We start from the raw sequence: 42,493 nt of genomic DNA on the forward strand, positions 1-42,493 counted from the left end.
GGGAGGGGCGGAGGCCGGTGGCCTTCGCCCCTCCCGCGTCGGTCCTGTCACAGGCTCGTCCGGATGTTCGGTCGGAGGCCGCGGGGAGCAAGGGCGTCCGGATAGGGTGGACGGATGACGCGAGCAGAGCAGCCAGACCGCCTCGGCGATTCCGACGCCGCACTCGTCGCGGATTCCCAGGAGCGTGCCGTACGGGCCCTCCTGCGCCATCAGCCCCTGCGCAGGCTGTGGGGCGCCCAGGTCGCCGGCGGCGTCGGTGACGCCCTCGCCCTCCTCGTCCTCGTCCTGCTCGGCCTCCAGGCGGCCGTCGCCGCGGGTGCGCTCGGGGGCGGCTACCGGGGCGCCGCGTTCGCCGTGGCCGCCGTCGTCGGGACGCGCCTGCTCGCCTCGCTCCTCTTCGGTGCCGTCCTGCTCGGGCCGCTGACCTCGCTCACCGGGCCCGAAGGGCCGCTCGACCGCCGCTGGACCATGATCGGCGCCGACGGGCTGCGGATCGCGCTCCTCGTCGTCGCGCCCCTGTGGATCGACTGGACCCCCGACAACGCGCTCTGGTACCTGCTCGGCACCGTCTTCGTCACCGGCGCGGCCGAACGGCTCTGGACGATCTGCCGCGAGGGCGCCGCGCCCGCGCTGCTGCCCGCCCCGCCGCTGGAGGGCGACGCCGTACGGCCGCTCCCCGACCACCTCGGCTCGCTGCGCCGGCTGTCCCAGCGCACCGGCTTCCTCGCGGTGCCCGCCGCGGCCGCCGTACTGCTCGTCGCGACGCTCGTCGGCAATCTGCTCGGCGCCGGGCTCGACTGGTTCTCGCTGCACCAGGCCGCCCTCGGCTCGTATGTGGCGGCCGGCCTCTTCGCCGCCTCCGTCACCGGCCTGTACGCGATGGCGCTGCCCGGCGGAGCCACGCCGAGGCCCCGCTCGCCGCTGGAGGGCCTGCGCCGCCCGCCGGTGGCCGGCACCGACTCCACCGGCGAGGGCAAGAGCCGTACCGGCGACAAGGGCCGCACCGGCGCCCTGCCGCTGCTGGTCCTGGCCTGCGCCACCGTCGCCGGGGCGATCGCCGCGGCCGCGTCCCTCGCCGTGCTCCGCGCGTACGACCTGGGCGGCGGCCCCGTCACCTACGCGCTCCTGATCCTCGCGCTCAGCGGCGCCACGGCCGTCGGCATCCGCACCGCGCGCAAGGTCCTGCCCGTCCTGTCCCGGCGCCGGCTGCTCGCCCTCGCGACCGCCGTCACCGGTGTCGCGCTGATCGCCATGGGCCTGGTCCCGGACACCGCAACCGTGCTGTTCCTCGCCGTCCTCGCCGGTTACGCGGCCGGTGTCGCCGCCAACACCGGACACACGCTCGTCGACCAGGAGACCGAGGAGCCGCGCCGGGCCCGGACCACCGAGCACCTCCAGGCCAACGCCCGCGTCGGCATGGCCGTCGGCGCGCTCGCCGCGCCGCTGCTCGCCGCCGCCATCGGGCCGTACCGGCTCGCCTCCGGCAGCTCCGTCATCGCGCAGGGCGGCGCCGCCTTCACGCTCGCCCTCGTCGGCGCCCTGCTGCTGCCGGTCGCCGCGCTCGTCCTCGCGAAGACCGACGACCGTGCCGGCGTCCCGCTCCGCCGCGACCTGCGCGACGCGCTGCGCGGCTCCGACCCGGCCCAGGCACCCGCCGCGACCGGCTTCTTCATCGCCCTGGAGGGCGGCGACGGCGCCGGGAAGTCCACCCAGATCCAGGCGCTCGCCGAGTGGATCCGGGCGAAGGGCCACGAGGTCGTCGTCACCCGCGAGCCCGGTGCCACCCCGATCGGCAAGCGGCTCCGCTCGATCCTCCTCGACGTGTCGTCGGCGGGGCTCTCGAACCGGGCCGAGGCCCTGCTGTACGCGGCCGACCGCGCCGAGCACGTCGACTCCCTGGTCCGGCCCGCCCTGGAACGGGGCGCGATCGTCCTCTCCGACCGGTACATCGACTCGTCCGTGGCCTACCAGGGCGCCGGCCGCGACCTGTCCCCGACGGAGATCGCCCGGATCTCGCGCTGGGCGACGGACGGGCTCGTCCCGAACCTCACGGTGGTCCTCGACGTCTCCCCGGAGACGGCCCGGGAGCGCTTCACCGAGGCGCCCGACCGTCTGGAGTCCGAGCCGCCGGAGTTCCACGCGCGCGTGCGGGCCGGTTTCCTCGCCCTCGCGGCCGCCGACCCGAGCCGCTACCTCGTCGTCGACGCCGGGCAGGAGCCCGAGGCCGTCACCACCGTCGTACGCCACCGGCTCGACCGGGTGCTGCCGCTCTCCGAGGCCGAGGTGAAGGCCGCGGAGGAGGCCCGCCGGAAGGCCGAGGAGGAGGCCCGGCGCCTGGCGGAGGAAGAGGCCGCCCGTAAGGCGGAGGAGGAGCGCCTGGAGCGCGAGCGCCAGGAGCAGCTCGCCAAGCTCCGCGCCGAGGAGGAGGAGCGCAAGCGGCGCGAGGAGGAAGAGGCGCGCCGCCTGGAGGCCGAGCGGCAGGCCGAGGAGGAGCGTCGCCGGGCCGAGGAGGCCCGGGTCGCCGCCGAGCTCGCCGCGGAGGAGGAGCGCAAGCGGCTCGCCGCCGAGGAGAAGGCCCGCCTGGAGGAGCAGGAGCGCATCCGCAAGGAGGCCGAGGAGGAGGCGCGGCTCCGGGCCGAGGCGGAGGAGCGCCGCCTGGAGAAGCAGCGCAAAGCCGAGGAGGCTCTGCTCCGGGCCGAGGAGGCCCGCCGGATGGCCGAGGCCGCCGCTGCCGCGAAGGCGGCGGAAGAGGCCGCGGTGAAGGCCGCCGCGGAGAAGGTCGCCGCCGAGGCTGCCGCGAAGGCCGCCGCTGAGAAGGCCGCGGCCGAGCGTGCCGCGGCGGAGCAGGCTGCGGCGCAGCGTGCGGCCGCCGCCGCTGCAGCTGCCGAGAAGAGGGCGGCTGCCGAGAAGGCCGCGGCGGCCGAGAAGGCGGCCGCCGAGCGCGCCGCCGCCGAGCGCGCCGCCGCCGAGCGCGCGGCTGCGGAGAAGGCGGCTGCGGAGAAGGCCGCGGCCGAGACGAAGGCCGCCGCCGCGCGTGCCGCCGCCGAGAAGGCCGCGGCCGAGCGGGCCGCTCGGGCCACCGAGGTGTCGGCGAACGAGGTCACCGTGGCGACGCCGGTCGTGAAGCCGGACGCCGAGCCCGAGGCACCCACCGTGTCGCCCGAAGAGGTCACCGTCGCCACGCCGATCGTGAAGCCGGAGGCCGAGACGGCCGTCCTGCCGCAGATCAGGGACCCGCGGGCCGTCGACGAGACCGCCGTCCTGCCTCCCGTACGGGACCCCCGGGTGTCCGACCCGGCCGACCGGGTGCCGCAGGGCATCTTCCGCGACGAGCGGAGGCAGCCGGCGCAGCCGCAGGGGGCGAACGACCGGACCCGTGAGCTGCCCCAGCTCGACGAGAACGGGCAGCCGCGCCGTCGTTCGGACTGGGCCGAGGAGACCCCGCTCGACGATCTGCCGACGCTCGCGGACGAGCTGTTCGGCCCGCACGACGACGACAGCGACGGCCGTCGCCGCCGCTGAGGTGCCGAGTACTTCCGGGGCGAGGGTGTAGCTAGCCCCACCATCGACCCGGAAGCCAGCTCCATACCGCTTTGACCTGCGTTTTTCTAGCGTGGTCGTATGACGACGACAGCAGTGACGGAGAACGGTGCCGCCCTCGCCCTGGACGGGGTGAGCCACTCGTACGGAGGCGGGGCGCCCGCGCTCGACGCGGTGAGCCTCGTCGTCCCGCGCGGGCGTTTCGTGGCGGTGATGGGCCGGTCGGGCTCCGGGAAGTCCACGCTGCTGCGCTGCGCGGCGGGCCTCGAACGGCCCACGGCGGGCACGGTACGGATCGGGGGCACCGACCTCGCCACCCTGAAGTCGGCCGGGCTCACCCGGCTGCGGCGCGACCGCGTCGGCTTCGTCTTCCAGTCGCTGAACCTCGTGTCCGCCCTGAACGTGCGCGAGAACGTCACCCTGCCCCTGCTGCTCGCCGGCGCCCGTGAAGGCCGCGAGCTCGACGGCCGCGCCCTGGCCGGTCTCGCCGCCGTGGGACTCGCCGACCGGGCCGAGGACGTGCCGGAGAACCTCTCCGGTGGCCAGCGGCAGCGGGTGGCGATCGCGCGGGCCCTCGTCAACGAACCCGAGGTCGTCTTCGCCGACGAGCCGACCGCCGCGCTCGACCCGGTCACCGCCGCCGGGGTCCTCGCCCTGCTGCGGCGCGCCGTGGACGAGCGCGGCCGGACCGTCGTCCTCGTCACGCACGACCCGGTGGCGGCGGCGTGGACGGACGAGGCGGTGTTCCTGGAGAGCGGCCGCATGGTCGGCCGCCTCGACAGGCCGGACGAGGCCGGGGTCCGGGCGGCCCTCGGCGCGTCGGCCGGGCAGCACCTGGCGGTGGCACGATGAGCGCGCTCCGGAACCCGGCGGTGCGGCTGCTCGCCGCCCGGTCGCTGCGGACGCACCGCAAGGCCTGGGCGGCCGTGTTCGCGGCCGTCGTCGTCACCTCCACGCTGCTCGGTGCCCTCGCCCTCGCGATCGGTTCGGCCGGACTCGGCCACGCGCGCGTGGAGCGGTACGCGGCGGCGCCCGTCGTCGTCGCGGGCGACCAGGAGATCAGCTGGACGACCGATCCGTGGGGCAGCGAGCCGACGACCGTCTCGGCGGGGCTGACCGAGCGCGTACGGATCCCGAGCGGGGCCGTCGACGTCCTGCGCGAGGTCCCGGGCGTCCGGGCCGCGGTCCCGGACGACACCTTCGTCGTACGGGAGTCGGGGAAGGGGAAGGGGAAGGGGAAGGGGACGGGGACGGAGACGGGGACTGCGGCCGGCGGTGGTGGCGCGGCCTACACCGGGCGGTCCTGGGAGGCCGCCGCGCTCGCGCCGTACAAGCTGCTCGACGGGCGGGAGCCCCGTAAGGCCGGAGAGGTCGTCGCCGGGACGGGAAGCGGGACCGGGACCGGCGCCGGGGTGCGGGTCGGGGACACCGTGGCCGGGCGGACGGTCGTCGGCGTGGCCGACGGACCCGCCGCCGCCCTGTACGTCACCGCGCAGGAGGCGCGACGGCTCGCCGGGCACCCGGGCGCCGTGGACGCCGTCGGCATCCTCGGCGAGCCCGGCGTCCCCGTGGACACCCTCCACGCGCGCGTGCGGGCGGCCCTGGACGGTGCCGGGCTCAAGGACACCTCGGTGGGGCAGCCTCTCCGGGCCCTCACCGGCGACGGCCGGGGCGGCGCCGAACACCTCGCCGCGCCGCCCGCCCGCACCGAGCTCCTCCAGCTCCTCGCGGCCGTCTCCGGCACGGTCCTCCTCATCGCCGTCCTCGTCCTCTCCTCGCTCGTCGCGCAGGCGCTCGGCCAGCGCGGCCCCGAGCGGGACCTCCTGCTCGCGGTCGGCGCGACGCCCCGTCAGGTGCGGGCCGCCGCGGGGCGGGAGGTGACCCGCGTGGCGGGTGTGGCCGCGGTGCTGGGCGCGCTGGCCGCCGTACCGACGTTCCTGGCCGCGTGGTCGCTGCTGCGGGCACGTACCGGAGTCGTACCGGAGGGGCTCGTCCTGCCCACGCCGCCCTGGCTGCTCGCCTCCGCGCTCGTCGTCGCGGCCGTCGTGGTGGGCCTCGCGCGGCTCGTCGTCCTCTTCTCGACCCGCCGGGCGGGCCGAGCGGGCAAGGGGGCCGCACGCCGGGTCAGCGGGCTCGTCCTGCTCGTCCTGGGCGCGGCGGCCGCCGTGACGGCCACGACCCAGGGCGGCGAGGCGGCCGGCGCCGCGGCCGGCGCGGCCACGGTGACGCTCGTCTCCGGGTGCGCGCTGCTCGGGCCGTGGATCGCGCGGGGCGCGATGCGGATCCTGGACGGGCCGCTCCGCCGGCTCGGCGGGGCACCCGGACGGCTCACGGCGGCCGGCGCGACCGCGCACTCGCGGCGCCTCGGGGCCGCCCTCGTCCCGGTCGTCCTTGTCACCGCCTTCGCGCTGGTGCAGCTCACGGCGGGCTCGACCATGGGACGGGCGGCCGAGACCCAGGCGAGGTCCGCGACCACCGCCGACCTCGCGGTCTCCGGCACGACGGCGGAGCGGGTGCGGAAGCTCCCCGGCGTGACCGCGGCGACGGACGTGCTGCGCTCGACGGTGGTCCTGGCCCGCACGGAGGCCGGTACGCCGCGCCTCGACCGGCTCCCGGTGCTCGGCGTGGACGCCGACGGCCTGAAGGGCACGCTCGACCCGGGTGTGGTCGCCGGTGACCTGGCCGGACTGGCGGCGCGCGGGACGGTCGCGGTCGGCGCGGACATGGCCGATTCGCTGGAGGCGCGGCCCGGTTCGACGGTGGCCCTGCGGCTCGGCGACGGCACGGAGAAGCGGCTGCGGGTGGTGGCGGTGTACGAACGCTCGCTCGCCCTCGGCGAGTTCCTGCTGCCGAAGGCCGAACTGGCCCCGCACATGACCGACCCGTACCCCACGCGCGTGCTGGCGGCGACGAAGGACGGGGCCACGGCTTCGGGCGACCCCGCCGTCGTACCGGAGCGGGTCACGACGGCCGGGGCCGAGCTGAACGGGATCGTCTCGGCGGCGGTCGTGACCGCGATCGGCGCGCTCACCGTCCTCTCCGTCCTGAGCACCCTCGCCCTGATCGGCGCAGGCAGGCGCGGCGAGCTCGCGCTGCTGCGCCAGGTGGGTGCCTCGGTCGGTCAGGTGCGGCGGATGCTCGGCCTGGAGGCCGGGTTCCTGACGGTCACCGGGCTGCTCCTCGGGCTCGTGGTGGCCGCGCTGCCGCTGACCGCCTTCGCCTGGGCCCTGACGGGCGGTCTGCCCTACCTGCCGCCCGCGCAGGCCGCGCTGATCGCGGGGACGGTGGTGGTCACCGTGGCGGCGGGCGTGTTCCTGCCGGCCTCGGTGCGGCGCCTCAGGCGTTGAGGTACGCGAGCACGGCGAGGACCCGGCGGTGGCCGCCGCTGTCGCTCGGCGGCAGGCCGAGCTTCGCGAAGACGTTGCCGATGTGCTTGTGCACGGCCCGCTCGGTCACCACCATCGAGCGGGCGATCGTGCCGTTGTCGTGCCCCTGGGCCATCAGCTCCAGGACCTCGCGCTCGCGCGGGGTGAGGGAGTCCAGGGGGTCGTCGCGGCGGCGGGCGAGCAGCTCGGCGACGACCTCCGGGTCCAGGGCCGTACCGCCGGCGGCGACCCGCTCCAGGGCGTCGAGGAACTCGTCGACGCGCCCGATCCGGTCCTTCAGGAGGTAGCCGACCCCTCGCGCGCCACCGCCGAGGAGCTCGGCCGCGTACGTCTCCTCGACGTACTGGGAGAGGACGAGCACCGGAAGTCCTGGCAGCTGCTCGCGGGCCGCGAGCGCCGCCCGCAGCCCCTCGTCGCGGAAGCCGGGGGGCAGCCGTACGTCGAGGACGGCGACGTCCGGGCGGTGCTCCAGGAGCAGCGGCAGGATCTCGGGGCCGGTGGCCGCGACCCCGGCGACCTCGTGGCCGGAGGAGGACAGCAGCAGCACGAGGCCCTCCCTGAGGAGGGCGTTGTCCTCGGCGATCACCACACGCACGGAAGCTCCACTTCGATCACGGTCGGGCCCCCGTGGGGGCTGGTCAGTCGTACGGCGCCGTCGAGCGCGGCGACCCGGCGGCGCATGCCCGTCAGGCCGGAGCCGCCGCGCTCGCCGGCCTCGGCCCCGCCGCGGCCCGCGTCCTCGACGAGGACGCGCAGGCCGGCGGGTTCGCGAGTGAGGGCGACGGAGGCGCGGGCGGCGCCACTGTGCTTGGCGGCGTTGGTGAGCGCCTCGGCGACGACGAAGTACGCGGCGGCCTCGACGGCGGCGGGGGCGCGGACACCGTGGCCGTGGTCGTGGTCCTCGCCGTCGAGGCCGGTCACGGACACCTCCACCTCCAGGCCGCTGCTCGCGGCGAGGGCGCGCACGGCCCCGGTCAGGCCGCGGTCGGTGAGGATCGGCGGGTGGATGCCGCGGACGACGTGGCGCAGCTCGGCCAGCGCCTCCTCGGCCTGTTCCTGGGCGTCGTCGAGGAGTTTCCGCGCGGTCGCGGGATCGGAGTCGTACGCCCGTCTGGCCAGGCCGATCCGCATGGAGAGCGCGACCAGCCGGGCCTGCGCGCCGTCGTGCAGGTCCCGCTCGATCCGGCGCAGCTCGGCGCCGTGCGCGGCGACCGCGCCCGCCCGGGTGGCGGTCAGCTGCTCGACACGGGCGGCGAGCGCCGCGTCCCGGGCGGCGGACGGGGCCGGAGTGAGCAGCGCGCGCGCCCAGTCGGTCTCCAGACCGGCGAGCCGGCCGATCAGCGGCAGCACGAGCGGGGGACGCCCCGCGAGCCCGGTCCACACGCCGTCGACGGTCAGCGCGCACACCCACACCACGAGCGAGACGCACCACAGCGCGATGCCGTAGACGGCGTGCGCGGCGGCCCAGATCAGATCCCGGTGCGTGCCGGGGTCGGTGACGGCGGTCCGCACGCGCGCGGGGAGGGGGCCTTCGAGCGGAAGGTACGCCTCGGGGACGGGCACACCGGTTCGGGCGGCGGTACGGCTGCGCTCCCGGCCCGCGAGCCGGCGCAGCAGCAGGACGCTCTCCGGGAGCACCCCGGCGCCGATGACGGTGAGGGTGAGGACGGCGGTGAAGAGGGCGACGGCGGCCATCAGCAGACAGCAGACCGCGAGAGCGGCCCCGGTCGCCAGGTGCCACCAGGCCCGTGCCGCTTCCTTGATCGCCTCGCGCATTCCGCCAGGTTAGGGGGTGTCCCCGACGGGCGCGGTGGTGCGGGCTCCACCATCGGTCCGGGGGCGGGCACCGCTGTGCGGGGCGGGATCCGCGACGAAGATCGAACCAGTGCCCCTCACGGCACACCTCCCCTCCCGAACACCCCTCTTGGAGATTCCCATGCGGTTCCTGCTCTGGCTGCTGTTCACGGCCGGCGTCCTCGTCAACGCCTTCGTCAACACCCTCTCGGGCTGGACAGGCGCCGCGCACGTCGCGGCGAGCGTCGTCTCGGGCGTGCTCGTGCTCGGCTCCGCGGTCGGCCTGTGGCTGACCCGCGCCCCTGCCGCCGACCGGGCCCGCGGCGCGGTCTGACGCCCGGTCGGCCCGGGTTGTCAGAGCGCTGCCCCACAATGGAGGCGTACCTGAGGAGGGGCAGACATGGCCGTATGGGACGACCTGGTCGGACAGACGCGGGTCGAGGAGCAGCTCGCCGCCGCCGCGCGCGACGCCGACGCGCTCGTGACCGCCCATACCGCCGGAGAGCCCGCCCCCGAGGCGTCGAAGATGACCCACGCCTGGCTGTTCACCGGCCCGCCGGGCTCCGGGCGGGCGACGGCCGCGCGGGCGTTCGCCGCCGCGCTGCAGTGCGTGAGCCCCGACCGGGCCATGGGCGGGGTCCCGGGCTGCGGCTTCTGCGACGGCTGCCACACGACCCTCGTCGGCACCCACGCGGATGTGGAGATCGTCCGTACGGACCTGCTGTCCATCGGTGTGAAGGAGACGCGCGAGCTCGTCCGGCGCGCCCAGCTCTCGCCGGCCGGCGGCCGGTGGCAGGTGATCGTCCTGGAGGACGCCGACCGGCTCACCGAGGGCGCGGGGAACGTCCTGCTGAAGGCCATCGAGGAGCCCGCGCCGCGCACGGTCTGGCTGCTCTGCGCGCCGTCCATCGAGGACGTGCTGCCGACGATCCGTTCCCGCTGCCGGCACCTGACGCTGCGGACGCCGCCGGTGGAGGCCGTCGCCGACGTGCTCATCCGGCGCGACGGCATCGACCCGGAGGCGGCGCACGCGGCGGCCCGCGCCACCCAGGGGCACATCGACCGGGCCCGGCGGCTCGCCACCGACGAGCGGGCCCGCGCGCGCAGGGCCGTCGTCCTCAAGCTGCCGCTGCGGGTCGGGGACGTCGGCGGCTGCCTCAAGGCCGCGCAGGAGCTGGTCGACGCGGCGGCCGAGGACGCGAAGCAGGTCGCGGAGGAGGTCGACGTCAAGGAGACCGAGGACATGAAGGCGGCGCTCGGCGCCGCGCAGGGCGGGCGGATGCCCCGCGGCACGGCCGGTGTGATGAAGGAGCTGGAGGAGCGGCAGAAGCGGCGCAGGACGCGGACGCAGCGCGACAGCCTGGACCTCGCGCTCACCGACCTGACCGGCTTCTACCGCGACGTGCTCGCGCTCCAGCTCCGCTCGCGCTCGCCCATCGCCAACGTGGACGTGCGGGACGCGCTGGAGCGGATCGCCATGGACAGCGCGCCGGAGCGGACCCTGCGCCGCATCGAGGCGATCCTGGCCTGCCGTGACGCCCTCGACCGGAACGTGGCACCGCTGCTCGCGGTGGAGGCGATGACGATGGCCCTGCGCGACTGACAGCTGTGCGACGGGTGTCCGGCACGATTGGACACGGTCCGTACCCACCCGGATACGCTCCGGCAATGGACTCCAGGCGTTTGCTCCGTACGTCCGCCACCGCCCTCGCGGCCGCCGGACTGATCCTCTCCGGCTGCACGGGCGGAAGCGACGCCGCCGCGTCCCGTACGACGACGGAGGCGGCCGTCCGCGCCTCCGCGTCCGTCGCGCCCGAGAGCGGGGCGCTGAAGCGGTACTACGGGCAGAAGCCGAAGTGGCGGGAGTGCGGTGTGACGGGCTTCCAGTGCGCGACGCTGCTGGCCCCGCTCGACTACGCGAAGCCGGACGGCGGTGACGTCGAGCTGGCGGTCTCGCGGATCCGGGCCACCGGCCCGGGGAAGCGGCTCGGTTCGCTCCTGGTCAACCCCGGCGGGCCCGGCGGATCGGCCGTCGGCTACCTCGAGGGGTACGCGGGCATCGGCTATCCCGCCCCCGTCCGCGCCCGCTACGACATGGTGGCCGTCGACCCGCGCGGGGTCGCCCGCAGCGAGCCGGTGGAGTGTCTGACGGGCCCGCGGATGGACGCGTACACGCAGGTGGACCAGACCCCCGACGACATGGCGGAGACCAACGCGCTGAGCGCGGCCTTCAAGGAGTTCGCGGCGGGGTGCCAGAAGCGCTCGGGGAAGGTCCTGCCGCACGTCTCCACCGTGGAGACCGCCCGGGACATGGACATCCTGCGGGCGGTGCTCGGCGACGAGAAGCTCAGCTACGTGGGGGCCTCGTACGGCACGTTCCTGGGTGCCACCTACGCCGAGCTCTTCCCCGGCAGGGTCGGCCGGCTGGTCCTCGACGGGGCGATGGACCCGTCCCTGTCCGCCCTCGAACTCAACCGCGACCAGACCGCCGGCTTCGAGACCGCCTTCCGCGCCTTCGCCGCCGACTGCGTCCGCAAGCAGGACTGCCCGCTGGGTACGGAGTCGGCCGCGGCGGCCGGCGAGGCGCTGCGGGCGTTCTTCCGCGACGTGGACGAGAAGCCGGTGCCGACGGGGGAGAGCCGCGAGCTCGGCGAGTCCCTCGCGACGACGGGCGTGATCGCGGCGATGTACGACGAGGGCGCCTGGCCCCAGCTGCGGGAGGCCCTCACCCGGGCGATCGGCGGCGAGGGCTCGGGCCTGCTCGCCCTGGCCGACAGCTACTACGAGCGGGAGGCGGACGGCACCTACGCCAACCTGATGTACGCCAACGCCGCCGTGAACTGCCTCGACCTGCCGGCCGCCTACGCGGGACCCGCGGACGCCGAGAAGGCGGTCCCGTCCTTCGAGAAGGCCTCCCCGGTCTTCGGCGAGGGCCTCGCCTGGGCGGCCCTCAACTGCACCTACTGGCCCATGCGGCCCACCGGCAGCCCCCACCGCATCACCGCCGACGGCGCCGCCCCGATCCTCGTCGTCGGCACCACCCGCGACCCGGCCACCCCGTACAAGTGGGCCAGGTCCCTGGCCGCCCAGCTCTCCTCGGGCACCCTCCTGACCTACGAGGGCGACGGCCACACCGCGTACGGCCGGGGCAGCGACTGCGTCGACACGGCGATCAACGCCTACCTCCTGGAAGGCACTCCTCCGCAGGACGGAAAGCGCTGCTCACAGCCGTGATCCGGGCGTGATCCGGGGGTGGTCGGAGCACCCCCGGAAACTGTGTAGACTTGGCCGCGCTGCTGCACCCACGATGGGTCTGCACGGCAAGCCGCCTTAGCTCAGCTGGCCAGAGCAACGCACTCGTAATGCGTAGGTCTCGGGTTCGAATCCCGAAGGCGGCTCGGAATTACCCCAGGACTCACTCGCCGTGACCTGGGGTTTTTTCATGCCCGGGTGCGGCTGCGGCCCCCGGAGCGGTGTCAGGGCCCCTTGCTTGGCTCATTGGTCTAGTCCAAACTGATCGATTGACGAAGCCTCTGCGGAGTCGGCCACGCACAGCCCGCAATGCCACCGCCGGTCGTGACCGACACGTCGCGGTCATCGGATGAGGGGGATGCCATGTCAGAGAGGACGGCGGCCACGGGGCTTCCCCGGGGAGGTCCGGCAGGCGAGGCCGGTTCGTTCGGCCCACGACTCCAGGCGTTCCGCAGACGGTCCGGGCTGAGCCAGGAGGTGGCGGCGGCCCGGGCCGGGATCAGCACCAGGGCGCTGAGGGACATCGAGCGCGGCCGGGTCCGGCGGCCCCAGTCGCGCACCCTCCAGCGACTGGCCGAAGCGCTGGGGCTGACCAACGGCGAGCTGGCGGACCTGCTGGCCACCGCCAGTACCGGGCCCCCGCGCGAAACCGGCCGGCCGCGCCTGCTGATCCTCGGCCCGCTCTCCCTCCAGAGCGGCCGGACCCCCGTCCCCGTCACCAGCCCCATGCTGCGCCGGCTGCTCGGACTCCTCGCGCTCAAGCACCCCGAGCCGTCCACGCAGCAGGAGATCACCGACACCCTCTGGCCGTCCGGGCCGCCCAGCTCCCACCAGAGCCTGATCCACACCTACGTCAGCCAGGTCCGCCGACTCCTAGAACAGGGCGCCCTGCGGACCGTCCCGCCCCCGACCGTCGTCCGGACGCCCACCGGCTACCTGCTGAAGGCCCCCCGGAACCAGATCGACCTCGGCCACTTCGACGACCTCCTCGCCGAGGCGGAGCGCCTGCATCGCGCGCCGGACCCGCGCGCCGCGTACGAGGCGCTGACCCAGGCCCTCCAGTGGTGGCGGGGCCCCGTGCTCGCGGACGCCGACCCGGTGCTGCGCGAGCATCCGGCCGCCGTGGTGGCCAACGAACGGCGGGTCAAGGCCGTGCTGTTGCACGCCGACACCGCGCTGCTCCTGGGCCGGCCCGGGGAGGCCGTCCCCGTGCTGTGGGACATGGTCAACATCGAACCCCTGCACGAGGGCCTGCACGCCCGGCTGGTCCTCGCCCTCGCCAGCTGCGGAGAACAGGCCGCCGCGCTCAACGTCTACAACCGGCTGCGCGACCGACTCGACGAGGAGCTCGGCATCGCACCCAACGCGGAGGTCCGCGACGCCCATCTGCGGGTGCTGCGCCAGCAGCTGCCCGTCGCGCTGCCTCTCGCGCAGCGCCGTGCCGAGCAGCCCGTGCCTCCCGATCGCGCGACGCCCGGCGGTCGTCCGGCCGGCAAGGCCGGCGGGCCGCTCCCCGCCCAACTGCCCGCCAGAGCCGGCTCGTACGTCGGACGGCGACGGCAGATGCGGGAGCTGGACGCCCTCGTCTCGCCCGACCCCGCACGGCGCTCGCACCTCGTCGCCGTGGTCGGCGCCCCCGGCGTCGGCAAGACCGCCCTCGCCAAGCACTGGGCCCACGCCAGGCGCGAGCACTTCGAGGACGGGCAGCTCTTCGTCGACCTGCGCGGCCACTCCCCGCTCCCGACGCTCCGCCCCGGCGACGTCCTCGCGCAGTTCCTCCGCGCCCTCGGCGCCCCGCCCGACCAGCTGCCCGCCGACGAGGACGAGGCCGCCGCGCTGTACCGCACGCTGCTCGCCGACAAGCAGATGCTGATCGTGCTGGACAACGCCCGCGACGCCGAACAGGTCAGGCCCCTCATCCCCGGCGCCCAGGGCTGCGCCGTGGTGATCACCAGCCGCAGCCGGCTCGCGGGGCTCGTCGCGAGCGACGGCGCCCGTCAGCTCGTCCTGGACGTGCTCGATCCGGACGAGGCCCGCCAGCTCCTCGGCAGCACCATCGGCGAGAGCAGGGTCGCGGCCGAGGAGGAAGCGGCCCGCAGACTCGTGCGGGTCTGCGGAGGCCTGCCGCTCGCCATCCGGATCGCCGGCGCCAACCTGCTCGCCCGCGACGCCCGAATCGCCGACTACTGCGCCGAGTTGGCCGGCGACGACATGCTCAACCGGCTGCGCATCGAAGGAGACCGGCGTTCGACCGTGCGCGCCGCCTTCGACCTCTCGTACCGGGCGCTCCCCGCCGCGGCCCAGCGGATGTTCCGGCTCCTCAGCCTGATCCCCGGCCCCGACGTCACCGCGGCCGGCGCCGCGGCGCTGGCGGACTCCGCCCCGGCCGAATCGGCCGGCCTCCTCGTGAGCCTGACGAACGCCCATCTCGTACGCGAACGGGCCGCCGGCCGCTTCGGGATGCACGACCTGCTGCGCTCGTACGGCCGTGAGCTGGTCAGCCGGGAGGAGGCGCACGCCGCCCGGCAACGGCTCTTCGACTGGTACCTCCACCACACCGACGCGGCCGCCCGGCTGCTCTACCCGATGGTGGCGGGCGCGGACCCGTCCGGCGCGGAGACTCGTTCCTCCGTGCCGGTCTTCGCGGATCGGCGTGAGGCCTCCGAGTGGCTGGACAGCGAGCGGGAGAACCTGGCCGGCGCCGTCCTGCAGGCGTCCGGCGCCGGGTTCACCGCCCTCGCCTGGCGGCTGGCGGAGAGCCTGCACGACTACCTCTCGGTGGGGATGTACACCGGCGACTGCCTCAAGGTCGCGACCGCCAGCCTGTTCGCCGCCGTCGCCGACGGCGAGCTGAGGGCCCAGGCCGCCGCGCAGCTGCGGCGCGCCGAATGCCACTGGGTCCTGGCGAACAACGCGCAGGCGCTGGAGCTGTTCGGCAGCGCCCTGGAGCTCGCGCGGCTGGCCGGCTGGGCCGAGGGGCAGGACCTCGCGCTGCGCCGCATCCGCGCCGCCCACCAGGCGGACGGCGGCATGCGGCCGGCCTGCGACCACCTCTCCCAGGCGCGGGGACTCACCCGGCGGGGCGGTGGGGCGGAGACCGCCGACGAGGTCGGCAGGGTCAGCGGCGTCAGCAGCGTGGGGCTGACCTGCTGAGGGCTGTCGCAAGCCCCGGCCGCGGCCGTACGGTTCCGGCGACCTTCCGCGCGAGGGAGGTCGCCGGGACCTTCCGCGTGAGGGAGGGCATCGGGCTTCGCCGCGGGCCGGTCGACCCCCCCGGCGGCAGGACCATTACTCCGGCAGTTGCCCCAGTTCTGCCGGTCCCGGCGGGCCGCTCTGCGGCGACCGGCAGAACCGTAGGTCAGGGGCGGTGCGGGCGGTCCTCCGGGAGCTTCCGGTCCTCTGGTCGCGCTGTAGGAGCCCGCCCAGGCCGGAATCGTACGGTGGCCGCACCGGAAGGCCGTTCCCCGTGCCGATTCATGAGGTGACACGTTGCCACAGCTCACGTTGGCCTTCGCGGCCACCCCGTGCCGAGCGCGTTCCGGGACCCTCCCCTTCGGTCATGTCCACAGACCGCACCACCGCGCGATCAGAAAGGTGACGATGGAATCCCCGGCACAGACCTCACGTCAGGAAGCCCGGCTCGCAGCCGAGGTGAACGAGTTCGTGGTCGCGTTCTACGAACGCACCATCGGACGTGCCGACTTCAGCCCGTCCGGGATCGCCGAGGAGCTGGGCGCCCCGCGGCAGCGCGCCGAGCAGGCGGTCGGCGTGCTGCGCGAGTTACGCCTGGTCAAGCCTGCGGAGGGCAGCGCGGACCGGTTCGTCGCGGTCAGCCCCGAGGCCGCCCAGATGGAGCTGCTGGTCCCCCTGGAGCGGGAGATCCTCGACAGCCGCCACCGACTCGAAGGATTCAAGGGGCAGTTGAGCTCCTTCGTGACGGCCTTCGAGAAGCAGTCCAGGACCCGGGCCGAAACGGTGGTGATCACCGAGGACCGCGAGGAGATCGAACTGCGCCTCCTGGAGGCCGCTCAGGGCTGCACCACCGAGGTGCTCGTGATGCAGCCCTGTGTGGCCCGCGAGACCAGTGAACTGCGGCTGGCCCGTCCGCTCGTCCTGGAGGCGGTACGGCGCGGTGCGCACGGCCGCATCCTCTACCCCCACACCGCCCGCGGCGACTCCGACACCCGCGCGCACCTCGGCGAACTCCTGCCCGCGGGCGGACAGGTGCGCACCACCAACGAGGTGCGCGACCGCTTCCTGGTCTTCGACCGGAAGACGGCCTTCATCCCGGCCGGCGAGGGCGACGCGATCGCCGTCGTCTACGACGGCGCGGTCGCGGCCTTCCTGGCCGGACTGCACGCCCGGGTCTGGGAGTCCGCCTTCGACTTCGACTCCGGCGCGGCCGGCTACGCGGGGACGATGGGCGACCTGAAGGCGACCCTGCTCGACCTGCTGGCCTCCGGTGCCAAGGACGAGGTGATCGCGCGCCGGGTGGGCATGTCCGAGCGGACGCTGCGCCGCCATGTGGCCACGATCATGCAGGACTTGTCGGCCTCCAGCCGCTTCCAGGCCGGGGTGCTCGCCGCCCGGACCGGTCTCGTCGACACGGCCCTGAGCGGTGCCGCATGAGCCGTTACGACCGCCTCGCGTACACCTCGTCGGTGCGCCGGGTCCAGGAGGAGATGGGCAGCGCCACGGCGACCGACCGCCGTCTGCGGCAGCCGGTCGAGGAGGCCGAGCCGCTCACCGCCTCCGCGGCCGCCTTCATCCGGAGCCTCGACGGCTTCCTGTTCGCGAGCGTGGGCGAGACCGGCTGGCCGTACATCCAGTTCCGGGGCGGCCCGCCGGGGTTCGTCCACGTCCTCGACGAGCACACCCTCGGCTATCTGGACGTCCGCGGAAACCGGCAGTACATCACCACCGGCAACGTACGCGGCAACGACCGGGTCGCGCTCTTCTTCATCGACCACGCCCGCCAGACCCGCCTCAAGCTCTTCGGCCATGCCACCGCCCTGTCGATCGGCGACGCCGCCGGTCTTGGCGGCCCGGCCGCCGAGCTCGTCGAGCGCCTGGAATCGACCCGTACCGAGGGCACGGTCGAGCAGCTCGTCACCATCCGGGTCGAGGCCTTCGCCTGGAACTGCCCCAACCACATCACCCCCCGTTTCACCCGGGGCGAGGTCTCCGAGGCCATGGCCCCCACCCTGGACCGTCTGGCCCGCCTCGAGCAGGAGAACGCCGCCCTGCGCGCGGAACTGTCCCGCCGTCCGTCCGAGCGGCCCGACGATCGACCTGCTGACCCGACCGGCGACCGGCCCTTCGGCTGACCGTTCGCCCGCTGACCGAATTCGGCAGCCTGTTTCGGTCCTTGAGGGATCCTCCAGTCGGAATCCATTCTGGATTCAGCAAAGAGCCCTCGAAGCGAACGGAGACATCGCGCGATGGTCAGCGAAGTGATCGACCGAAACGATCGGTTCCGGGGAATCCTGGACCGGCTCGCCACGAAGTCGATCGACGACTACTACAACCCGTACCGGCTCTTCGAGTGGCCGGACCGACTGCCCGAGGACATGTGGTGGATGAGCCCCGAGCTCACCACCACGTACGGGACGGAATGGGCCGAGAAGCTCACTCCGCAACAGCTCCACACGCTTTCCAAGCACGAGAGCATCAATTTCTACAGCCTCAATGTGCACGGTATCCGGGAACTGCTCATCGAAGTGGTCGCCCGGATTCACACCGCGGGTTTCGAGACGCCTTCGGAGTTCTTCCACCATTTCATCGGTGAGGAGAACGAGCACATGTGGTTCTTTGCCGAATTCTGCCTCCGCTACGGCAAGAAGATCTACAAGCAGCCGGCCGGCGGCGCCGAGGTGGCCGGCTCCTCGGCCAAGGTCCAGAGCCTGCTGGTGTTCACCCGCATCCTGATCTTCGAGGAGCTGGTCGACCACTTCAACTCGCTGATGGCCGAGGACGAGCGGCTGCACGAGACCATCCGCGGCATCAACCGGATCCACCACCAGGACGAGTCCCGGCACATCGCCTTCGGCCGCGAACTGGTCGGCCTGCTCCACCAGGACCTGAAGGAGACGGCCACCGAGCAGGAACTGGACGAGATCTCCTCCTACCTGCGCCGCTACCTGAAGCACAGCTTCGACTCGCTCTACCACCCGCAGGTCTACCGCGACGCCGGCCTGGAGAACCCGCACGAGCTGCGCCGGTCCCTCATGGAGTCGCCGGCCCGGGCCGAGGCCGAGCTGCGGACCTTCCGCAAGACCGCCAAGTTCCTCGAGAAGACGGGACTCATCCGATGAACCGCCTGACCGGGAGCGACGGCGCGCCCGCACTCGCCATCCTCGGGCCGCCGGCCACCCGACTCGTGAAGGAGCTGGACCGCGTCTTCACCGGCTGGGGCACCGAGGCCGGCGCCGAGGAGATCAGCGCCCCGCCGCTCTTCCCGGTGACCGACCTGGAGAAGTTCGACGTCTACACCAACTTCCCCCAGCTCGCCTGGGTGGCGGGCTCGCTCGACCTGACCGAGGACCAGTTCAAGCCGGTCGACGGGCGGTTCGGGCCCGGGGCGGTCACCGAGGCGCGGTACGGGCTGCCGCACGCCACCTGCTACGGCGCGTACCTCTTCCACGAGGGGAACCAGGTCGCCGACGACACCCTGGTGACCCTGGTCAACCGCTGCTTCCGCAACGAGGACCACTACGGCGGGCTGCGCCGCCTCGCCAGCTTCCAGATGCGCGAGATCGTCGCCATCGGCAGCTTCGAGCACACCCAGCAGGTGCTGGCCCGCTTCACCGAGCGGATCCAGTCCTTCGCCGGCACGCTCGGGATCGACCTGGGCAAGGTGCCGGCCGGCGACCCGTTCTTCCGGAACGACAACGGCCGCGCGCTCCTGCAGAAGCTCAGCCCGGTCAAGTACGAGTTCCAGTACGGCGACCTGGCCATCGCCTCCGTCAACACCCACCGCAACTTCTTCGGCGAGCGCTGCGCCATCCGGCTGGAGTCCGGCGAGCACGCCTACACCTCCTGCGTGGCTTTCGGGCTCGAACGCTGGATCGCCGTCCTGACCGAGCACTTCGGGGAAGACCTCGACGCCGCGCTGACCGCCGTACGCGCCGCCGCAGCCGACCCGTCGTGAACCAGCCCCTGATCGGCGTCGACCTCGTGCCGCTCTCCCGGGTCGACGAGCTCCTCGATCCCGGCATCGGGCCGCTGCTCAGGAAGTACCTCTCCCCCGAGGAGCTGACCGTCTCCCGGACTCCGGACGGCGCACCCGACCAGTCCAGGATCGCCGGCCGGCTGGCCGCCAAGGAGGCCGTCTTCAAGCTCCTCGGCGCCGTCGGAAGGCCCGTCCCCTGGCAGGGCATCGAGGTCCTGCGCGGCCCCGGCGGGCGGCCCGGGATCCGGCTCTCCGGCCGGGCGGCCGAGCTGGCCCGCGCCGCCGGGCTCGGCCCGATCGACGTCAGCATCAGCCACGACGCCGGCTTCGCGATCGCCGTCGCGACGTCCTCCTCCGCCCGCTCCGCCCCTTCCCTCCCCGCTCCTTCCCACCCCGCCACCTCTCCCGATCACTCCACCTCGCAGCAGTCAGCGACTCCGAAGGGAATGCCATGAGTTCCGCAGGTATCGACAAGGTCCGGGACTGGATCCTCGGCCGTCACCCCGAGCGCACCGAGCTCGCCGCCGATGTCGACCTCATCGAGAGCCGGCTCGTCGACTCGCTCGCCTTCGTCGAGCTCGTCTACACGATCGAGGACGCCGCGGGCGTCGAGATCGACTTCGACAACATCGACATCGAGGACTTCCAGACCCTCGCGACCATCGAGAAGGCGTTCTTCGCCTGATCCCGAGGAGGGATCTTCACCATGGATGCAGTCTCGTACACCGCACAGTGGATGGCCGCCGCCCGCTACCTGGAGTCCCAGCGGGAGGACGCGCTCTTCGTCGACCCGCTGGCCAAGGACCTTGCCGCGCCCCGGGGCTTCGAGCTGATCGACCGCTACGAAGGCGGCGGTCTGCTGCCGTTCATCTCCATCCGGACCCGGTTCCTGGACGACGCCATCAAGGACGTCCTCGCCGAGGGCGGGATCCAGCAGGTCGTGCTGATCGCGGCGGGCATGGACACCCGGGCGTTCCGCCTCGACTGGCCGGAGGGCACCCAGGTCTTCGAGGTCGACCACGCCCTCCTGATCGCCGAGAAGCGCCGCCGCCTCGACGCCCTCGGGGCCGAGCCGCGCACCGACCGGCGCGAGGTCTCCGCCGACCTCACCAAGGAGTGGATGCCCGACCTGGAGGCGGCCGGCTTCGACCGCACCCGCCCGACCCTGTGGGTCGCCGAGGCGCTGACCTTCTTCCTCACCGAGGAGCAGGCCGCCGGACTGCTCCAGCTGCTCGCCTCGGCCTCGGCCCCCGGCAGCCACCTGGCCTTCGACATCCTCGGCCGCGCCCTGCTGCGCAGCCCGTTCTCGAAGCGCTGGCTGGACACCCTCGCCGCCGACGGCACGCCGTGGATCTTCGGTACCGACGAGCCCGAGGAGTTCCTCACGGCGAACGGCTGGAAGACCACCGACCTGCGTGAGCCCGGCCAGCCCGGCGCCGGCGAGGGCCGCTGGCCGTACGAGGTCCAGTCGCGGGACCGCCGGGGCGCCAACCGGCTGTGGCTGATCCGCGCCGAGATAGCGACGGCCTGATGGGTCGGCCGACCACGGAGCGCCGGATCACCCTGGAGCGGATCGAGTCGTACCTGCCCGAGCGCAGCGTACGGATCGAGGAGCTGGGCGAGCGGCTCGGCCTGCGCCGGGCCGACCTCGGGGTGTTCCGGAAGTTCTACGGCCTGGACACGCTCCGCTTCGACCCCGAGCTGCCGCTGCTCGACCTGCTGCGGCCCGCCGCGCGCGGCGCCCTGGACGCCCTTCCCGAGGGCGGCCGGGTGGACTACCTGGCGTACGCCCACGTCACCCAGGCCGTGGCCCCGGCCGACGTGGACATCGCCCAGGAGGTCGGCAAGGACCTCGGGCTCACCGACACGGAGGCCTTCGGCCTCAGCCACCAGGCCTGCGTCAGCAGCCTGGGCGCCATCGAGGTGCTCGGTGAACTGCTGCGCGCGGAGGGCGCCGAGGGCGCGTACGCCCTGATGGTCACCGGCGAGCAGGCGTACTCGCCGATGGTCCAGCTCGTCCCCAACACCTCGATCATGGCCGACGCCGCCGCCTCCTGCCTGATCACCCTGGACGGCGAGGGCGATGTCGTCCGGTCCTTCGCCACCCGGACCCTGGGCGAGTACGCCCAGTGGCTGGAGCTGACCGCCGACCAGAACACGCAGTTCGGGGAGCAGTACGGCAACAGGATCGCCGAGGTCATCCACCAGGCGGTGGCGGAGGCGGGGCTGACGCTCGACGACGTCGACCTGGTGATCCCGCACAACGTCAACAAGCTGGCCTGGCGGCAGACCATCAAGGTGCTGGAGGTGGCGCCGGAGAAGGTCTTCCTGGACAACGTCCCGCGCTTCAGCCACACCTTCGCCTCGGACGTCTTCGTCAACTACACCACCCTGCGGGACTCGGGCCGTCTCGTGGACGGCGCGCACTACCTGCTGGTCTCCGTCGGCCTGGGCGCCACCTTCGGCGCGATGGTGATCACCCACCGTGCGGGGGGCGAGGAGTGATGGAACGTCAGGAAATCCTGCTCGTCATCGAGAAGGCCCTCAGCGAGGTCCTGGAGCGGCCGGTCAGCGGGCTCACGGAGGAGACCGCGCTCTTCGACGAGCTCCAGCTCGAATCCATCGCCGTCCTGGGTCTCCTCATGACCGTCGAGGAGGCGACCGGCATCGCGGTCGACCCGGACGAGCTCGACATCGACCACCTGCGGACCATGCGGTCCTTCGCCGACTACGTCGAGGCCGCACTCCGCGAAGCAGAGGGGACGTCATGAGCGGACTCGCCGTCCGGGCCGCCGCGGCGGTGCGCTCGCCGGAGGGCCGGGCACCGGAGGACCGCCCGGCCGCGCTCGACTACTTCCGCGACCTGCTCACTCCCTTCGGGGAGAAGCCGGACGAGGAGCTGCTGAATCGCGGCGCGCACGTCCAGCACCGCGACCTCGTGGATCTGCTCGTCGCCGACGAGGGCGTCGGCCGGAGCAGGCCGGAGCTGCTGGTCGTCACCCACGCCCTGCCGGACGTGGTGCCGTTCACCGCCGTCGCACCGCACATGACCGACCGCCTCGGCGGCCGGGCGGCCAACTTCGCGATCGCCCAGCAGGGCCTGGCCGCGCCCTTCACCGCGCTGCGGATCGCCTCGGCGTACCACCGCGCGGGGCGGGCCGCGGAGGTGGTGATCGCGGTGCTCGAACAGACCACGCTGCCGACGCCCTTCCCGCTGGTCCAGGACACCCCGCTGATCGACTCGGCGGCGGCGCTGGTCCTCGGGGCCGGGGACGGCGAGGGGGCCGGGGGCGGCGAGGGAGCCGCGGCCGGCACCGACGCCGAGGACGGCCTGCGGTTCGTCCGGGCGCACTCGGCCGCTTCGGCGGCGGAGGCGCTCGGCGCGGACGCCCTGGGCCGGGACCTCGGAGAGGACGGCACCCTCCTCGTCCTCGGCCCCTGGGTCACCGGGGACGTCCCGGAAAGCTCCGCCGTGCACCGGGTGGCCCCGGGCAGCTACTGCACCAGCCTCTGGCTGGAGCTGGCCGACCACTGGCAGGAGTGGCGGGAGAGCCACCGGCGGATCGTCCTGTGCGACACGGACCCCCGCTCCGGCCGCAGCCACGTGGCGCTCTTCGCCCGCGGCGAGGGGTAGCTCCCCGCGCGGCCCCGGGGATGAGCCCGTCCACCACGTCCCCGCCGTGGTGGACGGGCTCGCCCCGGTCGGCCGTACGGACGCCCCGTACGCCCCCGCACGTCCCCGTACATCCCCGCACGCCCCGTACACGTCGGGCACGGCCCGGCTTCGACAGACATTCGGACAAGGCAACCGAACCGAACCGAAGGGAAGGTCGGAACACGATGACCACGGCTGAGACGCGGACCATCAGGCTGGACTCCGCGAGAGCCGGCACCGGCCCGGCGACCTGGGGGCAGCGGGCGATCTGGGGTGTCGTCACCCGGCTCGGCGACGACGCCCCCCGCTACAACGTGCCGGTCGACCTCCCCGTCACCCCGCCCCGCCCCGCGTCCCGCGTCCTCGCGGACGTGACGGAGCTGCTCCTGCTCCACGACAGCCTGCACACCAGGTTCCTGGCGGAGGGCGAGGACGGCCTGCGGCAGGTCGTGGACGGGGACGGCGAGCTCCCGGTGGAGATCCGTACGTGCTCCGCCGACCGGGCCGCCGAGGTCGGCGCCGCCCTGCGGGCGGAGCTCGCCGGACGCTCCTTCGACCACACACGGGAATGGCCCCTGCGGGTCGGCCTGGTGGAGTGCGAGGGCCTGGTCCACCGGCTGGTGCTGGTCGGCGCGCACACCGGGATGGACTACTGGGGCCTCGGCCGGCTGCTCCGCGACCTGGAGTCCGTCGAGTCGGGGGAGACCGCCGCCTCGCTGCGCCAGGCACGCCCCTCGCTCCAGCCGCTGGACGCCGCGGAGGTCCAGGCCTCGCCGCTCGGCCGCCGCCGGGACGAGGCGGCCCGCCGCTACTGGTGCGAGCAGCTGACCGCAGGACCCCGGCAGATCTTCCGGAAGCCCGCGGCGCCGGAGCTCGCGGACGATCCGCACCGGATGTTCCCGAACGCGCTGCTGCGCTCGCCCGCGCTGGCGGTCGCCGTCGGGCGGGTGGCGGCGGAGCTCGAGGTGAGCGACGCCGCGGTGCTGCTCGGCGCGGCCGCCCATCAGCTGGCCAGGATGTCGGGGAGCAGCGACGTGCTGTTCCAGGTGGTCGTGGGCAACCGCTTCCAGCCGGCCGCCGCCGCGGCGGTCAGCACGGTGGCCCAGGAGGCCCTGTTCCGGCTCACGGACGCGGACCGGGACTTCGAGGACGCGGTGCGGCGGACGCGGTCCGTCGCCTTCAGCGCGTTCCGCCACGCCTCGTACGACAAGTGGGCGCTGGACCGGGAGGTGGCGCCGCTCGTCGAGAAGGGCGAGGCCGCCGACCACTCGTACTGGTGGAACGACACCCGCGACCCGGGCGTCGGGCCGTTCGACGGCGGCGAGCCGCCGAAGGCCCCGCTGAGCGAGCTGATCGGCCGGACCGAGATCGGCTGGCCGACGGAGTTCCTGCCCCGCAAGAACGTCTCGATGGCCGTGGACGTGCTGACCGCCCCGGGCGCCCTGGACCTCGCCATGACCGCCGACCCGGCGGTCCTCGACCGCGACGGCATGGAGCGGTTCCTGCGCGGGGTCGAGCGGCTGATCGTGGCCGAGGCGATAGCGCTGGGGGACTGATGACGCGGATGTACGCGGGAATCGCCTGGACGGACGAGGGCTACCGGGTCGAGGTCCTGGACGGCGCGGGGCGCCGGGTGGTGGAGCCGAGCGGCTGGAGCGGCGCACAGGCGGCCGAACTCATCGCCTGGCTCCGGGACTTCGACGGCGGACGGGCTCCGGCCGTCGTCCTGGACAGCACCAACGGCCTGCTCGACGGGCCGATGACGGCGGCCGGTCTGGAGGTCTACCGCGCGGATCCCTGGCTGTTGCCGCCGCGGCCGGGCTTCGGCTCCGTCCCGGCCCGGCAGCTGGCGGAGCGGGCCAGGACCGCGCCCGGCGAGCTGGCCCGGGTCACCGCCGAGGGCGGCACGCTGACCGGCCGCGCCGAGGAGTACTTCGACGGCGTGAAGCGCGGCGAGCCGATCGTGGCGGAGCTGACGGCGGCCGGACGCTGCTTCGAGCACGGCCGCCGGGACGTCCCGAAGGTCGCGCTCACCTTCGACGACGGACCCGATCCGGTCTTCACCCGTCAGGTCCTGGACATCCTGGACCGCTACGGGGCCCGGGCCACGTTCTTCTGCGTCGGCCACCACGTCGCGGCGCTGCCCGATCTCGTACGCCGGACCGCCGCCGCCGGCCACGAACTGGGCAACCACTCCTGGTCGCACCCCTACCTGCCCGACCTCACCCCGGAGCAACTGCGCGAGCAGCTCGACCGGACGGCGGACACCGTGGCCAAGGTGACCGGCGAGGAGGCCCCGACCCGGTTCCGGCCGCCCTACGGCGCGCTGAGCCCGGAGGTGCTCGCCGCCCTGGAGGGGTATCCGACCACGCTGACGATGTGGGACGTGGACACCCGCGACTGGGCGAGGCCGGGACCGGAGCGGATCGCCGCGACCGTCCTGGAGTCCGCGGGACCGGGCTCGGTGGTGCTCATGCACGAGGGCGCCGGTGATCGCTCCCAGACCGTGGCGGCCCTTCCGGCGATCGTCGAGGGCCTGCTCGCACGCGGCCTGGAGCTGGTCCCGGTGGCGGAACTCGAAGACGACGATCAACGACCGAAGGGTTGAACAGTCATGGAAGAACGTCTCGCCGAGCACACCGCGGCGGATGCACCCCCGCCGACGAAGGACGGGCCCGGGCCCGACGGGGCACCGCCGGCGGGCTCGCCGCCCTCGGGAGAGCCGGCGATCTGGTCCCGTAACTTCCGGTTCTACTTCACGGCCCGCAGCGCCGGCCTGCTCAGCTGGGCCATGCTGCCGGTCGCGGTCTCGGCCGGTCTGCTCAGCGGCGGGTACGGCCTGGACACCGCCGGCTACTCGATGGCCTTCCTGGTCGCACCGTTCGCCGGTCTGGTCCTGTTCGGCGGGGTGCTCGCCGACCGGTTCACCGCCCGCCGGATGATGATCATCGCGGACCTGGCCAACCTCACCGCCCACATCCTGCTGGCCCTTCTGTTCATCCACGGCATCGACCATCTCTGGCAGCTGTACGGGCTGCTTGTCGTGGCCGGTACGGCGAACGCGCTGTTCCAGCCGGGCGCCTCCTCGACCGTCCCGCTGGTCTCCCGGGACGTGCAGGGCGCCAACGGCGTGCTGCGCACCTCCGAGGCGATCACCGGCCTCGGCGGCCCGGCCCTGGCCGGCGCCCTGGTCGGCTTCGGGTCCACCGGCTGGGTGATGGTGATCTCCGCCGTCGCCTACGGGACCAGCGCGATCTGCCTGTTCGTGCTGCGGCTCGGCGTGGTGCCCGCCCCGCCGGCCGGGCAGAGCCTCTGGCGCAACCTGGCCGTCGGCTGGCGGGAGTTCACCTCCCGCAGCTGGCTCTGGGGCGTCATCCTCATCTGGATGTTCTACGCGGTGCTCTCCTGGGGGCCGCAGCTGTCGGTGGCCGCCGGCGTCATCGTGCCCGAGCACGGCGCGTCCGCCTTCGGCCTCATCAACGCCGCACTGGGCGCCGGCACCATCGCCGGCGGTCTCCTCGCGATCCGCTACAAGCCCCAACGGCCGCTCGCCGCGGGGGCCGTGGCGATGATGGCCTACCCGATCTACCCGCTCGGCATCGTCCTCGGCTGGCCCGTCTGGCTCCTCGCCGTCGCCCAGGTCCTCGTCGGCGCCGGGATCGGCGTCTGGGGCGTCATGTGGGCCACCAGCGTCCAGACCCAGGTGCCGGGCGAGGTGCTGAACCGCGTCCACGCCTACGAGGTCGCGGGATCCGTCGGCATGTACCCGATCGGCAGCGCCCTGGCCGGCCCCGCCGTCGGCGCGTTCGGCACGGACACCGTGCTCCTGGTGGGCGTCGTGGTCTCCTTCCTCACCGCCGCCGCCCTCCTGGCCGCCCGTCCGATACGGACCCTCGAACGTGTACCGGACCGCGTCTGAGCGGCCCCGGCGGCGTGCCGGACGGACCACGTGGGACGTCCGGTCGCCGCACACGCCCACGGAGGGCGTGCACTACCTGGTCCGGCGCAGCGAGGAGGTCCTCGACGCGCTGCCCGTCGCCGCGCCGGACCGCGAGGCCGCCGCGGAACTGCCCCCCTGGCGCGCCCTGGAGCACGCCGCCTCCCGCACCCTGCTGCGGGCTCTGCTGCGGGAGATCGGCGAGGACCTCGGGGGCGGCCCGGTCGCGGCCCGCCCGAGCGGCCGGCCCTACCTCCCCGACCGTCCCGACCTGGGCGTGAGCCTCTCGCACTCCTCGGGCTGGGTCGCCGCGGCCGTCGCCCTGGACCGTGACGTCGGCATCGACGTCCAGACCCCGCGCGCCGTCGGCGACCGCCTGCTGAGGCTGTGCTGCACGCCCGGCGACGCCGAGGCGCTCGCCGCCCTGCCCGAGAGCAGCCGCAGACGGGAGTTCGCCTGGATCTTCACCACGCAGGAGGCCTGCGTGAAGGCCACGGGCACGGGCTTCGCGGGCCGCCCCTGGACCGTCCCGGTGACACTCGGACAGCGAACGGGCGCCTGGGAACAGGTCCGTTGGTGCGCCCCCCGCGACGCGCAACCGGTCCCGGCCGGCTGCGCCTGGACCGGTCCGCGGGGACCGGGCGGGGTGTTCCGACAGGTGGGCGCCGGTGGCGGTGACGGGTTGTGAGCCCGTAGAACACCAGCAGCAACCGGTACGCGGAACGAGAGGGCACCATGAGCGCCACCACAGAAGCCACCGCCGACCCGACGGGCGGCGGAGACCTGGTCGTCACCGAGCGGACCCGGCTGCGGCGCATGCGGGAGAAGGGCAGCCACCGGCGGGCCGATCTGGACGCCGTGCTCGCGGCGGGCTTCGTGTGCCACCTCGGGGTGCCCGTCGACGGGACGACGATGGTCGTGCCCACCGGGTACGGAGTGGACGGCGACCACCTCTACCTGCACGGTTCGGTCGCCAGCCGCAGTCTGGTCCAGGCCCCCGACACGACCGTCTGCGTCACGGTCACGCACGTCGACGGGCTCGTCCTCGCCCGCTCCGTCTTCGAGCACGGCGTCAACTACCGCTGCGCGATGGTCTACGGCATACCGCGGATCGTGACCGACCCGGAGGAGAAGCTGCGCGGGCTGCGGGCGCTCACCGAGCAGAGCTCGCCGGGCCAGTGGGAGTACGTGCGGCAGCCCAGCCGCAAGGAGCTCGCCGCGACCTCCGTCCTCGCGCTCGACCTGACCGAGGCCTCGGTGAAGACCCGGAGCGGCCCGCCGGACGACGGCGACTCCGAGGACGCGGCGCTCGGCCTGTGGGCGGGTGTCCTGCCCGTCGTGACCACCTTCGGCGAGCCGGTCACCGACCCCGTCCTGCCCGAGGACCTCGCGCCGCCCGCGCATGTCGCCTCGCGTGCGGGGCGGGTGCTGGGGGAGTAGGGCGGTCGGTCGGGAGTGCGGGGCGTTCAGGCCGGGGCGGTGTCCTCCGCCGGAGCCTGGACGGTCAGGCGGCTGAGGTGGCCCTCGTCCGCCAGGACGTCCACCGAGGTGATCCGGCCGTCGAGCACAGTGAAGGAGAAGACCGTGCCGGGCCGTCCGCCGCGGCTCAGGACCAGGCCCGCCGCCCCGTCCACCAGGGCCGGGCGGGCCTCCAGGATCCGCCCGGCGAGGGCCGGGGCCACCGCCCCCGCCCCGTGCGCGGGCCGCACCCCGGCCCGTACGGCGGTGGGGTCGGCCCTCAGCGTCACGTCCGGGTCGAGGAGCGCGCGCAGCGCCTCGGAGTCCCCGGCCCGCGCGGCCGCCAGACACGCGGCGACCGTCTTCCGCTGGCGTGCCGGGTCGGGTTCCGGCATCTCCTCGGTGCCCTGCACCCGGTGCCGGCCGTGCGCGGCCAGCTGTCGGGCGGCTGCCGGGGTGCGTTCCAGGATCCGGGCGATCTCTTCGTACGGGACGTCGAACAGGTCGTGGAGGACGAAGGCGAGCCGCTCGGGTGGGGTGAGTGTGTCCAGGGCCGTCAGGAGGGATGGGTCGGGGCCCGCCGGGTCATGCCGGGCGAGGGCCCAGGGATCCCAGGGGGCCGTCCGGTGGCTCTCGCGTGCGCGGAGGCGCTCCAGGCAGTTCCGGGCCAGGGCGTCGAGCACCCGTCCGCCGGCGGTGGGGCGGCGGGCCGTACCCGGTGCCGGCTCCCGTGCAGCACCGGGTACGGACGCCGGTACCGACTCCGGCATCGTCTCGTGGACCGCTTCCCGTACCGACTCGCGTACCGCGTCCCGTACCGCTTCGTCGGCCTCGTCGGACGAGCCGAGCATCCGATACGCCACGGCGTTCAGCCGCGGTTCGCGCTCCTCGGCGCGGGCGGCGAGGCCGTTGTCGTCATCCACGGGTCGTGACCTCCCGGTCAGGGGCGGGGTCGGCGTGCGGCCGTCGCCGGGGCGCCTCAGGGGACGCCCCGGCGCCGGCCGGGGACGTGCACGGCTTCAGTCGCCGTGGCCGGTGCCTCCGCTGCCGAAGCCTCCGCTGGAGATGCCGCCCCACTTGCGCTTCTCCTCGCTCGGCGGGTCCGGTGAGGTCTCGGTGCCGCCGGACTTCTTGAGCTGGTACGGCATGAGGCGGTGCTCACCGTCGGTCTGCGGCATCTCCTCGGGCCTGCGGTACTCGGACATCTCGCCGGGCAGTGCGTCGGTCTCCGGCCGGTGCGGCTGCTCCTCCGGCTTGGGTGTGTCGGACTCGCGGTCGCGGATCCGGAAGCCGAGCCAGACGGCCCCGATGAGGACGGCGACGATGACGAGCCCGCCGATGACCTGTCCGAGACCCGAAGCCCAAACTCCAGCGGCCAGGACCTCTGCTGCGCTGAGAGTGTTCATACTTCAGGATTACCCGATTCCGCTTCTTCGGACCCGTCGGGCGGGGAACCCTTCGAAGATTTCTGAAACATTCCCCCACTCCTGTCGCGTCAATGAGGTGTACGGCGACCACACCACGTGACCGCGAGGGAAAGGAGGGGCATGAGAAAGTCCCGCGCGGACGAGTTCCTGGAGTTCGCCTCCGCACGCACGGGGCATCTGTTCCGTTCCGCATGCCTGCTGACCAGCGGCGACACCCACCTCGCCGAGGACCTCACGCAGGAGACGCTCGGCCGGATGTACGCCATGTGGGGGCGCATGGCACGGATCGGCAACCCCGCCGCGTACGCCCAGACCGTGCTCGTCCGCACGTTCCTCAGCCACCAGAGGCGCCGCTCCGCCACCGAGCGCCCCCTCGGCGAGCTGCCCGACCGCGCACCCGAGAACGGCGAGGACCCGGCACTCCGGATCGCGCTGCTCGACGCGCTGGCGGGACTCGCTCCCAAGGACCGGGCGGTCGTGGTGCTGCGGTACTGGGAGGACCGCAGCATCGAGGAGACCGCCGACGCCCTGCACGTCAGCTCGGCGGCGGTCCGCACCCGCTCCGTACGGGCGCTGGCCAAGCTGCGGCAACGGCTCGGCGGCAACATCGCGGAGTTCGCCACCCGCTGACCCTGCACCCCCGCAGGACCCATCCCTCAGACTTCTCATCACCCACGGACCGGAGACGGTGATCTCGGCATGCCTCAGAACGAAGGTTCCCAGCACGACGACGCCCCGCACGAGGGCTTCGAGGAAGAGCTCGGCGCGGTCCTGCGCAGCACGGGCGAAGGCTTTTCCACCGACGGCCGGCGCGAGCTCGTCGCCGGCGGCCTCACCCGCGGCAAGCGCCGCCTGGTGCGCCGCCGCCTCGCGGTGACCGGCGGCGCCCTCGCGCTCGCCGCCGTCGGCATCGGCGGCGTGTACGGCGGCTCGGTGCTCGGCACCGGCGGGCCGGCGAAGGCCGCCGGCGTGGCCGCGGCTCCCAAGCCGACCAGCGGCACCGCCAAGCCCACGGAGCCGAGCCTGGAGGAGAAGCGGCGCCTGGCGATGCAGCAGGCGGAGATCCCGGTCAAGGACATCGCGGCCGTCATCCAGGCCAACACCCCCGTCGGCCAGTGGCAGTTCGAGGGTCTGGACGGCAAGGGGCAGTCGGCCCTCGGCGTCTACGACGACGGTGACGGCAAGGCCGCCGTCTCCGTCGGCCTCTATCGCTCGGCCGGCGGCGCCGGCGAGGCCGGAGGGGGCCAGGTCGAGTGCCCGAGCAGGGTCCACGTCGACTTCGACAAGTGCACCACCGGCCGGCTGCCGGGCGGCGACCGGCTGATGGTCATCCAGGGGTACGAGTACCCCGACCGGCGCGAGGACACCAAGAACTGGCGCGCGGTCCTGCTCACCAAGGACGGCTTCGTGGTCGACGCGAGCGAGTACAACGCCCCCGCCCAGAAGGGCGCCGCGGTCAGCCGCGAGAACCCGCCCTTCACCGCCACGCAGCTGAAGGCCCTCGTCACGTCCGACGACTGGCGGCCGCTGCTCGAGCAGCTGCCCAAGGTCCCGAAGACGGACGTCGACCCGGGGGCGGCGCGGCCCGGGGAGGCCAGCGGCCCCGAGATCCAGACCACCCTGCGCTCGCTCCTGCCCAAGGGCCTTCGTGTGAAGGACAAGGGCGGGGACTACGGCTACGGCTTCCTGGTCCTCGACGACGGCAAGGGCCAGAGCCTCGTCGAGATCAACGTCCAGCCGAACATGGGGGGCGCGCTCGGCGACCTCTTCGGCAGCGGCGATGTCACCACCCTCCCCGACGGCCGCAAGGTCAAGGTCACCCAGGGGTTCGCGGAGAAGGGCGGCTCCGGTGTCGTCTCGTGGGGCGTCGACACCATGACCCCCGAGGGCTTCCGCGTCGTCATCTCCAGCATGAACGCCGGTGGGCACCGCCAGGACGCCACGCGCGACAAGCCCGCTCTGACGATCGAGCAGCTGAAGGCGATCGCGCTGAGCCCGAAGTGGCAGAAGGCGTCCGCGAAGTAGCACCAGGACGAACGGGGGAGTGAACGGGGGAGGGAGGGGCGGTGGGCCCATGGCGGCCCACCGCCCCTCCCTGCGCGTCCCCCGTGCGTCTACTTGGCGCCCCCGTGTGTCTACTTGGCGTCCGCGTACCGCTCGACCGTCGCCGTCGTGAACGGGAACCGCACCGGCGTCTCCCCGAACGCGATCCGCCCCGCCTCGTCCCCGGCCGCCCTGATCGCGGCCGTGACCGCCTCCGCCTCCTCCGCCGGGCAGTGCACGATCACCTCGTCGTGCTGGAAGAAGACCAGCTCCGCCCGCATCCCCCCGAGGGCGCGCCGCAGTGAAGCCAGCATCAGCAGCGCCCAGTCGGCGGCGCTTCCCTGCACGACGAAGTTACGGGTGAACCGGCCCCTCGCCCGGGCGTTCCCCGAGGCGTACCCCGGGACGAACTCCCCTTCCGTCACCGCCGGTTCGTCGCTCTCCTGAGGCAGCCCGGCCTCGTCGTCGTCGCCCGCTCCCACCGCTTTCGGGCTGGTCCTGCCGAGCCAGGTCCGGACGAGCCGCCCCTCCTCGCCCGCCTTCGCCGCGTCGTCGACATACGCCACCGCGCGCGGGAAGCGGCGCCGCAGCGCCGCCAGGTTCTTCAGGCCGTCACCGCTGGTCTGTCCGTAGATCGCGCCGAGCAGCGCGATCTTGGCGTGGTCGCGGTCGCCGGAGAAGGCCCGGTCCGACAGGCGCGTGTACAGGTCGTCGGGGTGCCCCGCGACCTCCATCAGGCCCGGGTCCCGGGAGATCGCGGCGAGGACGCGCGGCTCCATCTGGTCGGCGTCCGCGACGACGAGCCGCCAGCCCTCGTCGGCCACCACGGCCCGCCGGATCACCTTCGGGATCTGCAGCGCCCCGCCGCCGTTGGTCGTCCAGCGCCCGCTGACCGTGCCGCCCGGCAGGTACTCCGGCCGGAAGCGGCCGTCCCGCACCCAGTCGGCCAGCCACGACCAGCCGTGTGCCGTCCAGATCCGGTACAGCTTCTTGTATTCGATGAGCGGCTTCACCGCCGGGTGGTCGATCTCCTCCAGCTCCCAGCGGCGGGTCGACTTCAGCCGGATGCCGGCCTGCTGGAAGGCCTTCACGACGTCGGCGGGCAGATCCGGCCTGACCCGGCGCCCGAAGGCCGCGGACACCTCGTCCGCGAGCTCGGCGAGGCGGCGCGGCTCGCCCCCGCCCGCGTACCGCTCGCCGAGCAGCTCGTGCAGCAGCTCCCGGTGCACGTCCGCCCGCCACGGCAGCCCCGCCCGGTGCATCTCGGCGGCGACCAGCATCCCCGCCGACTCGGCGGCCGTGAGCAGCAGCATCCTGCCCGGGTGCTCGGCCCGCTCGTGGCGGCGCAGCTGCTCCGCGTAGACCGCGAGGACGCCCTCGAAGGGCACGGAGACCACAGGGCGCGGCTCGAAGAGCGAGTCCTGCGAACCGGGCTCGGCGGCGCGCTGCGGCGGGTCGGCCGGCACCGGAGCGTTCCGCAGGCGCGCCCAGGCCGCCGCCGCCGAGCGGGGCTCCCCGAGCCGCCCCTCGTGCCCGAGGAGGAGCTGCTCGGCGTCCTCCACGTCGTAGCACCGCTCGACCCGCACCCCGGCGGCGAGCAGCCGCGGATAGACCTCGGCCGTCGACCGCCACACCCAGCGGGCCACCTCGGGGCGGGCGCGCACGGCGGCCACCAGGTCCGGCTCGCGCCGCACCTCCCCGGCGGGCAGCCCGTCCTGGCCGAGGGGCACGAGCAGCGCCCCGTCCCCCTCGGCCTCGGCGGCCAGCGCCCACCTCTCGCTCATGGGTGCGAGTCTGGCACCCGCCACTGACAGTGCCGGGTCACGACATCAGCGGACCGCTACGCCGCCGCGTGGAAGAGCGCGGCGGCCTCGCCGCGCGAGTCGACGCCCAGCTTGTTCAGGATGTTCGCCACGTGGAACTTCACCGTCGACTCGCTGATGTGCAGCTCCTCCGCGATCCGTCGGTTCCGGTGGCCGAGTGCCAGGTGCCGCAGCACCTCCACCTCCCGCTCGCCGAGCCCGGTCAGCGGGTGCGCTGCCTCGACCGGCGCCTCCGGGGTCGCCAGCGGGACCACGGCGGTGATCGTCGTGCCCCAGCCGGGCACCGCGTCCATGTCGAGCCGTCCGCCGAGCACGTCGAGACGGTCCCGGATGCTGCCCGCCCCCAGGTCGCACGGGGCCAGGGCGCCCGCCCCGTCGTCCCGCACCGAGGCCCTCAGCTCGTGCTCGGTCAGCTGCCAGCCGACGTGGACCCGGCGCACGGAGTCCTGCTCCAGGACGATCAGGAGCAGCGCGCGGACGATCGCCCGCGCGCTGTGCGCCACGTCCGCGGCGAGCGAGCGGTCCGAGTCCGGCGCACCCAGGTCGAGCCGGACCGCGCTGTGCCGCAGCATCGGCCGCAGCTCGCCGGCGAGCCGCTCGAAGGCGTCCCCCGCGGGTTCCTCCGCGAGCGTCCGGTCCCGCCGCTGCTCGGCCCGCATCTCGATCAGCGTGGTGGCGGCCAGGTCGGTCGCGGTCGCCCGGGCCGTCGTGTCGTCGAGGGCGCGGCTGCGCAGCACCCCGAGGACCCCGGACAGCGCCGCCGCGTGCGCGGTCGACAGCTCCGCGATGACCCGGGCCCGGGTGTCGGCCGCCGCGCGCGATCGGGCCAGGGCGCCCGGCAGGGCCTCCGTGGCGAACCGGTCGAAGTGGCTGGTCACCAGGTTCCACAGGGCCTGCGCCACGGCCAGTTCGGCCGCTCCCGCCGGGGCGGCGCCGTCCTCCCGTACGAGCACGAGGACCGCCCCGCGCCGGGTCGCGTCGCTCTTCACGGCGACGACCTCGCGCGCCCGGCCGCCGATCGTTGCGACGCCCTGCCAGGGGTTCCCCGGGACGCCCGCCAGGAGCAGCGGGGTCAGTTCGGCGGCGGTCAGCAGCTCCGTGCCGCCGAGGGCCTTGAAGGGGGAGTGCGCGCAGTGCGTGGAGAGTTCGGCGGCGTCCACGTGCGGGATCAGGGGGGCGAGGGTGGCCGAGACCTTGGGGAGGATCTCGCCGAGCGGCTGCCGGAGGATCTCGTACGCGGTGGTCAGGGTGAGCGCGTCCATGCGGTTCAGCGTACGGGGGGAGGGGGCGGGCCCGGCCGGTCTTTCGGACAGGTGGGACTGGCCGTTGGGAGGGCGGGGAGAGGAGGGGGCGGGGCGCAGGCTTGAGCACATCGAGGAACGCAACGAAGGAACACATCGGGCACCGCACGGTGTGAACGGGCAGCGCTGGAGGCTGAGATGGAAGCGATCGTGTACGAGGAGTTCGGCGGCCCCGAGGTGCTGCGCCACGCGACCGGCGTCGCCGTGCCGGAGCCGGGACCCGGCGAGGTCAGGGTCAGGGTGGCGGCCGTGGGCGTCAACCCGGTGGACTGGAAGCGGCGTTACGGCTGGGTCGAGGAGTTCTACCCGACGACCTTCCCCGCCGTCCCCGGCCTGGAGTTCGCCGGCACCGTCGACGCGATCGGCGAAGGCGTCGAAGGCTCCGGCGAGGGCTCCGGCGAGGGCTTCCCCGGCCTGGCCGTCGGCGACGAGGTCCTCGGCTGGACGAAGACCGGCGCCTACGCCGAGTACGTCATCGCCGGCATCGTCGCACCCAAGCCGGCCGAGCTCTCCTGGGGGGCCGCCGCGAGCCTGCCGGTGGCCGGGGAGACCGCCCAGCGGGTCCTGGACCTGATCGGCGTACGGGAGGGCGAGACGCTCTTCCTGCACGGGGCGGCGGGCGTCGTCGGCTCGGTGGCCGTCCAGCTCGCCGTCGCGGCCGGGATCACGGTCGTCGGCAGCGCCTCGGAGTCCAACCACGCCTACCTGCGGGAGCTCGGCGCGATCCCGGTGGCGTACGGGGAAGGCCTGGCCGAGCGGGTCAGGGCCGCCGCGCCGGACGGCGTCGACGCCGTCTTCGACGCGGCCGGCCACGGGGTGCTGCCGGTGGCCATCGAGCTCCTGGGCGGGGAGGGGACCGCGGACAAGCGGCGGATCGCGACGATCGCGTCGACGGACGCGGCGGAGTACGGGATCACCTTCTCGGGCGTCGTGGGCGACCCCGACGCCGTGCGCGCCGCGCTCACGGCCCAGGCCCGGCAGGCCGTGGAGGGCACCCTCGCGGTCAGGATCGCCGACACGCTCCCTCTCAAGGAGGCGGCCCGCGCGCAGGAGCTGAGCGAATCGGGCCACGTCCGGGGGAAGTTGGTCCTGCTTCCGTAGGATCCGCGGTCGGGGGAGGGCGAGAAGATCCCTCCCCGGTGAGACCGGATCCGACCTGGAGTGGAAGGCGACGACGATGTACGCGATGTCCCTGGGTGACGACGGCGCGGAGCTGCGCCCGCTCGAACCGTGGCAGGCCGACGAGTTCCTGGCGCACATGGACCGGGGGCGGGAGTTCATCGGCGCCCGCAACGGCCTCCCCGACGTCGTGACCGACCTGGAGTCGAGCCGGGCCTTCCTCCGCGGGTACGCGGAGAAGGTGGCGTCCGACACGGGCCGGATCCACGGCATATGGCTCGGCGACGGCACGCTCGTCGGCGCCGTGATCCTCCGGTCGCTGGACACGAGGTCCGGCAGGGCCGAGGCGGGCTGCTGGCTGGAGCCGGCGGGGGCCGGCAGGGGCCTGGTGACCCGGGCCGCGCGGGCGCTGATCGACTGGGCGATAGAGGTGCGGGGCATCCGCCGGGTGGAGTGGGTGGTCGCCTCCGGCAACGGGCCGAGCATCGCCGTGGCCCGGCGCCTCGGCATGACGCGGGACGGCGTCCTGCGGGAGAGCTACGCCTACCGGGGCGAGCTGCACGACGAGGAGGTCTGGTCGGTCCTCGCGTCGGAGTGGCGGTCGGCGAAGCCGGCCGACTCCGCCTCCTAGGGCCAGGCGGGACTTTCCGGACAGGCCCCAGGGCTCCGCGCGTGCGTGGAGGGGCGGTGACCCGGCTCCGACCCTTGTCACCGCCCCGTGTCCCACCATCGCCGCTCAGCGCGTGAGGCGCCACGCGGGGAGGGCCGACGAGGCGACCGCGACCGTCGCGCAGACCGCTCCGGCGGCGCCGACCACGGCCCACGGGAGGACCAGGGCGACCGGGGCCGAGAGCGAGGCGAGGCCCGCGCCCAGGGTGCCGAGGACGGCCGCCGTCACCGCGAGACCGAGCAGCGCCCCGATCGCGGTGGCGAGCACCGCCTCGCCGGTGACCACCCGCAGGATCTGGGCCCGGGTGGCGCCGGCCAGCCGCAGGGAGGCCAGTTCCCCGCCGCGTACGGAGGTCGCCATGAGGAGCGTGTTGGCGAGCCCGATGACCGTGTAGACGAGGGCGATGCCGAGGACCAGGATCATGCCGAGCCGGGTCTGCGGGCTGCTCGCCGGATGGTCGGCCGCGGCCCACGCGGCGGCGGTCCTGACGGTCCCGCCGCTCGCCTCCAGGGCCCGCGCCGTGGCCGCGCCGCCGCCGCTCGCCTCGATCCGGTCGAGGGGGGCGCCGGGCGCGTTCGCCCGGGTGACGAACGGGCCGTTGTCGCCGGTCCCGAGCGCGAGGACGGCCACGACCCGGAGGCGTACGGGACCGCTCCCGTCCGCGCGCCAGATCTCGACGGTCTCGCCGATCCGGTGCCGCTCGAATTCCTCGTTGACGACGATCGACCGGTCGTCGAGGTCCCGCAGGTCCCCCGCGACGACGGGCAGCCGGGCCAGCTCGGCGAAGGCCGCCGGGTCGGCAACCGCCCGCGCCCCGTACTTGACGACGGCCTCGGCCCCGTCCCGTACGAAGAGGGAGGTCGACGCGGTGGGGGAGACGACGGCCCCGGCCGGCAGAGCGGACACCGCGACCGGCTTCAACTCCTCCCCGCTCACCACGTACTGAGCGGCCGTCTGCTCCCGTGCCTCGACGCCCCGCGTCTGCGTGACGCTCGCCGCCGAGCCGAAGAGCGTCCCGGCGAGCGCGACGGTGACGAGGACGGGCGCGGCGACGGCGGCGGTGCGGCGCACGGAGGCGGCGCTGTTCTCCCGTACGAGCGTCCCCACGGCCCCGCGCAGCCGCAGCAGTCGCGCCACGGGCCGCACCAGGAGCGGGGAGAGGAGGGCGACGCCGCCGATGAGGAGCATCGGGAGGGTCGTGTACGTCTTCCGCTTGAGCAGCTCCGACGGTTCGGTGGCGTACGTCCAGACGAGCAGTCCGAGCCCCGTGAGGAGGAGTCCCGCGCCGAGGAGGGCCCGGCCGAGCGGCAGGACGTCGGTGTCGACGTCCGCCTCGCGCAGCGCGGCCGTCGGGCCGACCTTCCCGGCCCGGCGGGACGCGGCGACGGCCCCGGCGAGGGCGACGGTCAGACCGGTCCAGAAGGCGAGGTGGAAGGGCCAGACGGCGTCGCCGACCGCGAACCACTCGGGTGCGAGCCCGCCGTCGACCAGCGCCCGGGCCAGCAGGGGAGCGCCGGCGGCGCCGAGCGCGCACCCGGCGGCGGAGGCGAGCACGCCGAGCGCCGTGGCTTCCGCGAGGAGCATCCTGCGGACCTGGCCGGGGGTGGCTCCGGCGGTGCGGAGCAGGCCGAACTCGCGCCGCCGCAGGGCGACGGCGAAGGCGAAGGTGGAGGCGACGACGAAGACGGAGACGAAGGCGGTGACGCCGCCGGTGGTGCCGAGGAGGGCGTTGAGGCCGACGAGGGCCTGGGCGTCCCGCTCGGGGTCGGGGTCGGCGTTCCGTCGTGCGTCGCCGGTGAGGACCTGGGCGCGGTCGCCGACCAGGGCCCGGACCTCGTCGGCGGGGGCGTCGAGGCCGACGGCGTCGGGACCGCCGGATTCGGTGAGGGGCCAGCGGGTGCGCAGCTCGCTCACCAGTTCTTTGTCCACAGGCTGTGGACGGTCGAGTCGCTGCGACACGGGGACGGTGTCAGGACCGCGCCGAACGTCGAGCGTCAGTCGGTCCTGGCCCTGGACGACGACCGGCGAGGAGGCGAACCGCTGGGGAGAACGCTCGGGCGCGTGGAAAGTGGCGGAGAGGCCGAGACCCATGGTGGTGAGCAGCCCGACGCCGAGGGCGAGGGCGAGGAATCCGCCGAGGAAGGAGGCCCAGCGGGCACGGAGACCGGAGAGGACGACGCTCAGCATGCCAGGCTCCCCACGGGGTTGTCGGAACCGGGAGAGGCGGTCTCGGGGGCTTCGAGACCGGCCATCCGGGCGGCGACCGACTCCACCGTCGGCGCCCTCAGTTCGCCCGCCAGGCGGCCGTCGACCAGGAACACCACGCGGTCCGCGCGTGCCGCGGCCACCGGGTCGTGGGTGACCATGACGATCGTCTGGCCGTCCTCGTCGACGAGTCGGCGCAGCATGGCGAGGACCTCGCGGCTCGTCGTCGAGTCGAGCGCGCCCGTCGGCTCGTCCCCGAAGAGGACGGCAGGCCGGGTGATCAACGCCCGGGCGATCGCGACCCGTTGCTGCTGCCCGCCGGAGAGCTCCCCGGGCCGGTGCCGCTCCCGCCCGGCGAGCCCGACGCGTGCGAGGGCCTCCCTCACCTCCGTACGGGAGGGGCGGCGGCCGGCGAGGCGGAGCGGCAGGGCGACGTTCTGCGCGGCCGTCAGGCTCGGCAGCAGGTTGAACGACTGGAAGACGAAGCCGATCCGGTCCCGCCGCAGCAGGGTCAGGCGCCGCTCGCTCAGCCCTTCCAGGGCGGTCCCGCCGACCTCCACGCTCCCGGCGGTGGGCCGGTCGAGTCCGGCGGCGCACTGGAGCAGCGTGGACTTGCCGGAGCCCGAGGGGCCCATGACGGCGGTGAAGGTCCCGGCGGCGAAGTCGAGGTCGACGCCGTCGAGGGCGCGGACGTCGCGGTGGTGGCGGGTGAGCCCCCGGAGCCGTACCGCGGTGGTGGTCGTGGTCTTCGTCATGGCTCAAGCGAACCGTTTCCGCCGCCGCCGATCACGACCACTGCCGGGCGTCCGGGAGGTATGCCTGGCCCTACCTCTCGCGTAGTCCCTGCGGGGGCGGGGAGACAATCGGAGGATGGGACACCAGGACGGCACGGGCGGCGGCGCCACCATCATCGACAAGGCCTTCGAGGCGCTGTACGCGAGCGACGACGTCTCGCTCGACACGGCGGCCTCGCTCCTCGCCGCCGCCGACCGGGCGGTGGACGCGGAACTGTCCCGGCGCGGCGAGGAGTTCGTGCGGACGCTGTGGACCAGGGGCTGGCAGCCGGCGGACCTGGCGCGCACGGTCCGCCGCGAGCTCGCGGACGAGCACGTCCGCCTCCTCTCCTCCCTGATCAGGACGGAGACGGCGGCCTACGAGCGCCTGCCGCACCGCTGGCAGGCACAGCTCGACGACCTGGACGCGGGCACCACCCGCCCCACGGACCGCTTCTCGTACGCGACGACCGTCCTGGAGCTGTACCGGATCCTGGTCCGGCTGCCGAGGCTCGACGCGGTGGGCCCGGTGCCGGGCGAGACGCTGCCGCCGGCGGCAGTGGGCGAGCCCCGCATGCTGACGCGCATCAGGGCGCTCCTCGCGAAGGCGGAGGCGACGGGGTACCCGGAGGAGGCGGAGGCGCTCACGGCGAAGGCCCAGGAGCTGATGGCGCGGCACAGCCTGGACGAGGCGACGCTCGCGGCGGGCGCGCCGTCGCCGGAGACGCCGGGCGCGATCCGGATCGGGGTGGAGCCGCCGTACGAACAGGCGAAGGCGATCCTGCTGGACGCGGTGGCGACGGCGAACCACTGCCGGGCGGTGTGGAACGAGGCGTACGGCTTCTCGACGGTGGTCGGCTTCGAGGCGGACCTGGACCCGGTGGAGCTGCTGTACACCTCGCTCCTGGTCCAGGGCACGGCGGCGATGACCCGGGCGGAGGCGGAGCAGCGGGCGGGCGGCCGCAAGCGCACGAAGTCGTTCCGGCAGTCCTTCCTCCTCGCCTACGCCAACCGGCTGGGCTCCCGCCTGTCGGCGACGTCCCGCCGGGTCGCCGCGGAGGCCCCGACGCTCCTCCCGGCCCTGGCCTCCCGCGACCTCGCGGTCACGAACCGCACCGACGAACTCTTCCCGGAGACCCGGTCGACGAGGGTCCGGGCGGCCTGGGACGAGGAGGGCTGGACCCACGGCGCCACAGCAGCCGACAAGGCCGGTCTCCACCCCCACCGGCGTCACCTGCCGTAGCGCCCACGCGCCCCCACCCCTTTTCGGGAAGGGGTGGGGTGGGGGGAAAAGCCCGTTTGGTGGGTGTTCGCGGATACGCTCAGGGCCATGAGTTGGCTCCGGGCCCTGAAGGAGACCGCCCGCTCGGGGCTCACCGTCGAGCGGCCGCGGCTCGAACCCGCCATCGCCGCCCGAGGCGCCCTCGGACTCGCCCTCGTCGTCGGGTTCTCCCTCGCCCTCTTCGGCCCGACCGTCGCCGCCTCCTCCGCCTTCGGCGCCTTCCAGGCGGCCATCGCCACCTTCCAGCGTTCCTGGCGCCCCCGCCCCACCCTCGCCCTCGCCTCCGGCGCCAGCCTCGCCGTGTCGACGTTCCTCGGCTACGTCACGGGCGCCGGCTCCCACCCGTACCTCTTCCTCGCCCTGCTGATCCTCTGGACGTTCCTCTCGGGGCTCGCCTGGGCCGCCGGCCCCACCGCCGGCATCATCGCCTCCTCCAACGTGGCGATCATGCTGGTGACGGTCACCCTCCCCACCTCCGTCGCCACCGCCGCCGGCCACGCCGCCATGATCTTCGCCGGCGGTGTCGTCCAGGCCGCCCTCGTCGTCCTCCTCCCCGTCCGCCGCTGGGGCGCCCAACGCGACGCCCTCGCCGACGCGCTCGCCGCCGAGGCCGACTACGCCCGCCGCCTCCGCCACGACCCGGTCGCCCCCTTCGACCCCGTACCCCTCATGACGGCCCGCAGCGCCGCCGCCGTGACCCCCCGCCAGGCCCGCAACCGCCCGGCGGAGCTGCACGGCGCGCGGGGCTTCGCCGAGCGGATCCGCCCGGTCCTCGCCTCGCTCGCGGACCCGGCCGTCGGCGTGCCGGAGGAGGGGCCGCAGCGGGACCGCGTGCGCGAGCTGCTCGCCGCCGCGGGCGCCGTCCTCGACGCCGCCGCGCACGCGATCCGGCACGGCGAGCCGGTCACGCTCCCGCCGCCCGCCGTCGCCGTCCTGCGCACCCCGGACACCGGCGCGATCCTCTCCGGCCCGCCCCGCCGCGCCGCCCTCCGCCTCTCCGCCCTGCTCGGCGACGTCGTCGAGACGGCGGAGCCCCGTACCGAGACGAGCTCGGACGAGGCCCGCACCCGCCCCACGATGGTCCGTCTCGGGCCGATCGTCCTCGCGAAGATGCGCGCCGAGCTGCGCCCCGACTCCCCGATCCTGCGCCACGCCGTCCGTGTCTCCGCGGTCACGGCCGCGGGCTACCTCCTCGGCACCGCGCTCCCCTTCGGCCACGGCTACTGGGCGCCGATGGCCTCCGTCATGGTGATGCGGCCGGACTTCACGCAGACGTACGCCCGCTCCGTGGCCCGCTTCGGCGGCACGCTCGTCGGCGTGGCGCTCGCGACGGCGGTCGTCCGGACGGCCCACCCGGGCACGTACCTGTCCGCCGCCCTGGCCGTGCTGTGCGCCTTCGGCATGTACCTGCTGATGCGCACGGGATACGCCGTCAGCCAGGTCTGCGTCGCCGCGTACGTCGTCTTCCTCCTCGGCATGGACGGCGCCGGCCTCACCCAGACGGTCCGGGAGCGCGTGCTGCTGACCCTCCTCGGCGGGCTGCTCGCCATGCTCTCCTACGCCGTCTACCCGGCCTGGGAGACGCCCCGGCTGCGCGGCCGCCTCGCGGACTGGCTGGCGGCGTCCGGCCGGTACGCCGCCGCCGTCGCCGCCCGGT

General features: G+C 74.3%; 36 protein-coding genes and 1 tRNA gene. 29 read left to right on the forward strand and 8 right to left on the reverse strand.

Annotation, left to right across the window (positions count from 1 at the left end; translation table 11 throughout):
* Positions 1 to 114 precede the first annotated feature (114 nt).
* From tmk to SGA01_RS21925, 3 genes are all read left to right on the forward strand, one after another.
* Positions 115 to 3,522 carry a dTMP kinase gene (tmk, locus tag SGA01_RS21915; protein ID WP_141298126.1) on the forward strand — a complete coding sequence of 1,136 codons (3,408 nt, stop codon included), beginning with the start codon at positions 115 to 117 and terminating at the stop codon, positions 3,520 to 3,522.
* A 99-nt stretch (positions 3,523 to 3,621) separates the two neighbouring features.
* Positions 3,622 to 4,392 carry an ABC transporter ATP-binding protein gene (locus SGA01_RS21920; RefSeq protein WP_141298127.1) on the forward strand — a complete coding sequence of 257 codons (771 nt, stop codon included), beginning with the start codon at positions 3,622 to 3,624 and terminating at the stop codon, positions 4,390 to 4,392.
* Positions 4,389 to 6,887: an FtsX-like permease family protein gene (locus SGA01_RS21925; protein ID WP_141298128.1), complete on the forward strand. Its 2,499-nt coding sequence runs from the start codon at positions 4,389 to 4,391 to the stop codon at positions 6,885 to 6,887. Before SGA01_RS21920 ends, SGA01_RS21925 begins: the two co-directional genes overlap by 4 nt.
* Here the strand turns inward: SGA01_RS21925 and SGA01_RS21930 are convergent.
* Positions 6,877 to 7,521 (reverse strand): LuxR C-terminal-related transcriptional regulator, encoded by a 645-nt coding sequence (locus SGA01_RS21930; protein ID WP_055642724.1) that lies wholly within the window; start codon positions 7,519 to 7,521, stop codon positions 6,877 to 6,879. The two genes, SGA01_RS21925 and SGA01_RS21930, sit on opposite strands and share 11 nt — an antisense overlap.
* Positions 7,509 to 8,702, reverse strand: coding sequence for a sensor histidine kinase (locus SGA01_RS21935; RefSeq protein ID WP_141298129.1), 1,194 nt, complete (start codon positions 8,700 to 8,702; stop codon positions 7,509 to 7,511). The genes SGA01_RS21930 and SGA01_RS21935 overlap by 13 nt, the downstream gene beginning before the upstream one ends.
* A gap of 160 nt (positions 8,703 to 8,862) precedes the next feature.
* Here SGA01_RS21935 and SGA01_RS21940 point away from each other — a divergent pair, with 160 nt between their 5' ends.
* From SGA01_RS21940 to SGA01_RS22035, 20 genes are all read left to right on the forward strand, one after another.
* Positions 8,863 to 9,054, forward strand: a complete 192-nt coding sequence (locus SGA01_RS21940; protein WP_141298130.1) for a hypothetical protein — start codon at positions 8,863 to 8,865, stop codon at positions 9,052 to 9,054.
* 66 nt (positions 9,055 to 9,120) lie between these two features.
* Positions 9,121 to 10,323, forward strand: coding sequence for a DNA polymerase III subunit delta' (locus SGA01_RS21945; protein WP_141298131.1), 1,203 nt, complete (start codon positions 9,121 to 9,123; stop codon positions 10,321 to 10,323).
* A gap of 65 nt (positions 10,324 to 10,388) precedes the next feature.
* Positions 10,389 to 11,954: an alpha/beta hydrolase gene (locus SGA01_RS21950; RefSeq protein ID WP_141298132.1), complete on the forward strand. Its 1,566-nt coding sequence runs from the start codon at positions 10,389 to 10,391 to the stop codon at positions 11,952 to 11,954.
* Between the two features lie 90 nt (positions 11,955 to 12,044).
* Positions 12,045 to 12,118: transfer RNA gene (locus SGA01_RS21955), tRNA-Thr, on the forward strand.
* Between the two features lie 217 nt (positions 12,119 to 12,335).
* Positions 12,336 to 15,125, forward strand: a complete 2,790-nt coding sequence (locus tag SGA01_RS21960; RefSeq protein WP_141298133.1) for a BTAD domain-containing putative transcriptional regulator — start codon at positions 12,336 to 12,338, stop codon at positions 15,123 to 15,125.
* A 447-nt stretch (positions 15,126 to 15,572) separates the two neighbouring features.
* On the forward strand, positions 15,573 to 16,601 hold the full coding sequence (locus SGA01_RS21965; protein ID WP_141298134.1) for a LuxR C-terminal-related transcriptional regulator: 1,029 nt from the start codon (positions 15,573 to 15,575) through the stop codon (positions 16,599 to 16,601).
* Positions 16,598 to 17,299, forward strand: a complete 702-nt coding sequence (locus tag SGA01_RS21970) for a pyridoxamine 5'-phosphate oxidase family protein (protein WP_141298135.1) — start codon at positions 16,598 to 16,600, stop codon at positions 17,297 to 17,299. Before SGA01_RS21965 ends, SGA01_RS21970 begins: the two co-directional genes overlap by 4 nt.
* A gap of 114 nt (positions 17,300 to 17,413) precedes the next feature.
* Positions 17,414 to 18,286, forward strand: a complete 873-nt coding sequence (locus tag SGA01_RS21975; RefSeq protein ID WP_055642732.1) for a diiron oxygenase — start codon at positions 17,414 to 17,416, stop codon at positions 18,284 to 18,286.
* Entirely contained in the window at positions 18,283 to 19,122 is an 840-nt protein-coding gene (locus tag SGA01_RS21980; RefSeq protein WP_141298136.1) for a class-II aminoacyl-tRNA synthetase family protein, read from the forward strand. The genes SGA01_RS21975 and SGA01_RS21980 overlap by 4 nt, the downstream gene beginning before the upstream one ends.
* Positions 19,119 to 19,598, forward strand: coding sequence for a holo-ACP synthase (locus SGA01_RS21985; RefSeq protein ID WP_141298137.1), 480 nt, complete (start codon positions 19,119 to 19,121; stop codon positions 19,596 to 19,598). Before SGA01_RS21980 ends, SGA01_RS21985 begins: the two co-directional genes overlap by 4 nt.
* Positions 19,595 to 19,828, forward strand: a complete 234-nt coding sequence (locus tag SGA01_RS21990; protein ID WP_024755837.1) for a phosphopantetheine-binding protein — start codon at positions 19,595 to 19,597, stop codon at positions 19,826 to 19,828. Before SGA01_RS21985 ends, SGA01_RS21990 begins: the two co-directional genes overlap by 4 nt.
* A 21-nt stretch (positions 19,829 to 19,849) precedes the next feature.
* The gene (locus tag SGA01_RS21995; RefSeq protein ID WP_141298138.1) at positions 19,850 to 20,674 is read left to right on the forward strand and encodes a class I SAM-dependent methyltransferase; all 825 of its coding nucleotides are present in this window, start codon (positions 19,850 to 19,852) and stop codon (positions 20,672 to 20,674) included.
* Positions 20,674 to 21,648, forward strand: a complete 975-nt coding sequence (locus tag SGA01_RS22000) for a 3-oxoacyl-[acyl-carrier-protein] synthase III C-terminal domain-containing protein (protein WP_141298139.1) — start codon at positions 20,674 to 20,676, stop codon at positions 21,646 to 21,648. Before SGA01_RS21995 ends, SGA01_RS22000 begins: the two co-directional genes overlap by 1 nt.
* Entirely contained in the window at positions 21,648 to 21,914 is a 267-nt protein-coding gene (locus tag SGA01_RS22005) for an acyl carrier protein (protein ID WP_055642736.1), read from the forward strand. Before SGA01_RS22000 ends, SGA01_RS22005 begins: the two co-directional genes overlap by 1 nt.
* Positions 21,911 to 22,777, forward strand: coding sequence for a hypothetical protein (locus SGA01_RS22010; RefSeq protein ID WP_141298140.1), 867 nt, complete (start codon positions 21,911 to 21,913; stop codon positions 22,775 to 22,777). The genes SGA01_RS22005 and SGA01_RS22010 overlap by 4 nt, the downstream gene beginning before the upstream one ends.
* 206 nt (positions 22,778 to 22,983) lie before the next feature.
* Positions 22,984 to 24,354: a condensation domain-containing protein gene (locus SGA01_RS22015; RefSeq protein ID WP_141298141.1), complete on the forward strand. Its 1,371-nt coding sequence runs from the start codon at positions 22,984 to 22,986 to the stop codon at positions 24,352 to 24,354.
* Positions 24,354 to 25,406 (forward strand): polysaccharide deacetylase family protein, encoded by a 1,053-nt coding sequence (locus tag SGA01_RS22020; protein WP_141298142.1) that lies wholly within the window; start codon positions 24,354 to 24,356, stop codon positions 25,404 to 25,406. Before SGA01_RS22015 ends, SGA01_RS22020 begins: the two co-directional genes overlap by 1 nt.
* Positions 25,407 to 25,412: 6 nt before the next feature.
* Positions 25,413 to 26,717 (forward strand): MFS transporter, encoded by a 1,305-nt coding sequence (locus tag SGA01_RS22025; RefSeq protein ID WP_141298143.1) that lies wholly within the window; start codon positions 25,413 to 25,415, stop codon positions 26,715 to 26,717.
* A gap of 67 nt (positions 26,718 to 26,784) precedes the next feature.
* Positions 26,785 to 27,423 (forward strand): 4'-phosphopantetheinyl transferase family protein, encoded by a 639-nt coding sequence (locus SGA01_RS22030; protein ID WP_141298144.1) that lies wholly within the window; start codon positions 26,785 to 26,787, stop codon positions 27,421 to 27,423.
* A gap of 47 nt (positions 27,424 to 27,470) precedes the next feature.
* Complete coding sequence (locus tag SGA01_RS22035; RefSeq protein WP_141298145.1) at positions 27,471 to 28,175, forward strand: pyridoxamine 5'-phosphate oxidase family protein; 705 nt, start codon at positions 27,471 to 27,473, stop codon at positions 28,173 to 28,175.
* 26 nt (positions 28,176 to 28,201) lie between these two features.
* On the opposite strand, the gene SGA01_RS22040 is transcribed toward SGA01_RS22035, so the two are convergent.
* Together SGA01_RS22040 and SGA01_RS22045 are read right to left on the reverse strand one after the other, a co-directional pair.
* Entirely contained in the window at positions 28,202 to 29,116 is a 915-nt protein-coding gene (locus SGA01_RS22040; RefSeq protein ID WP_229918247.1) for a sigma factor-like helix-turn-helix DNA-binding protein, read from the reverse strand.
* Between the two features lie 96 nt (positions 29,117 to 29,212).
* On the reverse strand, positions 29,213 to 29,599 hold the full coding sequence (locus SGA01_RS22045) for a DUF6479 family protein (protein ID WP_141298146.1): 387 nt from the start codon (positions 29,597 to 29,599) through the stop codon (positions 29,213 to 29,215).
* A 141-nt stretch (positions 29,600 to 29,740) separates the two neighbouring features.
* Between SGA01_RS22045 and SGA01_RS22050 the strand changes: the two genes are divergently transcribed.
* Both SGA01_RS22050 and SGA01_RS22055 read left to right on the forward strand, forming a co-directional pair.
* Complete coding sequence (locus SGA01_RS22050) at positions 29,741 to 30,250, forward strand: SigE family RNA polymerase sigma factor (RefSeq protein WP_055642744.1); 510 nt, start codon at positions 29,741 to 29,743, stop codon at positions 30,248 to 30,250.
* A 69-nt stretch (positions 30,251 to 30,319) separates the two neighbouring features.
* Positions 30,320 to 31,645, forward strand: coding sequence for a hypothetical protein (locus SGA01_RS22055; RefSeq protein ID WP_141298147.1), 1,326 nt, complete (start codon positions 30,320 to 30,322; stop codon positions 31,643 to 31,645).
* Positions 31,646 to 31,755: 110 nt separating this feature from the next.
* Here SGA01_RS22055 and SGA01_RS22060 read toward each other — a convergent pair whose 3' ends face one another.
* Positions 31,756 to 33,447, reverse strand: coding sequence for a bifunctional 3'-5' exonuclease/DNA polymerase (locus SGA01_RS22060; RefSeq protein WP_141298148.1), 1,692 nt, complete (start codon positions 33,445 to 33,447; stop codon positions 31,756 to 31,758).
* 56 nt (positions 33,448 to 33,503) lie between these two features.
* Positions 33,504 to 34,748, reverse strand: a complete 1,245-nt coding sequence (locus tag SGA01_RS22065; protein ID WP_141298149.1) for a helix-turn-helix transcriptional regulator — start codon at positions 34,746 to 34,748, stop codon at positions 33,504 to 33,506.
* A gap of 177 nt (positions 34,749 to 34,925) precedes the next feature.
* Here SGA01_RS22065 and SGA01_RS22070 point away from each other — a divergent pair, with 177 nt between their 5' ends.
* The gene (locus tag SGA01_RS22070) at positions 34,926 to 35,888 is read left to right on the forward strand and encodes an NADP-dependent oxidoreductase (RefSeq protein WP_141298150.1); all 963 of its coding nucleotides are present in this window, start codon (positions 34,926 to 34,928) and stop codon (positions 35,886 to 35,888) included.
* A 76-nt stretch (positions 35,889 to 35,964) separates the two neighbouring features.
* The gene (locus SGA01_RS22075; RefSeq protein ID WP_141298151.1) at positions 35,965 to 36,537 is read left to right on the forward strand and encodes a GNAT family N-acetyltransferase; all 573 of its coding nucleotides are present in this window, start codon (positions 35,965 to 35,967) and stop codon (positions 36,535 to 36,537) included.
* A gap of 105 nt (positions 36,538 to 36,642) precedes the next feature.
* Here SGA01_RS22075 and SGA01_RS22080 read toward each other — a convergent pair whose 3' ends face one another.
* A complete protein-coding gene (locus SGA01_RS22080) occupies positions 36,643 to 38,763 on the reverse strand; it encodes an ABC transporter permease (RefSeq protein ID WP_141298152.1) in 2,121 nt (706 codons plus the stop codon).
* The gene (locus tag SGA01_RS22085) at positions 38,757 to 39,536 is read right to left on the reverse strand and encodes an ABC transporter ATP-binding protein (protein ID WP_141298153.1); all 780 of its coding nucleotides are present in this window, start codon (positions 39,534 to 39,536) and stop codon (positions 38,757 to 38,759) included. The genes SGA01_RS22080 and SGA01_RS22085 overlap by 7 nt, the downstream gene beginning before the upstream one ends.
* Positions 39,537 to 39,651: 115 nt before the next feature.
* On the opposite strand from SGA01_RS22085, the gene SGA01_RS22090 reads away from it, so the two are divergent.
* Both SGA01_RS22090 and SGA01_RS22095 read left to right on the forward strand, forming a co-directional pair.
* A complete protein-coding gene (locus SGA01_RS22090) occupies positions 39,652 to 40,797 on the forward strand; it encodes a DUF2786 domain-containing protein (protein ID WP_141298154.1) in 1,146 nt (381 codons plus the stop codon).
* Positions 40,798 to 40,884: 87 nt separating this feature from the next.
* A partial coding sequence (locus SGA01_RS22095; protein WP_141298155.1) for an FUSC family protein occupies positions 40,885 to 42,493 on the forward strand: 1,609 nt, incomplete at its 3' end.

Origin of the sequence: Streptomyces gardneri (assembly GCF_006539185.1) — a bacterium.
GTDB lineage: Bacteria > Actinomycetota > Actinomycetes > Streptomycetales > Streptomycetaceae > Streptomyces > Streptomyces gardneri.

Bases quoted from the DNA above. Each gene is read 5' to 3' on its own strand.
- tmk (WP_141298126.1), top strand. From the start codon at position 115: ATGACGCGAGCAGAGCAGCCAGACCGCCTCGGCGATTCCGACGCCGCA.
- SGA01_RS21920 (WP_141298127.1), top strand. From the start codon at position 3,622: ATGACGACGACAGCAGTGACGGAGAACGGTGCCGCCCTCGCCCTGGAC.
- SGA01_RS21925 (WP_141298128.1), top strand. From the start codon at position 4,389: ATGAGCGCGCTCCGGAACCCGGCGGTGCGGCTGCTCGCCGCCCGGTCG.
- SGA01_RS21935 (WP_141298129.1), bottom strand. From the start codon at position 8,702: ATGCGCGAGGCGATCAAGGAAGCGGCACGGGCCTGGTGGCACCTGGCG.
- SGA01_RS21940 (WP_141298130.1), top strand. From the start codon at position 8,863: ATGCGGTTCCTGCTCTGGCTGCTGTTCACGGCCGGCGTCCTCGTCAAC.
- SGA01_RS21945 (WP_141298131.1), top strand. From the start codon at position 9,121: ATGGCCGTATGGGACGACCTGGTCGGACAGACGCGGGTCGAGGAGCAG.
- SGA01_RS21950 (WP_141298132.1), top strand. From the start codon at position 10,389: ATGGACTCCAGGCGTTTGCTCCGTACGTCCGCCACCGCCCTCGCGGCC.
- SGA01_RS21960 (WP_141298133.1), top strand. From the start codon at position 12,336: ATGTCAGAGAGGACGGCGGCCACGGGGCTTCCCCGGGGAGGTCCGGCA.
- SGA01_RS21965 (WP_141298134.1), top strand. From the start codon at position 15,573: ATGGAATCCCCGGCACAGACCTCACGTCAGGAAGCCCGGCTCGCAGCC.
- SGA01_RS21970 (WP_141298135.1), top strand. From the start codon at position 16,598: ATGAGCCGTTACGACCGCCTCGCGTACACCTCGTCGGTGCGCCGGGTC.
- SGA01_RS21975 (WP_055642732.1), top strand. From the start codon at position 17,414: ATGGTCAGCGAAGTGATCGACCGAAACGATCGGTTCCGGGGAATCCTG.
- SGA01_RS21980 (WP_141298136.1), top strand. From the start codon at position 18,283: ATGAACCGCCTGACCGGGAGCGACGGCGCGCCCGCACTCGCCATCCTC.
- SGA01_RS21990 (WP_024755837.1), top strand. From the start codon at position 19,595: ATGAGTTCCGCAGGTATCGACAAGGTCCGGGACTGGATCCTCGGCCGT.
- SGA01_RS21995 (WP_141298138.1), top strand. From the start codon at position 19,850: ATGGATGCAGTCTCGTACACCGCACAGTGGATGGCCGCCGCCCGCTAC.
- SGA01_RS22000 (WP_141298139.1), top strand. From the start codon at position 20,674: ATGGGTCGGCCGACCACGGAGCGCCGGATCACCCTGGAGCGGATCGAG.
- SGA01_RS22005 (WP_055642736.1), top strand. From the start codon at position 21,648: ATGGAACGTCAGGAAATCCTGCTCGTCATCGAGAAGGCCCTCAGCGAG.
- SGA01_RS22010 (WP_141298140.1), top strand. From the start codon at position 21,911: ATGAGCGGACTCGCCGTCCGGGCCGCCGCGGCGGTGCGCTCGCCGGAG.
- SGA01_RS22015 (WP_141298141.1), top strand. From the start codon at position 22,984: ATGACCACGGCTGAGACGCGGACCATCAGGCTGGACTCCGCGAGAGCC.
- SGA01_RS22020 (WP_141298142.1), top strand. From the start codon at position 24,354: ATGACGCGGATGTACGCGGGAATCGCCTGGACGGACGAGGGCTACCGG.
- SGA01_RS22025 (WP_141298143.1), top strand. From the start codon at position 25,413: ATGGAAGAACGTCTCGCCGAGCACACCGCGGCGGATGCACCCCCGCCG.
- SGA01_RS22035 (WP_141298145.1), top strand. From the start codon at position 27,471: ATGAGCGCCACCACAGAAGCCACCGCCGACCCGACGGGCGGCGGAGAC.
- SGA01_RS22045 (WP_141298146.1), bottom strand. From the start codon at position 29,599: ATGAACACTCTCAGCGCAGCAGAGGTCCTGGCCGCTGGAGTTTGGGCT.
- SGA01_RS22050 (WP_055642744.1), top strand. From the start codon at position 29,741: ATGAGAAAGTCCCGCGCGGACGAGTTCCTGGAGTTCGCCTCCGCACGC.
- SGA01_RS22055 (WP_141298147.1), top strand. From the start codon at position 30,320: ATGCCTCAGAACGAAGGTTCCCAGCACGACGACGCCCCGCACGAGGGC.
- SGA01_RS22060 (WP_141298148.1), bottom strand. From the start codon at position 33,447: ATGAGCGAGAGGTGGGCGCTGGCCGCCGAGGCCGAGGGGGACGGGGCG.
- SGA01_RS22065 (WP_141298149.1), bottom strand. From the start codon at position 34,748: ATGGACGCGCTCACCCTGACCACCGCGTACGAGATCCTCCGGCAGCCG.
- SGA01_RS22070 (WP_141298150.1), top strand. From the start codon at position 34,926: ATGGAAGCGATCGTGTACGAGGAGTTCGGCGGCCCCGAGGTGCTGCGC.
- SGA01_RS22075 (WP_141298151.1), top strand. From the start codon at position 35,965: ATGTACGCGATGTCCCTGGGTGACGACGGCGCGGAGCTGCGCCCGCTC.
- SGA01_RS22080 (WP_141298152.1), bottom strand. From the start codon at position 38,763: ATGCTGAGCGTCGTCCTCTCCGGTCTCCGTGCCCGCTGGGCCTCCTTC.
- SGA01_RS22085 (WP_141298153.1), bottom strand. From the start codon at position 39,536: ATGACGAAGACCACGACCACCACCGCGGTACGGCTCCGGGGGCTCACC.
- SGA01_RS22090 (WP_141298154.1), top strand. From the start codon at position 39,652: ATGGGACACCAGGACGGCACGGGCGGCGGCGCCACCATCATCGACAAG.